The following is a 57,671-nucleotide window of genomic DNA, read 5'->3' as shown; positions in this document are numbered from 1 at the left end:
ACTACATCAGCCCTATCAACGATAAATGGGCTTGGGGCATTGGTATGTTTTCTAACTACGGCGTTGCTACCGATTACCCAGATGATATTTATGCGGGTGATCTTGCAGGTGATACTTCACTAGTGTCAGTGAACTTAAACCCCAATGTGGCGTATCGAATTAACGACCAGTTTAGTGTTGGTGCGGGTGCAAACCTTGTTTACGCCGAGGCTGAACTAAATCGTCACCAAGGTTCGATTTCAAACATCACTGGAGATCCTGCCTCAACAAAACTGATCAGTATGACAGGTGAAACATTTGCATTTGGTTGGAACGTGGGCGCGTTATATGAACTGAATGAAAACAACCGATTCTCTATCGCTTATCGTTCAGAGGTAGACCTCGACTTTGATGATGGTGACTTTACTGATTACACGGGCAGCATCGTGCAAGGCAGTGCTACGACAACAACGGGCCGTTTAAAAATCACGTTGCCTTCAATTATTGAAATTTCAGCTTTCCACCAATTGACCGACCAATGGGCAATTCACTACGGGTGGCAACAAACTGGGTGGAGTAGCTTCAAAGAGCTTAAAGCGACAAGTTCAGATTGTGTAAGTGGCAAGTGTTTTAAAAAGACCGAAGACTACGATGACAATAACCGTTACTCATTGGGTGCTACTTACCAGTTGAATCAAGAGTGGACTTTACGAGCAGGTTTAGCTTATGACGAGCAAGCTGGTGAAGCGACATTAAGCATCCCTGATAGCGACCGTTTCTGGTACAGCGCAGGTTTGACTTATCAGTACAGCCCTAACCTTTCAATCGATGCTGGTTTCGCTCTTGTTCAAAGTAAAGAAGGTGATTTCACCGAAACCAATGAACTTGGTCAGGAACTTGAATTCTCTGGTGATGCAGTCGCTTACCTATCTGCAATTCAAATGAACTACACCTTCAACTAAACGGAATTAAAACATGAAAAAGTTATTTAATGTTTCGCTGCTCGCTTCAGCAATGTTTCTTGCTGGTTGTGGTGATGACTCTTCGAGTTCAGGTGCTTCAACAGCGATTCAATATGAGCAATACATTCAAGATTCACTCGCACAAGCGACGAGCATCAAGTTTCAATTAACGGGTGCTGATATTGCTGTTCCTCTTCCTAGTTTCGCGTTGATGGATGCTAGCGACGGTACACTTGGCTTGCCTACTGGCGGTGATGACACATTAACCAACCCTATTGCAGCAATGAATACAATGGATGGTTGGTCTACCTCAATGCCAATCATCATGGACTTTGAAGGCACAGGTTTAGCTGATGGTGTCGCAACTGGTGGTGTTTACCTATTAAAGCTTAGTGGCTCGCTTACTTCTGAAACACCCCCAAGTGTCGCTGGAATATTGACTCTAGGTAAGGACTTCAAGGTTATATCTAGCGCCTCAACTGACACATTCACCATTGTATTCAACGAATCTCTTGATGCTTCAAGCGAGTACGTATTGGCGCTGTCGAATGAACTAACCGATGCCAATGGTGATCCGGTTGGTATGTCACCAAGTTATGCGGCTTTGAAATCAAGTGTAGTAACCTATACCGAAGGTAGCATTGCTCAAGCGCAGCAAGTCACTCAAGGTGTTGAAAAGATCTTTGCTGGAGCGACTGCTGCAGGTGCGATTAACCTTGATACTGAAAACATCATTTACTCGACTTGGTTTACTACAGAATCTGTCGGTAGTTCCATCTATTCAACAAAAGCAGCGACTGCGTCCGCTTTAGCTCAGGGTGGAATGGCACAAGTATGGAAAGGCAGTGCTAATCCAAATAATATAGACCTATCATCTGCCTACCAAATGACATTTGGTACTACACAAGAATTGGCGATTGCATTGGCCGCGGATACTACTGTTGATACATTTATGGAGGCTTCCACTAAAGCCGCTATGTTAGCAGGTTATACGGGAGGAGCGTTAAATGGCACAGTTAACGTCACCAAGGGTAATGTAAAACTACCGTACTACTTGGAAACAGGAACAACCGAATGGAACTCGCAACCATTTGAGTCAGGCATGCCTAGCCTTGTCAAGGTGTCGTCAGCTATTGCAGACAACAATGAAAAAGCCAATATGGCTGCACAGCTTGTAAGCTTAGGTATAGATCTTACAAAGCTTGCTACAGACCCCGCAGAACAACTTAAACTTGTTGGTGCAGATCTAACTTTAAGTAACGGCAATGCATTAGACACCGAACGTGTCATCACTCGATATGCTCCCGTACCGCAAGTTAAATCACTGCAAGATGTAGAGTTTATCTTGTTTACGCCTGTAACCACTCCTAGCGCTCCAATGCCAATTGTTATTTATCAACACGGTATTACTAGTCTTAAAGAAAACGCTTATGCATTTGCTGCGAATCTTGCTGCACAAGGTATTGCTGTGATAGGCATCGATATGCCACTGCATGGAACTCGTAGCTTAGATAAAATTCCAAATGAACGTTCAGCGAATGCTAACCTATTGGCATACCTAAACCTTACTAACTTACCTGTCGCGCGTGACAATGTACGACAAAGTGTTATGGATGTGCTTGGGTTACGAGTGGCACTATCCTCTAACCAAGGTCAGGGCGCGTTCACATCAACACCTTTGGCAACTATAGATAACACAACGACCAACCACCCTAGACTATTCGGACATTCACTAGGTGGAATTGTTGGTGTTACTGCGTTAGCACAAGCTAACAAAACAATTAATGACCCTGCGGGAGATGCAATTTATGCGTTTTCATCTAGTGTAATTGCTAATTCCGGTGGTCAAATTTCAAACTTATTATTGGGGTCAGACTCATTTGGCGGCATTGTTATACACAACGTCGCGCTAGGAGGATTAGCAAGTTATGCAGCACACAACACAACAATATGTGAACCGAATAGCTACACGATGACACAGTGTGTGGATGACTTTATTTTAGACTCTGAGAATAAGGCGAGCCTCCAAGCCCTACTTGCTCAGTTCGCTTATTCCAGCCAAACGGTGTTAGATGTAATCGATCCTTATACCAATGCGGGAGATTACAGTGACACATTGCCTACACTAATACTTCAAGCTGACGGGGATGAAACTGTACCAAACGCTGTTATCAATAATCCTTTGATTGGGAACGCGCCATTTGCTGGCACTGAGCCGTTAGCTAACAAGCTTGTTTTGAACAGTATAAGTGCATCAGCTACAACTCCTTCTACGTCAGTTACTCGCGAGTTTATTCAGTTTAATGCAGTAGCTAAGCACTCAACCGCAATTGCACCTCAAGATAAAGGAACTCCTCCAGCGGATTACAATCACTACTTGGAAATTCAGAGAGAACTGGTTGATTTCTTCTCTGACAACAAGTTGGATTCAGTGTCCAACGCAGGTTCTGTATTGGAATAATAATAAGTTCTAAATGAAACCAAATGCCAGCCTAACCGCTGGCATTTTTGTTTCTGTGACTAGCTAACCTTCCCTAGTTAACCGTTTGCATAAAACTTTAAAACACAAATGGTTGATCTCAGCTAAAATTAATCAAGACAGAATACCGTACGACCTCTTTCTTTATTGTAAATAAAGTGGATAATAGCCCCGTAATTTAATACCTAATAAATGTGAGTCCATTATGTCTTCTGAAGCTACTATGCTAGAACGCTGCCAATCTAAATGTGAACTATGTGGTTCTGATTCTTCTCTTACTGCATACGCAGTACCGCCACACAGCCACGTAACAGTGGATCACGGCATCATGGTATGTGACAAATGTCTTGGTGAGATTGACGATCCTAAAGATATCAACCACTGGCGTTGTCTGACTGACAGCATGTGGAGCCAAGAAGCGCCAGTTCAAGTAACAGCATGGCGTCAACTTACTCGTCTTAACTCTGAAAGCTGGGCTCAAGACGCGCTAGACATGATGTACCTTGAAGAAGAAACGTCAGTTTGGGCACAAATCGGCATGTCTGCTGATGATAAGCCACTTGACGTGAACGGCGTTGAACTTAAAAAAGGTGACGACGTAACAGTAATCAAAGACCTGCCAATCAAAGGTACTAACCAAGTGATTAAGCAAGGTACTGTTATCCGTGGCATCAGCGTTGGTGACGATCCTAAGCTTGTTTCTGGTAAAACAAACGGCGGTCAATCAATGTACGTAATCGCTGAGTTCTGCCGTAAGAAGTAATTCTTCTTTTCGCTGAGCAAAATCTAAAAGGCGCTAATGAATAATTAGCGCCTTTTTAATATCTCAAATTTTCACGACTTAAAACTATCAATAAGTTGCTCGCGGTACTCTTTAATAACCGACACCAAAGAGCCTTTGATACCACTGACTTGTTTCGAGTGCGGACACCACAACGCGAATCCAAATTTGAATCCTTCCACCATTTGCGCAGAGTGAATGGGCTCTATTGAATGTTTTGAAAATTCAGAGTCGGAAAAAAAAGCCTTAGGAAGAAGTGCCCATCCAAAACCCTCTTCAAGCATTTTGATCATTAACGAAAGCTGATCGATCTCCTCATAGTCAGAGCTTACGATAATCTTTTCAGACATCCCTTCATCAATCAGAGACTTCAATACGAACTGTTTAGAGTTCCTAAGTGCGACTAATACTTCTTCTTTATCGATATGTGAGAGTTCTCCCCCTTTCTGTCCGAACGGATAGAACTCAAAATGCCCAAGGAAAGTAGAATCAAAACTATGCATCGCTCGGCTATTGTGTGCATTCACAAGTCCAAAGTGATATTCGCCACTTTGTATTCCTTGTTTTATTTCGTTCTTATTCCTAACCAGAAAGTTCACTCGCATCATTGGGAAATCGTGCTTAAGTCGTTTTCGTATATCGACCAAAACACGTTGTGGAACGAAACTAGAATACGCGATTGTTATTTTCTCTAACCCACCATAAGAGAGGCTCAACGCCACTTTGTCAAAAGTACGAGCTTGCTCAATCGTCTGTTTTGCGTAGTGATAAAGGAGGTGCCCGTCCTCCGTTGGTTCAACAGAGCGCCCGACCCTTTCAAAAAGACTCACCGCAAGATGATCTTCCAAGTTTGTAATCACCTGACCCACGGTCGTTCTGTGCTTGTTAAGCTTTACCGCCGCCTTGCTAAATGACCGCTGTTCATAGACGGTCACAAACGCGAGAAGTTGTTCAATACTAAAGTTCATTTTGATGTGCTTACTTTCTTAGTCATGCATACGAGATAAAAACATCTACTGCATCAGAATAATAATGATAAAAAGACAGCGCAAACGTAACTACTGATTTGTACCTTTGCTGCCTATCCTTCCTAGTATATACCTAAACCTGTCTGGATTTGATGGATCTGATCCTCTATATACGATTATTAACATTGCCATAGTTCCTTTATCGTTACCTTCTTAAAACGATAGAGACAGGCCCATGAACACAATGCCACATGAACTCGTGTGGGGTGAGATCTACTTCCCTCCTTTACTATTGGTTATCGCGTTAGCTTATGTATTGACGATATTGACTGGCTCAATCGCGACAAAACTTGGGCTACATAAATATGTCGCTTTTCCTGCAATTGCCGAATTAAGCCTAATCGTGATTTTCGTCGGCGTTATCGGTCAATTCATTACCATCTTCTGAGGCATTCACCTTGATTAAACGTTATCTCATCACGCTAGTACTGGTCATTGCCGCAAGCTCTGTGGTTTATAGCTATTACCAATCTTATTCGAGTAATCCCTGGACTAGAGATGGTCAGGTCAGCGCTTACATTGTTTCAATTACTCCCCGAGTTACAGGGCAAGTGACTAAAGTCCATATTGAGGACAACTCACAGGTGGCTAAAGGCGACTTGCTGTTTGAGATCGACCCAAGCATTTACCAAGCGGCCTACAATAAAGCGTTGGCGACACAGAAACAGGCTCGCGCGCTCTTAGCAAAAGCTAAAAACGAAGAGCAACGCGCGTTGAACTTAGAAAAGAGAACACCTGGCGCTATGCCAGTGCTGACATTGAATAACCTGAATAACGCGGTTGAGACAAATGCAGCTAACGTTGCACTAGCAAAAGCCAACGTTGAAGAAGCGCATTTAAATCTTGAATACACCAAAATGTACGCGCCAACCAACGGTTACATCACGAATTTAAACCTACGAGAAGGCTCTCAAGTCGTCGCCAATACACCGGTAGTTGCGCTGATCGATGAAGACAGTTTCTGGATCGAAGGCTATTTCAAAGAAACTGATCTGGTGAATGTTGGCCCTAACGACAAAGCGCTTGTCACTCTTATGATGCACAACAATATTCAATTAGAAGGCCATATCAAAAGCATTGGCTTTGGTATTGCAACACAAGACGGCAGCACAGGTAATGACCTTCTTCCTAACGTGAACCCAAACTTTCAATGGATTCGTCTTGCTCAACGTATACCAGTCAAAGTAGAGCTTGATAACGTGCCTGAAGACTTACAACTTCGTGTTGGCATGACAGCTTCACTCAAAATAATCAAATAGTTGGATGGCTTTTATGTTCAGTGCATCAACAAAAGAAGCCATTAAAGCGGCTCTCGCTATTGTTATCTCTATCTGTGTTGCGTTGTGGTTTCAATGGGAGAAACCTTATTGGGCGGCAATTGCGGTTGCGGTCATGGCACTGAACGAGAGCTTTGCTCATTCAATAAACAAAGGTCATAACCGATTAATGGGCACCTTATTAGGGACTGGTTATGCCTTTTTCTTGATTGCGATGTTTTCTCAGGACCGCTTTCTATTTCTGATGTTTTTCACCTTATTTCTCGGTACATGCATCTTCATGTCGAGTGATGAAAAATACGGTTATGTCTTTTCCATAGGCTTTGCAGTTTGCTCCATCATCTCTTGTATGGGTGGATTCGATAACCAAATTACATTCTATTTTGCAGTGCTTCGAATACAAGAAACTCTACTTGGCGTTATCACCTTCTCGATTGTTTATCGTCTGATCTGGCCTGTAAACACTGAGCAGAACTTTGTACAACGTTTTGAAACAAGCAGAGAAACACTCATAACAGCAATGAGCGATACCAATAACCTTGATATAGAAGCCCTAGAATCCAATACCGCTAATATTGAAAAGCTCTATCAACTGTTGGATTTGCCGCTCACTGGCAGTTATCACCTAAAAGAAAATATTCACGCATGGCGTTTACGAATCAATGAGATGGCGCATATTCAAGAGCGTCTGCTTGAGATCGCCTCGGGTGAACTGACTCAAACTATTGATTGGGTCGCTCTCACCCAAAAAATGGAAAAACTGGAGTTAATGGCACCAAACACGTCACTAATTGATGATGTGCCATTTGTAATGAGTGAGAAGAAAAACGTTTCTTGGCACCATGAGCACCGTACGTTTGTTCAACACCTTAATGAAGATGGGAGAAAAGTCTTACAAGGTGTCTCGATGTTCGTCACGTCGTTATTGGTTTGGATATACCTGCCTGTACCGGGTGGTTTTATTTTCCCGATGATTGCTGGCATATTTTCTTCAATGCTTCCAACTATGCCGCCAAGTGTTATTAAGGATGCGTTTTTTGGTGTCATTGGAACGGGCACGGTTATCTTGCTTCAATATATCTTTATCATGCCGATGATGACTGAATTGTGGCAATTGGCGTTGTTCTATTTCATCAACAGCATAGTGATATGGAAAGTGTTTGCGACACCTAAACTTATGGTGCATCGAATACTTGGTATAAACCTGCTGGTCGTACTGACATCTGGCGCGCTTAATCTAACACCGGTTTATCAGATTCAAACACCATTGCTAATGTTAACCACACTGCTCATCATTTTGATGATAGGCAAATTATTTACCGACCTTTTTAGAGTCAAAAGTATCGCTTAGTCTCGTTACGCGGATTCGCTTAACTTGGGATTAGAAAAACAAAAAAGGCGCAATTAAGCGCCTTTTGAATGTCTATTGTTTACCGAGTCATATAGCTCGCTGACTCATATAGTTTACTGACTCAAGATCAGTTGTTGTTTAGCCACACATCTTGGTTTTGTGGAGCTTTCTTCTTCTTTTTCTTCTTGCCTGTACCAGCCGGTGGCGCAACAGGTTTTAGTGCAGCGATAAGTTCAGCTGTCGCTTCTTCATCCACTTCAAAGCCTTCAATTTGCTCACGCTCAAGACGAATCTTGTTCTTCTTCTCGATGATTTTGAAGTGGTGGTAATCTTCGTGATCGATCAGAGATAGTGCAAGACCAACCTCGCCTGCACGACCACTTCGGCCGATACGGTGCATGTAGTCTGATGGGCTACGCGGCAAGTCAAAGTTGATTACCACAGGAAGCTTCTCAATATCCAGACCACGTGCCGCGATGTCTGTCGCGATAAGAACATCAATCTCGCCAGATTTGAAATCTTCTAGGATACGAGTACGTGAACCTTGCCCTTTATCGCCGTGGAATACTTCTGCGATGATACCGCGCTTGTAAAGCTTGTCTGCTAAGTGTTCACAGCTGTTCTTCGCATTAACGAAGATCAGAGCTTGGCGCCATTCGTGTTGTTGAATTAGGTGTGCGAGTAACGCTGTCTTGCGACCTTTTTCTACTTCGAATACACGTTGAACCAGTGTGCTCGCATTGGCACTTTGAAGTTGAACTTCAATTGGATCGCTTAGAAGTTCGTGAGTCAGCGTTTTAACTTGCTCTGGGAAAGTTGCAGAGAACAACAAGGTTTGTTTCTTGTTCGGCAAGAGCTTCAAGATTGCATCAAGTTCTTCGGTAAAACCTAGGCTTAGCATTCGGTCAGCTTCATCAAGCACTAACGTTTTTACTTTGTCTAGCTTGATAGCGTTGCTTGAAATAAGGTCAAGCAGACGACCCGGTGTTGCCACCAAAATATCAGTGCCGCCACGTAGCGCCTGCATCTGAGTGTTTACCGATACACCACCAAACACACAAACCGTTTTAATCGCGCCATTGAAATGCACAGCGTAAGACTTAACGCTGTCAGCCACTTGCTTAGCAAGTTCACGAGTAGGCACCAGGATAAGGCCAGAAACAAAGTTACCTTTGCCTGAACGACGGTCCAGAGGGGCATCTTCATGAATCTTTTGTAACAGTGGCAGTGCAAATGCTGCGGTTTTACCTGAACCGGTATTTGCGCCTGCAATTAAATCGCGTCCTGCTAACACACTTGGAATAACTTGCGCTTGGATAGGCGTTGGCTGTTGGTATTCAAGCTCAGATAAACGAGCCATCAAAGGAGAGATTAAGCCAAGATCAGAGAAGTTGGTTGGTGTAGTGGTGTTAGTCATTAATTGCAGGAACTCAAAGCTAAAATAATAGCGCGCTATATTAACGTATTTCAGCAGTATTACGTAACTAAATCGCCCTTTCGCTTCTATTTCACCGATTAATACCCATCAGAAACCAAGTTATTGATGTGAGAACCTCGATACTCGCCGTACCTAATTCGTTTAAGAATATTCTAGCTACGCAATTGTCGTGGTTGGCAGTTAGTTTAGCCACCCTGCTACCGTTTGTTCCGGTGTATATGAGTTCGGCTCGGTCAACCAAACGGCTACTGCGTCTGGTGTTGCCACGAGTGGCTCGAAATTGATATTAAATTGCCATTCAGACTCACCACGTTGGTAACCGTCGTAAACCACGACAAAATCATGCTCGAGTTTCTTACCCCTGTTCTCGCCCGCCTTAACACTGGTGACTTCGTTCATCGCCAGTAAAGCTATATGAGCAACATAATCGCCTTTACCTTCGTAACTTACGCTGAACGTATCGCCTTTATGGTTGACCGTTAGCTTGGGGTTATTTTGTTGTTTAAGCGAAGGTAACGTTCTGTCTAACCAGTTAAAGTAACCGCGCCACTCTTTTCCATCGACAACAAAGCCCGGCGTGTAAACCCCACTTGTTAAGCCGTAAGCTTTATACAGTCGTTGCTTCTGACTGAACGCCTTACTCGCGAACTTGTCGCCCCAACCTAGGTAATCCCAATAATCGACGTGATAGGCAAGCAGAATGATTTTTGTCCAAAGTTTGGGATGGTCTTCAAAAGTACTTAGGTAAGCATCAGCAGGTGGACAACTTGAACAACCTTCAGATGTGAAGAGCTCGATAACCTGTGCGGGCTGGCCTTGATTACTCCAGGTTTGTGCAAGCGACACTGAGGAATAGAAGCCGATCGGTAAGGCAAATAAACAAAATTTGATCAATGATGAATTGCGTTTGGCGTGTGACATACCGAGATCCTTGTACAAAGCGAATTGAATGACGCTCAAATACAGACCGTGATGCCTAGGTTTTTCTTTCAGGTGCTCAGTTTACGAAGAGGTAGAGTTTATTTCAGATACAAAAACGCCAGCTTTAGAAGCTGGCGTTTTCTTAAAATTCTATATTTACATGTTAACGCTGAGATTAACGGTTAATACCGATATCGCGTTGCATGTGACCAGATAGGTCGCTTGCGTAGTAACTACGTGGAGAGTTGTCTACGAAAAGAATATCGAAAATGTGTGCAATCAATCCTTTGAAGTTAACCGAGTAGGTCTTCTTATCCATAGAGTTAGGAACAGCGATAGTATTCATTTGTACTGCTTGAGCCATGATTGCCTCTCTATAAATTTATTAATGTGTTTCGTTCTGATGACAAGAATAATAGGTGATCTTTTGCCGGTTAAAAAATGACTAAAATTAGATTTTGGGATTAGTTTTTCTAATAAAACAAACCATTAACAATACCACAAGATAGATATGCAGACTATGTGAGTATAAATTCAATGTAGTGTTTAAATCATGCATTTAGTACAAATATCCCGCAAACAACAGTGGCCAATGTCACAAAAAATTTACATAAATAAATTTTCCACTTCATCAGCCACGTGTTCATTATCGAATTTTCGATAAGTTATATTTGTTTTTAATTTACTTGTTCAATGCCTGGCTTCTTCGCATAAACCGACGCTATAACCGCAATCGTCATAGTCGAAATCAGCACAGCAAGCGACCAATAAGTTGGGATAGCCCACTCACTGTCAACCAATAGCATTTTCACACCGATGAACACCATGATGAATGCCAGTGCCGGTTTCAAGTAGATGAACTTGTCCATCATACCTTGCAGTACAAAATACAACGAACGAAGGCCAAGTAACGCAAATACGTTTGCCGCTAATACCAAGAACGGTTCTTGTGTTACCGCAAAGATCGCAGGTATAGAGTCCAATGCAAACATCACGTCCATCACTGCGATCGCACCGATGACCAACATCATTGGAGTGAATGCCCATTTAGCACCCTGTTTAACCATTAATGCAGGGCCATGGAAATCCTCTGTTACCGGCATCACTTTACGAAGTAGCTTTTCAGGCAGTGTATTCACACTCTCTTCTTCGCCCTTGTCTAATGCCAGCTTAATACCCGTACCAATCAAGAACGCAGCGAACACGTAAAGTACCCAGTGGTATTCCGCCAATAGCTGTGCGCCTAGTGCGATCATAATTGCACGAAGCACCAATGCACCAATTACCCCCCAAAGAAGCGCACGAGGTCTTAGATGCTCAGGAACTTGGTATTGAGCAAAGATCATCGCAAAAACAAACAAGTTGTCTACGCTAAGGGATTTTTCTAACAAGTAACCCGTAATGAATGACACGGTTGCTTTTTGCGCTGTGTAGTCACTATTCGGCGCATAAATGTCCCAAAATAGGTAAATCGAGCCAGCAAACAAAAACGCAAGTACAAACCAGAATACACTCCAGATTGCCGCTTTCTTGATAGTAACGTTGCCGCCACGAGTCTGATAGATATCAATAGAGACGAGAATAACCGTCAGCAGGAAAAAGCCCGCATAAGTCGTCATGATTGGCGATGAAAAAAAGGATTCACTATTTGTAGATAATAGAGATTGAGTTGAGTTCATTATTCCTCCGGGCGGAAGAACTGTACAAAGACCTTCCGCAAACAAAGCATATCAAGTTCCATTACGGATCTTGACTGTGATTGCGTTGGTCTCGTTGAAGTGAAATATGGGATTTCACCTTTACATACCGGATAGACTCTTGGCCTAACGAGATGACGATATGTAAACTTGCGCTAACTACTCCCCAAACGCGTGGATAATAATCCTCTGATTGTGTTTCGTCTATATAAATTTGCACGGAAAAAGCAAAAAAGGAGCAATCTGCTCCTTTTTTATTTCTTCCACTTACGCTTGGTACAGCGTGTATTGATAATAAGAATACTGCGGCTGTTCAAAAGCTAGTCTTATCCAGCGCGCAGAACCATTACAAACCTGTAGTAGGCACCAAATACACTAACGCTGACCAAACTGACACCCAACCGACAACCGCTACCGCATCTAACCAATCTTTCTTATCCATGCATATCTCCACAAGTAGGCGACCTGCAGAGATAAAGCATAAACAATGCCAATTTTATAAATAACCCAACGTAATAACATTAAGCATCAGCATCAGTTGTGGTTATCTAAAACACTCCATGCAATTCAACGGTTCATTGAGTTGAAGCGACTCTGGGTGGTCTTGCAGAAACTCGATGAAGCAGTCTGCCATAGAGTCAGTGGTTACCGTGCCATCACCGATCATATCCAACACAGCGTTATAGCCCTCTTTCCCTTTCATTGTGTAGGCAGACGACGCGCCACGGTATATGCGGTTGCGAGAAACAGCTTGCCAACCTGAATCATCAGAGTGGATTTCTAGATGGTGAATCCTGTGCCCTAAAGGCGCTTCTTTGTGGTAACAAAACCTTAGGTTATGCGTATAAGGAAAGCTGCCTGAACCTGTGCCCACGACACCATTATCAATCGCGTTATTGATTGCACCTTCAAGCATACCAGCGATCGTTTCACCTTTTACTTCATACACACCAATGGGTACGGCAAACGGTAGTAGTTTTCCGGCAATATCGGCAACAGAAACATCGCCGCTATTCAGTGAATTTCTAACACCACCGGCGTTGTGAATGGCAAAGTCAACCTGATGCCCTTTCTTATTCATTAGATGGTGAAATGATTGAGCAACCAAAGGGGCTAGTTGGCTCGGACCTTTATCATCTGGGATACGTACATGGCGAAGTTTAGTGGCTGCATGAGCAATCACTTGCTGCTGAAGCTTTCGTACTCGCGGCTGGTATTTATCCGTCAGAATGCTCTGCAGTTCAGGATCTTTCTTACACACTGCGATATTGAGGTGATTGTTCAAAAACTCACACGCCATATCATGAGCATCGTCTTGCCCTACTTCACTCAGTTTCGCGTCTATAAAGAGTCGACGGCCTAATAACAGTTCGTTTTTACCATTGAAGTGCGTCACTTTACCTTGAGAATCGAACTCAATTTCGCAGTGTCCTAGGCTCATGGCGTGGAAACCCGCTTGGACAACATAGGTATCGCCAATTTTCACACCGTATTCATCATCTTTAACTAAGCCGATATCAGAGAAATCACCTTGTAAGCGATGACTATGACCACCAACGATGACGCCAATACCTGTTACGTTGGCTGCTAACTCTAAATCAGCCTCGTAACCAAGATGACTAAGTAACACAATCTTGTTGATGCCTGCTTGATGGATTTGCTCAATGGTCGATTTAGCTGTTTCCAAAGCATTTTCAAACGGTGTATCGATATCTGGGTTAGCGATGCCTGCCATCTTGTCGATGCTTAAGCCGAATATTGCGACCTTCTCGCCATCAAACTCTTTCGTTATAAAAGAAGCACTTCGTGTTTCAGGCAGATAAGGCTTAACAATGTCGTTGTCCGCTAGCGTATGAGTTTTTTTGATATCCTCATTCGATAGATTCCAGTTACCAGCCAACAGTGGGAATTTGATTCTTTTCGCGAAAATCGCAACGGGCTCATTACCCATGTCTAACTCGTGATTACCGAGCGTCATGGCATCTATATTAAGGGCATTCAACAAATCGGCGTTGGCTTTTCCTTTGAATAAAGAAAAGTACAAAGTGCCCTGGAAGCAGTCGCCAGCGTGCAGGAATAAGGTTCCAACCTTCTGACGCTGGGCATCTTGTTCTATTTGTTTGAAGCGTGTTGAAATTCGAGCAAAGCCACCAGCACTGACATAAGGTTCAATGATGTGGTTGTTCATTTTAAGTGATAGCTGTAACGAGGTTGGTTCAAAGTATGAGTGGGTGTCGTTGATGTGTGCCAACACTATTTTTGTCGGCTTATTCTTTTTAGTCATATTTTCTTCTCTCTTTGTCCCTTCATACTAGGTCGAGAATCATGACAGAATCGTGAATTTTATGAAACTGCACTGCAAAAAAATACTCGAGATAGATCAAAAATCTCATTTTGCACCGTATTAATAAACAACGGGTTTTGTGACAGGTGAGCATACCGGATTTGGATTTTTCGATTATGATTAAAGATATCTGTTAGCTTTCAAATAATTAGCAGAGCCTTCCGTTAGGAGTAAGCCTATGCAACTAGAAAGAATCGAGATTTCTGGCTTTCGAGGTATCAAGCGCATGTCACTCGCGTTTGACGAGCTAACCACACTTATTGGTGAAAATACTTGGGGTAAGTCTTCATTATTGGATGCCCTTTCCGTCGTTCTGCCCTCAGACGGTGTGCCATATCACTTTGAAATGACCGATTTTCATGTCGATTACTCAGTTTCACATCCACAGTCTCAACACCTTCAAATTGTTCTCGCTTTAAAAGCTAACGAAAAGAGCGAACTTAACGCAGGTCGTTATCGCAAACTCAAACCTATTTGGGTTCAAGATGAGTTTGGCGTATTTCGCATCTATTACCGAATCAGCGCGACGTTAGAACAGTATGAGACAACCACACACTATGCATTTCTCGGTTTGGACGGTAATCCGCTCAAGCTTCATCATTCTGAAAAGCTAGCTCAAGAATTAATGACCTTACATCCCGTCATCCGTTTGCGTGATGCAAGGCACTTTGATCGTCCTTTCAACGGCAAGTCCCTTAACCACAATGCTCACCTGCCTAGTAATGTTCACGCTAATAACAGTCACGCTAATAATGCAAATTCAAACGGGAATCATCACGCTAGCAATGGAAATGGCACAAACGGAAACGGTGCCAATAACGGTAATGGTCGCCAAGCAAGAATAGAAAAACGAATCGACAACACATGCCGTCGTCTAATGGCGATTCCTGGTCATGTTAATAAAGGTGAAATGCGCAGTAGCCTAGAGTCGATGCAAAGTTTGATTGAGCACTATTTTTCTTTCAAAAGTACTTCTCGTCGTAACCCTAGAAAACAGCGAGACGGATTGCTTTATTCTGCGGGTGCCAATGATCAGAGTATTCATCAACTCGTCGAAGAAACCAAAAATAAACAAACCCGCTTATTATTCATGGGGTTACTTAACGCTTATCTACAAGCTAAAGGGCCAAACGACTTAAGACGATGTGCACGCCCTCTTTTGATCCTTGAAGATCCAGAAGGTCGATTGCACCCAACACACTTGGCAAGAGCTTGGAGCTTGATGCAGAAGTTGCCCATGCAGAAAATCCTCACCACCAACAGTGGCGACCTACTTGCGGCGGTCCCACTTCAATCGATTCGTCGCTTGGTTCGTCAGTCAGATAAAACCATCGCCAATCAACTCAACATGAACCATTTCAGTAAGGATGAACTTCGTCGAATTGGTTTTCATATCCGCTTCCACCGCTCTGGGGCACTGTTTGCTCGCTGTTGGCTATTAGTCGAAGGTGAAACCGAGGTTTGGTTGTTCAATGAACTTGCCAACCAATGTGGCTATAACCTAGCCGCGGAAGGTGTGCAAATTATAGAGTTCGCTCAATCGGGGCTTAAGGCGCTGATTAAGGTCGCGCAAGAGTTTGGTATTGATTGGCATGTGGTGACTGACGGCGATGCCGCTGGTAAAAAGTATGCCGCGACAGTGTTATCGAAGCTTGGTAATGATCAGGAAAGACATCGACTCACGGAACTGCCTGATAAAGATATCGAGCATTACCTTTATATGAATGGGTTTGAGAGCTTTTTCCGTGACATGGTTAAGATTCCATACGATCACCCTATCCCTCCGAAGAAAGTGGTTGCCAAGGTATTGAAGAAACATGCAAAACCCGACCTTGCACTCGCCATTGTTTCTCATTGCGAGAATCAAGGACAAGAATGCATACCGCTTTTATTAAGATGGACATTAAAACGCGTGATCACCATGGCGAACGGAAATACCTAAGCATAATTTGTCTTATAGATACTATCAGTTGCTCTACTGATGAAATATTTAGCTAGTCGCCTCAACCAAAAAAGGCACACCAAACGGTGTGCCTGTATAAATCGATATACAAATTAATTGGGGGTTATCTTGCAAGAGTTCACAGTGACTAGCTAAGGTTAGGTTAACGAATTAAGCCTTTGCCTGTTTAGCGTGTTGTTCAACAACTTCCGAAGATTGAGTCGATTTCTCGTGAAGCCATAGCCCCGTTGCTTTCATTAAGTATCCAAATACACCACCAAGCAGTAAAGATGGTACTACAAGTTGCCAATCGCCACCTGCAGCAAACGTCGCACAGCAACCGATGAAGGTTCCTGGGATATAACCTAGCCACGCTTGTTTCGCTTGAATACACATAAAGAAAGCCACAATAGCAGTAATCATGTAGCCTAAAATCTCTAACCCTGCGAAGGTTGAGCTTTCGATAATCACCATTGCCCAGAATACGCCTGTCATGTTGGTCAATAGGCTACCTGCTAGTCCTTTAACGCCGCCAGTTGGCGAAGCAAAGTAACTGGTGCAACCTAAGAAACCTGCCCATGACAATAAGCCGAAAGAGATAGCAATCCATCCCCATAGACCTGACAAAATACCTGTTGTTAATGAAATCGCGACTAATGTACTCATACTATTTCTAAAGCCTAATTACGTAATTGTCCGCAACCGGATTTAGCCTCACTTAAAATCAAGTAAGCATACTATGGGAAGATAGCCCTTATTTAGCCGATCACGATCACATTAATAATGTATGCGAACATGTATTTATCACCATATAGAGACCGAAATCGCTTATTCAACACATTTAGTTATTAGCATTGGTGTTGAATAGTGACTAAAGAACCGACCGTTTGCCTTTCATCATGCGCTTACCTTCACGCTTGATACATTCAGCAAGTGGGTTCTCTGCCATGTCAGCACGCCAAATAAAGGACAAGGTTCTTTCCATTTCAAGCTCAGGAACATTCAACGTCACCAGTTGACCTGACTCAACAAACTGTTCGACATCTAGATAAGGTAAACACGTTAAATATGGGCCGTTTGCAACCAAACTTCTTAAAACAGGAACGTGTTCATACTCTCGCCAAACATCGAGATCGCCAATTAAATGATGAATAGAGCTATCAAAAACTTTGCGAGTACCCGAACCATGTTCGCGTAATACCCACTTCGCTTGTTCTAACTGTGCCAAGCTTACTCGTTCACGCTTCGCAAACGGGTGATGGGCCGACGTAACAACCGTTAAATGGTCAGTACACCACACTTCTTGGTGAACTCGGTTGTCATCACAACGACCTTCGATAACGCCCAAGTCATATTGATAATCTAATACACCATCAATGACTGCGTCGGTACTTTGCACGCCAAGCGAGATTCGCATCTCAGGAAAGTCGTTATCAATAATACTGATGAGATCCGGAACGAGGTGTTCCGCTGGAGTTTGGCTAGCACCTAATTTGAGTTCGCCACTCAACAAATGCTGCTCGTAAAAACCCATCTCAATTTGCTGCGCATCTTGCAGTAAACGTTTCGCTTTTGGCCTTAACCACATGCCCCAATGAGTCAGGGCCATTTGCTTGCCCTGCCTTTCAAACAAAGGCCTGCCGAGCATTTTTTCCAACTGTGCAAGAGACATACTTGTCGCCGACTGAGTCAACGCCAATTTGTCTGCTGCCTGACTAACGCTCCCGGAGTCTGCTACTGCATCAAATACCGCGAGTTGCTTTAATGAATAACGCAAAATTCATCCTTAATGCTTTTAATTATTTGTGTCCTGATGCTCGTTTTTTATAAAGCCGATGAGCAATCAATTTCATTCTACGCGTAACCAAATCTATATCAATAAATTTGATGTGGTTTCTAAAAATTATCAATTTTACCTCTACCCCTCAACGCCCTAATCTGAAATGGCAGGACACAACGAGCCCTGCAAAACATTACTGATTAACCAAGTCATTAACACTAGGAATTACACATGACGGATTGTTCAAGGGGGGGATATGGCAACCAGCACTTCTGAAAATCATCAACTGTTCTCACCAACAGAAATGATGGCGGAAGCAGAGAAGTTTGCATTAAGTAAAGCAAATAAAACCAGCAGCATGACATTGAGTTTGGCAATCATGGCTGGCGCATTCATCGGGCTTGCTTTTCTATTCTACATCACGGTAACCACGGGCAGCGCTGATGCTGGATGGGGATTAAGTCGCTTAGCCGGCGGTCTTGCCTTCAGTATGGGTTTGATCTTGATTGTGATTTGCGGTGGTGAGCTATTTACCAGCTCAGTGTTATCGAGCATCTCATGGGCTAACAAGCAAATCACCTTCACTAAGATGCTGTCTATCTGGGGCAAGGTGTATGTCGGCAACTTTATCGGTGCCATGTTCCTATTGGCTTTGGTAAGCGCTGCAGGCTTGTATCAACTGGATGGCGGGCAATGGGGCTTAAACGCTCTAAACATTGCTCAACACAAGCTGCACCACAGCCCAGTTCAAGCGTTTGCTTTGGGTGTGCTTTGTAACTTGTTGGTGTGTTTAGCCATTTGGTTAACGTTCAGCTCTGCTAACGCAATGACCAAAGCAATGATGACCGTGTTACCCGTTGCAATGTTCGTAAGCTCAGGCTTTGAACACTGTGTGGCGAATATGTTCATGGTTCCTCTAGGCATCACGATTCAAACATTCGCCCCGGAAAGCTTCTGGATGCAAATCGGCGCAACACCAGCGCAGTACGCAGACTTAAACGTCATGCAATTTGTCACCGCAAACTTAATACCAGTGACAATCGGCAACATCGTAGGTGGTTCAGTATTGGTCGGCTTAGCCAACTGGAGTATCTACCGTCGCCCACAACTTAAAGCAGCAAAAATTACTGCTATCACACAAACAACAGAAATTACGTCAGTTAAGGAAATTACTATGAACACAGCAACTACTATCAAGCAAATCATGAACACTCAACCAATTACACTGAGCGTAGAAATGCCAACATCAGTCGCGATTGATACACTTTTAGACGCGCAACTTGTTAGCGCTCCTGTTTGTGATGTTGAAGGCCGTCTAGTGGGTATCTTCTCTGTTCATGACGTAATGGTTGACCTTTGGTGCCAAGATTACATCCCAACTAAAGGCCAAAAAGTCGTAGACCTAATGAGCCGTGATGTTGTGGCAATCGATGCAAACGACAAGCTAGTAGACGTTGCTGAGTTCCTATGCATCGACAAAGAGCAACTGTACCCGACGACAAGCATGGGCTTCGCAACTCGCCTGACATCTCTTTCTCTAGAAGAGCGTGCAAAAGCGATGAAAGTTAGCCAACCACATATGCTTCCAGTGTTAGAAAATGGCGTAATGGTGGGTGTGTTGACTCGTATTGAAGTAATGCAAGCACTGCGTCCAATCTACGGTGACCGACTAAACGTGGTTCCTAAAGCTGAACTAGAAACGGCTTAACTAATCTTAAGGTGAACTATTAGGGATTAGTAGTTCAATTAGATAACTCAGTCATGGCAACGTTGACTGGCTAGAGGCAAATGGTGGCTTTTAACGTACTAAACGGTTTGACACAAAACAGACCTAAACACGTTGCCATTTATCTCAATAAAAAAGGCGCAAAGTGAAAACTTTGCGCCTTTCTCTATTTCTAACTGCTGACCTATTTAGTATCGACCAAAATTTTGATGTCTCTAAAAAATGTTGATACCTGTCAGAAAGCTAGAAAGCTAGAAAGCTAGAAAGCTAGATTACTTCTTTACGCCTTCAACGTGTAGATCCATATCTACATAGCTTGAAGCGCCCATTACTGGAATGTTGAAGTCAGCAAGCTCTAGACGAGTTGTACCAACGAAACCTGCACGCTCACCGCCCCATGGGTCTTGACCAGCACCGATGAATTCAGCTTCGATAACGATAGGCTTAGTCACACCGTGAAGTTTCAGATCACCCATAACTTCAAGTTTGCCGTCACCTTTATCAACCACTTTTGTGCTGTTGAATGTCGCATCAGAAAACTTACCAGCATCGATGAAATCACCGCTACGGATATGCTTATCACGCTCTGCGTGGTTTGAATCAAGGCTTGTAGTATCAACCGTTACGTTTACTGTAGACGCTTCAACGTTGCTTTCATCAAATGAGAAGTCACCTGAGAATGTGTTAAAACGACCTTGGATAAAGCTGTAACCTAGGTGGCTAACTTTAAAGTTAACTGAAGCATGCGCACCTTTTGTATCAATCACGTAATCAGCGGCGTTCGCAGCGAAAGGCATTGCCATTGCAAATGCTAATCCTGTAGCGATAATTGACTTTTTCATTTTGAAGCTCCTATCATTTTTCGTAGCGTATCGTCTTTGTCGATAACGTGGTGTTTTATCGCCGCTAAGGCGTGCACTGATGCCATGATGATCAGTACCCATGCAGCATAGTAGTGAATCGTTCCTGCGAGATCAGATTGGTTTGCAAACAGTTCACCCATACTTGGTACAGTGAACCAATTGAATACGTCGATCCCGCGACCATCTGATGTTGAAATCAAATAACCTGAAATAAATAAAACTGCTAAGTTAATGTACATAAAGCCGTGAGCGATCTTCGCTGCTACAACTTCATAGCTTTTACCTTCCACTTTAGGTGACGCGGTAACTAGCTTCCAAACCAAGCGGATAACGGTAACAGCAGCCAAAAGAATGCCTACCGAGCGGTGGTAGTCTGGTGCTGTTTTGTACCACTCGCTGTAGTATGAAAGATCAACCATCCACAGGCCTACACCAAACAAACCAAATATCGCGAGTGCTGAAATCCAATGCATCGCTCTAGCTAAAGGGTTGTAATTTCTAACGTTGTTGTCCATGCATCTCTTCCGAATGTTAACGAGTCGTGTAGTTTTGAAAATCGTACCCTACACTAAGTTTGTGTAACATATTATTTACCAAGCTTTACATTAGTTACATCATTTCAAATTAAACGAGTTATTCGAAATTTTTGAACAAGTTGCTTTATTGATAAATTTCTTTGTCTAACAAGCGCTTGTTGGGTTTAAATCTCAACGATTTGTTCGATCTCGTAGAGTTCATCTGAGATGTCTAACATCTTACGTTCCATCACTTTTTGAGCGTCTTCTATCCCCTTGTTGTAATAAACTGCGCCAAATTTTTTGCTGATGAAATCGACCAAGAACTCCGTGTCGAACTGACCAAGCTCCACATCGAGTTCATCTTGCAGGTACTTTTGGAGCGTATGAGTAAGCTCAGACTTTTGTTTCGAATCTAATTGAATGGTCATGAATGTTTCCAAATAAAGAGTAGGTAGATCAATCGTGATTCGCTAACTAAACTATAATTTCGTTAGCTCACTGTAACTTTGCTAATCAGTTGAAGTTTTCTAACTAGCTATAATTCCTCATAATTTAGTTTACAGACCAGTAGAGTGCCAGTGCTATCCATAAAATCGCTCAGTTATGGCTAATTTTGATAGAGGGATCAAGAACTCGCACTTTGACGATAGGTAATGGCACCGCAATTACCGTACTATTGCCCATCAATAAGATAGTAACCGTGTATAAGGGACTTCATTGTTATTAGATCTAGTGATTAAAAGCGTTAATCAGTTTCAAGACGATTGCCTAAAGCTCTGTGAACGCCACTACCCTACGGTGCACAATCAAGGGATCAGTGAGCACCATATAGGAAAGGCATTTGCTCGCCGAATGGAGCACACCTTCGTTAGCTTTAATCATGCAAGCAACATCAGCCCACTTGAAATGCTTTCTTCTGGCGAAACGCCTCGACACTTCCGAATATCTTCCGAAATAGGTACCGTTTGGATGATCAGTCATCATATGGTGAGCGCCGGGAAAACGTGTCGTAGGAAGTTGATGTTGGACATCCATAATTGGCAACAAGAGTATGGATTTTCCATTCAACCCAATGACGTTTTGATCATTGTCTCCGACCATTGGATTAGCCGAAGTAAAAACAGTGGCGAATTATTGCATTGGTGGATGGGTGAACTCCCAGACGAGATCACGGAATATAGCCAACAAGGTATCACGCTAAGAGAGAGTGATTCTCAATTCGCTACTGACTTAAATAATAATTTTAAAATCAGCCCTTGCTTCATTAAATTTGGACACCCTTTAAAGCGGTCAGGAAATAAACAACTGGTTCGTAAATACCTGCAACTTTACGCAGTACTTCAATGGCAGTAAGAATACGGGTCAACTTTTTTAATCAGTCTTGAAAGTAAATAGTTAGACCTCCATCCCAATATTTTATAAAACCCAACTCAAGCCCTACCCAATAATCAATCAAAGTTTATCTTCGATAAAATAATAACTTATCAGCTCATCGTTCATATTTTGAGAAGTAGATATCATTTATATGCAAACAGAGTTGTTTGTTAATAATGTAACTTTGACATTCCCCCATAACCTGAGGCTTTATCCTTACTTTTACCTGGTGTATTAGCGTTGAAAGCTTATATTGATTGGTGTTGATATGAGATAGATTACTCAGAGATTAAATTCACAATAGTCATTATTAATGGTGAATGATAAGTAATTTTAATGACTAATATCAATTATCATGCTGTTTTTTCGTTAATTATATTTATTTAAATATTGGCTCTACAAATGAGTTTTTATTAATTGACAATTTACTTACACCTGTCAATATTGTGACAGCCGCGACATGTACGTCCGCCATTGAATAAGCCCTCTTTACTAGCGACTATGATTTTATCAGACAGAAGTGAATTTATTAGCTGTATATCCGTAGATGCTGATATGCAGTTTATTGCGAAATACCAAGACCTGACGCTTAGGAGCGTCTATCAACCTATATTCGACTCTTCTATGACTCAAATAGGTGTTGAGGCTTTGGTGCGCATTTCAAATAACAAAGGTGATATTGTTCGTCCTGATCACTTCTTCCATTCCGACGAAACCTCAAGCACAGACAAAATCAATGTCGAGAGGCTGAGTCGAGCGATTCATATCCGTAACTTCGCACAATCGACAATCCGTCATTTACACCTATTTTTGAACGTTCTTCCAAACGTTGGTGAGTTGTTTGCTGCAGAGAAGGTCAGCGATAGCTTGTTAGCTAAACGCCTTCACGAGCTTAACCTTTCATGTGAACAGATAGTGATGGAGTTGGTAGAGCTTAATGCAGAAAGTGAAGAGCGTTTGAAAGATGCCGCTCTTTCTCTTGCGGATAATGGCTTTCAAATAGCGGTCGATGATTTTGGAACACAAGCATCAACCGAACAACGCGTTCGTCACATTAACCCTCATATCATCAAGATAGACCGCTCGGTTATGTTGGACTTTGAACAAGGCGACACTCGAGAAATGGAGTTAGTGCTTGATCTTGCAAACCAAATTGGCGCAAAGACAGTGATTGAAGGCATAGAAACCCAACAACAACTCCAAGCTATGCAGAGCTTAGGCTTCAATATGTATCAAGGCTATCACTTAGCCATGCCAAAACCGATTGAATTAGACATACGCCTAGCAATCTAGAATCGCCCTATCCTTCTCAAAGCCGCTTGACCATTGAGTAGCGGCTTTTTTAATGCTTGCCTATTCGTACCCTCTTGCCGCTCTCACGTGTCAACACATTACAGGACGGGACAACACGCATAAAAAAACCCAGTCAAATTTGACTGGGCTGGCTTAAAAGAATCTGTTTTATATCATTCCCTAATAACCCGCAGTGGACGGTTTGATTCTATATAAAATAGCGAACATCACCGGTACTACTATTAGCGTTAGTACGGTAGCAAAGCCTAAGCCTGCCATGATGGTAATCGCCATCGAGCCGAAAAATGCATCGAATACCAAGGGAATCATGCCCAAGATAGTCGTTAGTGCTGCCATAGATACCGGTCGCACACGACTGATCGCGCTATCGACAATGGCTAAATATGGGTCTTTACCTGTTTGTAGCTCACTGTTGATCTGGTCAAGCAATACGATGCCGTTCTTCAAAATCATGCCACTTAGACTCAATAGACCTAAGAACGCAGTGAAGCTGAATGGCATATTAGTACCTAACAGACCAATCGAAACACCAATGATAGAGAGTGGCACCGTAAACCAAATCACAAGTGGCTTACGAACCGAGTTAAACAGAAGCATAGTGATAATAAACATCAGCAAGTAACCCATTGGCAGTGAACCAAATAGAGATTCTTGAGCATCTTTAGAACTCTCGTACTCGCCGCCCCAACTAATGTTGTAACCTGCTGGTAAATCGAGTGCTTCAACCTTTGGCTTTACTCGAGCAAACAAGCTAGCTGGTGTTTCATCACCCAATACATCGTGATCAGCCAGAACCGTTAACGTACGCTTTCTGTCACGACGTTGAATCAGTGGCTCAGACCATTGAAGCTCAACCCCATCGATCACTTGCTCTACAGGGATATAGGTTTGCAGTGATGGGCTCCAAATCTTCACATTGTTCAGTGATTCAAAGTCAAAACGCTCTTCTTCAGGCAGGCGTGCCACGATAGGTAACATGTGCGTACCATCACGCAGTAGACCGATGTTGTAACCGCCAAATGCCATCTGTAGTGTCTCAGACAGATCCGTCTTTGAAATGCCAAGGCGACGTGCCTTTGATTCGTTAAACAATGGCACGAGTTCTTTGGTGCGTTCGCGCCAGTCATGACGCACATTTCGAGAACCAGGGTCCGCCAACAAGATGTCTTCTACCTCAACAGCGATGCTACGAAGGATCTGCGGGTCTGCTCCACTAATGCGAGCTTCTATTTTTGAAGCTGGCGACGGGCCAAACTCAATCAGTTTAAATTGGAACGTAGGTTGCTCAAATTTATTGGCCAAGTCCTTGTCTAGCCCTTCGAGGACTTTAAACATGGTGTCTCGGTCAGTCGTTCGTACCTGCAGTTGACTGTACGCTTCGTAACTTTTCTCGGGTTGATATGTCAGCGCAAAGCGTTGCATGCCCTGTCCAACCGTTGTTGTCACAAACTCAACATCGTCTTGCTGGCGAATGTAGCTTTCAACTTTTTCTGTCTGCTTGATCGTTTCACGAACATCAGTGCCTTCCGGCATCCACATGTCTACATAGAACATTGGCGTGTTTGATGGCGGGAAGAACTGCTGCTTCACCATACCAAAACCGACCACAGAAACTGCCAATAGCGCGACCATACTGACTACGGTAAGCCATCTAAATCGAAGTGCTACTTTCAGACACGCACCGAATACAACAAAAAGGATGCCTTTGTATGGGTCTTCGTTCTCATCAACCTTGTCTTCTTCTTTAAGCAACATCTCGGCAAGGAATGGCGTTAGTGTTAGTGCTGTTACCCAACTCAAAAACAGTGAGAAACACAGTACCCAGAACAGCGAACCCATGAACTCGCCTGTCGCATCTTTCGACAAACCAATCGGTGCAAACGCTGTGATAGCGATAATGGTCGCACCTAACAGTGGCCATTGTGTTTGCTTCACGATGTCTTTCGCTGCTCGAAGCTTGGTTTTGCCTTTCTTCAAGCCAACCAAAATACCTTCAACGACAACAATCGCGTTATCCACCAGCATACCTAGCGCAATGATCAAAGCGCCCAGCGAGATACGGTGCAGTTCAACATCGTTGTAGTCCATCAAGATGAACGTACCGAACACCGTCAGTAGCAATACTAAACCGATGATCAAACCACTGCGTAAGCCCATCGCGAACAGAAGTACGATGATAACAATTGCGACCGCTTCCACTAGGCTGATCAAGAAATCAGCAACGGACTTGTCCACTTCTTGTGCTTGGTTGTAGAAGTAATTCAACTCAACACCGGCTGGCTTAATGCTTTCTAAACGATCAAGTTCTGCATCAAGCGCGTTACCAATTTCGACGACGTTTACGCCTGAAGAGAACGCAATGCCTAGGTTGATCGCTGGTTTGCCGTTGTAAGTTAATACATTCCCTGGTTTTTCTTGGATTCCGCGAGTGACCTCAGCGACATCTTTCAAGCGAATTAGGTTACCCGTATCGCGACCATGAATGATTAAGTTTTCTAACTCTTCAACCGTGCTCAGGGTGCCGTTAGGTTTGATGGTTAGGCTTTGACCATTGAGCATTACCTCGCCAGCCGATACCACACTGTTTTGCTGTGCGAGCAATGCTGTCACCGTCGACATGTCTAGATTTAACGCCGCTAAACGCTCAAGTGACATCTCAACGAACAATTGCTCTTGTTGGTCGCCTGCGATACTTACCTTGCCTACGCCTTCAACCAGTTCGATTTCACGTGTGAGATAATCAGCATACTGTTTGAGCTCGACGTAATCGTAACCATCACCCGTCAGCATGATCATCACGCCAAACACATCACCAAAATCATCGATGATCTGAACAGAGTTAACACCACTCGGCAGCATTGGCTGTAGGTCGTTGATCTTACGACGCATTTCATCCCAGATTTGTGGTAGCTCGTCCGGACCGTAGTCCATCTTCATGCTGACCATAATTTGAGACATACCATTCGATGAGGTCGATGTGATCTTATCGATGTAAGGGAGCTGTCGTATCTCTTTTTCAAGTGGATACGTCAACTCCTCTTCAACTTCCATTGACGTTGCGCCAGGGTAAGTTGAAATAATCATTGCATCTTTAATGGTAAAAGCTGGGTCTTCTAAACGGGATAGGTTGCCAAAAGACGACACACCGCCAATGGCTAAAATGACTAGAAACAGCCAGCTGATTACTTTGTTTTTTATTGAATATTCTGCGATGTTCATTCTGCTTTTCCTGACAATTGGATTCCGTCACGGAGTTTTCTTAGATTCGAGTTTACGAGTCGATCACCTTGCTCAACGCCATGAGCGATTAATGCGCCTTGGCCACTGATCTTGTCGACTTCTACTTCGCTTTTGAATGCTTGCCCGTCTTCCATTTTCCACACATAGAATTGATTCGCTTCAGAGCCAGCTTCTAGTGTTGTCATTGGTAACTGGTAGCCTTGAACATCGCTCAAGCCGGCTTTCGCCATATCCACGTTCACCGTAACGCTCGTGCCCGGCAGAATTTCACTTTCAGGCTGCTGCATCTGCATCCAAAACTCGTAGGTACGGGATTGTGGGTGCAATTCGCTGGTGTGTTCAAGATACGTCAGTGGATACTGGCCTGTGTGACCGCCAAAGGTCGCCTCAGGACGATAGCTATTTGAACGCATATCTGGGCTAATTGACGCCAAGATCGAATCTGATACTTGAATTCGCACATACACTTTGTCGTTCTGGTACACACTCAGTAGTGTTTCTCCAGGCGTCGTATTTTCGAATCGTTGCTTATCGACAGTTGAGACTGTTCCGGAGAATGGCGCAAGAAGCTCTGTGTAACTTAGCTTGCGTTTTGCCGCCGCCAAATTCGCCGATGCGAGCTTGTAGTTAGCCGTCAGTTGGTCGTGTTCTGATTGCGATAACATTTCGCTGCCAAACATCTCAGTACCACGAGCCAACTGTTTGCTCGCCAGTTTGAATTGAGATTGAGCATCAGTCAGATCTTGGACGTACGTTGCATTATCTAAGGTGGCTAATAACTGCCCTTTTTCGACGTTATCGCCCGCTTCGACTAGTACTTGTTGAATCTCGCCTGCTAGCTTAAATGCCAAGGGAGTCAATTCAGCTGGCATCACCTGCCCATTAAAACTTCTGAACTGATTAGTCAGCGGCGCGCCAACTTCAAAGGTAGAAACCAACAGAGGCGGTTGTTCACGGTGTACAGCTTCATTGTTACAGGCTTGAAGTAACAGAGCCGACGCGACAACAACTGATAATTTTGAAAGGTTCATTAAATACCGCCCTCACGAAGCCAAGCTTTTACTTGTTGTCCGTCTGATAACACATCCACACCCGCTTCAACGATAAGGTCACCAGACGACAATCCGTCGATAACCTTGCCTTGCTCATCAAGAAGGACTTGTACTTTAGAAATCAGTTGAGAGTCAGGGTTATAGCGCCATAATTCACCATGGCCTGCGTCTTTGTTTAACCAAGCTGAATCCACAATACCAATGCCGTAGTCAGATTTACTTTTCTGAACTTCAACTTGCGCTGTCATACCAGAAAGTAGATTGATGCCTTCTGGCTTTTCGATAGACACAACCGCTTGGTAGCTGTTGGTGTCTTCATCTGGTTGCGTCGAGATTTCTTTGAAGCGAGTCGAGATACGAATACCGCGGTGGCTGTCCATCACAACCCACATGTTTGAGCTCGTTAGGTCTTGAATAGAACGGTCTTCAAGCTTTGATACTGGAATTGAAAATGTCACATCCATTTCACTGTGATTCAAAATATTCAGTACTGGCTGCTTTTCTGCGATCAATTGATATTGCTTTCCAAACACCATCGATACCACGCCATCGAATGGAGCAACTAAGGTAGTGTAGCCAAGGTTTGTTTTTGCTTGGTCCAACTCAACTTCAGCGGCAGTAAAAGTGTTTACGGCTTGGTCGTAGTAATCGGTACTGACCAGTTTTTTCGCATATAGCTCAGAAGCTTGTTTGTATTGGCTGTTTGCAAGATCAAATTTAGCTTGGGCTGCGTCAACGGCAATACGGTAATCCGTCGCGTCTAATACGGCTAACACCTGACCTTTCTTCACTTCTTGTCCCATACGAACATCGAAGGTTTCTATATCACCACCTACTTGGAAAGAAAGTGCCGCACGGTCAGTTGCATCAACCTTTGCAATGAAGCTATCAAGATCAATATCAGTCTGTTGCGGGATTTCGAACAGCTTGACTGGCTTGATTACCTGCTCATTTTCCTCTGACTGAACTTTGTCACATCCAGTTAGAGAGCCTGCGAGCAATAGTGCTGCAATAACAGCTCCCATGCGCTTGCTCGATATGGCATTGATAGACAAATTGGACTGCATGATGCCTCTCCATTTAATTATTATGATTTATTACACAGGTGGGCAGTATATTTAATATTAAATAATTCTCAAGCTTTACTTTCCAGTTGTGCAGTATTTTTTATTTCAGTAAAAACAGTGTAGAATGTGGTAATCAGGTAATTATGTGAAATGAAGATGACCGAAAAGAAACAAGGTAGAAGAAGCGCAAAAGACGCTGAAGAGACTAGATTTTTGATCATGGGTGTTGCTGCGGATATGTTCTGTGAGCAGGGTTATGATAGCGTTTCGCTTCGTAACATCAGTGAGAAAGCAGGTGTATCGCATAGCCTTATTCGCCACCACTTTGGCAGCAAAGAAAAAATCTGGCATGCGATAAGCGATTGTTTACACGCCTATTTTCAGTCTTATATTGCTAAGATTATGGAAGAATTACCAAAAGACGTCGCACCAAACATTACTATCTATTTATTTAGTATGCGCCTCTTTAGCAACATGATTCACTCACGAAAACCGATGCAACTTATCACTGACTCTGTTCGTCAAAAAGATAACTTGGTCGATTACTTTATCGACAATGTTGGCGATGTCGAAAAAGAAATCAACATGTTAGCTGAACAATATAACGATGCGAATCCAGAGAGCTTGATCAACATTTATGAGATTAAGTGGCAAATGATCATGTATGCGCACGGAGCAGTATGTCTCACTCCCTTTATGGAGAGCACTTGGAATGAAGGTGATATGGTCACCTCACCCGAAGATGCCCTACTTAAGCATTGGCAGCTTTTCAACACGCAGATGGTGAGCAAGTTCAATATTGGTGAAGAGTGGGTTCTAAATCCAACCTCGATTGAAGAGCTAATTTACGAAGTGCCATGTGAATGGAAGTGCAATCAAGAACATCATTAATCCAATGTTTTTATCTTCCTTGGTCGTAATTTGATTTACTTGAAACAAAAATGCGCCGTTACAGAATTAACTGTAACGGCGCATTTTTATATGTAGAGATCTCTAAACTGGAGCTTTGGCCAGCTTGTTAGCGACGTGCTTTACCACGATTTTGATGAATCTTAAGCTTTGCTTTCATCTTACGTTTTTCTGATGAACGGCTCTTGCTGCGACCACCACGATCGGGTGCTAGATCTTTTTCTAGGCTTGGTTCAAAGCCCTCTAGCCACTCTTGAGGCAAGCGTGTATCAAGTAATCGCTCAATATCACCCAGTAGGTAAGCTTCGTCCTGACTCATCAAAGAGATCGCTAAACCACTGTTGCCCGCACGGCCAGTTCGTCCGATACGGTGAACGTAATCTTCTGCTTTGAATGGCATGTCATAGTTCACAACTTGTTCTAACTGTTGGATATCGATACCACGAGCTGCCACGTCGGTCGCGATCAACGCACGAACTTTGCCTGACTTGAAATCGTCTAAGGCTTTTTGACGCGCACCTTGGCTCTTATCGCCATTGATTGATGCCGCTTTAATGCCGTCTAACTTAAGCTCTTTAACGAGAGCATCAGTGCCCTGCTTAGTCTTAGTGAACACCAACACTTGTTGCCAGTTTTTTGAGCCAATCAAATACGCTAATAATTCACTTTTACGCGACTTATCTACCGGGTAAACCATCTGTGTTACGGTTTCAGCAGTGCTGTTTTTTGGCGTAACTTGAATTTCACTTGGCTTTTGCATCATACGGTGTGCAATCGCTTTGATTTTGTTATCAAACGTTGCAGAGAAGAACAGGGTTTGACGCACTTCGTTCATGCGAGAAAGAATACGCTTGATGTCAGGCATGAAACCCATATCTAACATACGGTCAGCTTCATCCAGTACCAGTACTTCCGTTTGGCTCAACATGATGTTTCTAGTGAACATGTGATCAATAAGGCGACCAGGCGTCGCGACAAGAATATCTGCGCCACCGCGTAGGTTATCAGTTTGCACCTTCATGCTAACGCCGCCGTAAGCCACCACGACTTTAATGTCGGTGCCCTTTGCGTAGCTAGTTAAGTTATCGAAAACCTGTTGTGCCAATTCACGAGTTGGTACTAACACAAGCGCACGAACGAGCTTAGGGTTCGGAATAACGTTGTCTTTTGTCTCGATTAATCTTTGAATAATCGGTAAACCAAACGCGGCCGTTTTACCTGTACCCGTTTGAGCACCAGCCAGTACATCTTTGCCTTCTAATACCAATGGAATCGCTTGTTCTTGAACGCTGGTCGGAACCGTAAAATTAAGCTCTGATAGCGTGGCAAGAAGATGCTCAGATAATCCTAGTTGGTTAAAAGATTTTGTAGATTCAGACATAGTATGATGCTCAAAGATTAAATAGGCGCGGATTGTAGCAAACCTGCATTACGCTGTTTACCTTTCCTTTTGATTTTTCTTCATTTGAAGCGTATTAAACTGCTTCGCTTCTTCTAAAACGTTGGGATAAAGCTCATTAAAGTGACACTGCAACGTATCGTAGTGACGTTCGAGGTCATCGTAACATGCCTCGAGCATACCGAGCTTGGGCCTTCTCAACGCCATTCGCTGCAATACCACCTCTATAGACGACATGTCTTGATAGCTCTCTAACCATCTATGCTCAGCCATTTTCTGATGAACCATAACGAAATTTTCTGGCCAGTGTGGCTCTTGATGTTCAAAGATCTGCTCATGGCTATCGAAACAAAAACGCTCTAATGTCTGCTGTGAAAACTGAGCCCAATGATTGGCTAAGCAGTGATCCCAAAATACATCGAGTGCGATAGGCGCAAAGCGTCGTGTTTGGTCTGAGAAAAGTGATTTTGCAGAACGAGATACATCATGACGATCAGTATAGCTATCAACAAATCGATGAAGCCTAATACCGTCAGAAAGGGAATCAGAGTAGTGTTTATTAGGGTCGCCTTTAACAAAATCACCTAACAGGTTACCTGCTAAGTTGCTGTTACAGTGCTTGGCGATGTGAAGGTGTGCGAGAAAGTTCATTGAACCTCATTAAAGTATCGAGAACTAAGTAACATGGTAAACGTACTCGTTTATCTTCGCGAACTTTAATGAGGATAGTTTTGGTATGACGTGTGAGCGAATAAGATTTGCTCAGTTTAGAATTGTTTGCTTTGAGAAGCTTTAGCTAAGAAAACTTTTAGCTTTAAACGTTTCAGTTGAAACTCAATTAAAGATCTTAAAAGCTTAGTTCGAAGACTTGAAAAGCTCTTCTGCTAACTGTTTCACTGTCTGTTCATAGCCAGACAAATCAATGCCAATTTCCATAGCATCTAACAACTCTAGACTTTCGTCATTATAAGATTGGTCACTCATTGTGCCCCCTCTATTCCTTGATGTGGACATGATGTCCTATTAACTAGTGCACCATCTTGGACTTATATTATGTCACTTTGATGAACGCACTCTACTCTACCCATTCCATATTCATAGCTTAAAGCTACTCGCGATCATTAACGCTTTTTTACGCTAAAGGGGTATACGCGAACGACATATGTACTGCCACCTTACACCAAGTACAACAAATTACTCTATAAATTTTGAAGCCGATCATGGTCAAACGTTTGCTTTGCTCATTTGAATGCTGCCACGCCCCTTTATGTAAATATTAATTTACAGTGGATATTTTTAATTACATTAGGCATTGCATTTGGAATTAAACTCAATCAGAATACTTCAAAATCGAGATATTCTTTGGGTTTATGCGCTTAAGCTAGAAGAATTACAATGAAAACACATCCTAACGTAAAGAATTATATACAATGAATAAATCAAAGGTTTTTGGTAGTACTTTGATCATTGCAGGCACAACCATCGGTGCTGGCATGCTCGCTCTTCCACTTGCTTCTGCAGGTATTGGCTTTTCAACTTCACTTTTCTTGATGCTGGGTTTATGGGCGTTAATGGCCTTTACGGCGCTATTAATGGTAGAACTTCACCAATTCGCAGAATCTGACGCTACCCTACACACGTTAGCTCATACCATTTTAGGGAAAAAAGGAAAGTGGATTGCGAGCTTCGCGGTGATGTTTCTTTTCTACGCTCTGTGTGCGGCATACATAGCTGGCGGCGGTGCGCAATTTAACCAACGAATTTCGGATATCGCGGGTATCGAACTCAATGCTCAAATCACCACGCTTTTATTTACCCTATTAGTTGCTGGCGTTGTGACGATTGGTACACACAGTGTTGATAAAGTTAACCGCGTTTTGTTTGGCTTAAAGCTTATCGCGATGGTGTTGGTACTCAGCTTCCTAGCTCCAAACATTACCTCTCAATACTTAATGAGCATGCCTTTACAGCAAGGCCTGATTGTTGCGGCGATTCCGGTTGTGTTTACCTCTTTTGGTTTCCACGGCAGCATCCCATCAATTGTTCGATACCTAGATGGTGACGTTCGTTCTTTACGTAAGGTAATGATTATTGGCTCGGCACTGCCTCTGGTTATCTACGTTTTCTGGCAAAGTGTTACTTTGGGTGTGATTAGCCAAGAGCAATTATTGTCTGATACAAGTTTAGGCGCGCTATTAGTCTCACTATCGCAAACTGTTCATCAATCCAACCTAAGCGTGATCGTCGGTGTATTCGCGGACCTTGCACTGCTGACATCTTTTATTGGTGTGAGCTTGGGCTTATTTGAATTCATGGGCGACTCGCTGAGCAAGAAACTAGGTAACGCAAAACGTGTTAAGACAGCTGCTATCACCTTCTTACCGCCACTGGGTTTTGCCTTATTTTACCCACAAGGCTTCATCATGGCTTTAGGCTACGCAGCCATTGCACTTTCAGTGCTCGCGATTCTGTTACCTACAGTGATGGTCTACAAGGTTCGTTACACTGATTTCTCTGTCAAACCTCAATCTCCAGAAGCCAGTTACCAAGTGTTAGGCGGTAGCAAAGCGCTGTTTTTAGCAGGTAGCGTTGGCGTATTTATCATTGCCATTCAAGTTCTTATTTCAGTAGGGTTACTGCCTTCTTTAGGCTAATAAACCTATAGTGAACTAATTTACTTGATTCAGATCTCATAATTGATATCACACTATCATTAATTTTCACAATTAGTCGATTGAAGTCACATTTTTATTGAGGTCGGTTATTTAGAGTCCACGGTAAAGGATTTACCGTGGAGTTTTTATGAAAGAAGTACAATTTCGAACGATAGACAAACTGTTTATCAAGATGTCGATCAACGACAAGTTTTGGGTCATTTTCTTAATCTTTTTTGCCGCTTTGGCAAGCCTAGCTGGACTGAACTACGTCAACAAAATGGAACACATTGACGTAACTGCAAAACAGCAGGTCGAGTATCAACTGCAAGGCATTTTATCAGCATCAGATTCCCCTGCTTCTGTTCGCTCTGTTAGTCAGCAAACTCGCGCTCAACAAACCACTATTTCAAACAATGGTTCGGTGACTGCCACAGCACTCGCACAAGATGGCAACTACTACTCACTTACCGTTTCAACTAACGATATACAGAATCAAAAGCAGCAAGCACTGTACACTTTATTACTGAGCTTCTTGTGGTGTGTGCCTTTTGGTCTTTTCTGTTACTGGGTAGCGACTTTCCTAGGCGGCGCACTTTGGGTTCTTTACTCAACGACTCAAAAGATTGGTGATGGGGACCTAACATCACGCCTTGGCTTCCACCCTGGCCGTGACGAGTTTGGTACGATTGGTTGTGCGCTTGACCGTTCAATGGACACGCTTAGTGAGTTAGTCAACAACGTAAACCACAGTGCAGCAACGCTAAGTGAAACGTCGGCTTCTTTCGAAACAGAGATGAAGCGCAGCGAAACACAAATCATGAGCCAAAACGCCTCTCTAGACTCTGTAGCGACAGCAATGGATCAGATGACAGCTTCGGCAAATGAAGTCTCGAACATATCTGCACGTTCAACTGAACAAACTGAGCAAGACGCGCAGCAAATCAACGATAGCCACGCGAAGGTTCAACAGGCAATCTCGGAAATTACCACCCTTTCTTCTTTGATTGAGCAAACCTCATCTTCTGTTACTAGCTTGAATGTCAACACGAGCCAAATTAACGAGGTCATCACGACGATCAATGCTATTTCAGAGCAAACTAACTTACTTGCTTTGAATGCCGCGATTGAAGCCGCTCGTGCGGGCGAACAAGGCCGAGGTTTCGCTGTTGTTGCTGATGAAGTAAGAACACTGGCAAGCCGCACTCAGTCAGCTACCGTTGAAATCCAAGCGATGATTGAACGCTTGCAGCAAGAGAGCCAAAATATCGCGAAGATCACCGAACAAACGGTTGATCAAGCGCAAACCAGTAGCCAACTGATTTCGGACATTGGTCACGACGTAAATTCTATTGCAGATTCAGCTCAAGCACTGATGGACATGAGTATCCAAATCGCAACATCAGCCGATGAGCAAAGTAACGTTGCCAATACGATTGCAGCTGAACTTAACGATATTCGCAGCCAATCCGATGTGATTAAAGACGTGGCTCAGAATTCATCAAATGGCGTCTCTAGGCTAACAGAAGCGTCAGTTTCTCTGTCTCAGACGTTGGCACGCTACCGCACTTAAGGCTCAACTGGCGAACTAGCGGCGCGAATTGAAAACAAACTAATGAGGACTCGTAATGGGTCCTTTTTTTTGGCTTTTGTTTAATAACATTACAAGAGGCATGGTCAATAACGATGACATTATCAATTACCATGAAGCAAGTCGCAAAGGAGAAATTAAGAAGTGTCAGAACTGTCTAATATTCGAGCTTAGGAGTAATCTAATTGAACGGGTCTTTTTTCGCTTACCCTCTTGCTGCAGGTGACACATAATGAATAAAACAGAAACACCAAACACCGACGACATTACATGCCCTTTATGCCAACACGATGAGTATCTGCTTTCAGAAAGTGGAGAGAAGTTTACTTGTGCATCTTGCGGTTTCCATACCAAACAATTTAGTAAGGTAGTCAGCCTTCAATTAAGCTCTACCCCACCAAAACTGCAGAATTCGATATACCACCATGTGAGCAGTGCTTGCCATTAATCCAAACTGAAATTTCTTCTAAACTGTAGATATCCTGAGCCGCGAGTTCTGCTGAGTCGGCTTCGGGATCTACGATTGCTTCATCAATACTCGGGCGTAATCGAAACGATTGGATACCCGCGCGAACACCAGCCTCAATTCCTTTCAACGTATCATCCACATAGATGCACTCATTCGGTAGAAAGCCCATGTTCATGGCCGTGTACATGATTAGATCAGGCTCTGGCTTCCAACTATTAGCATCAAAAGCTGAAAACACTTTGCCTTTGAAGTCGTCTAGCATGCCTGTCATCGCCAATGAAGATTCAACTCTAGATTTCGGTGCATTGGAAGCGATACAGAACTCGATGTCTTGTTGTTTGAGGAATTCAATAAGTTCGATAGCGCCATCCATCGGCTTTAAATGACGCTGGAACAGTGCTTCTAATTCGGTGCGATATAACGGCTCAAGTGTATCAATCGAAATAGATAACCCAAGACGTTCTTGTGTATCCATTAAGATGTCAGCTAGCTTCCCGCCTTGGAAATGCGCATAGCAGTCGTTGACGTTTAGCTCCGCCCCAAAGCCAGTGAAAACGTTCACCAAAGCTTGGCAGCACAGCTTTTCACTATCGATAAGTGTTCCGTCACAATCGAAAATCACACATTTAGTCTGTTCTAACCGCATAGGTATCTCACTTAGATTGAATCCAAGTTTTATCCTATAGTGTTCTTTCAATGGGCGAGATGATTGAGGTAACAGTTTGCGGATACAGGCTTATTTCTCTTCGCGAAATATGGAGTTGATCACTTTATCGCTCAGCATAAGCAACAGTTTTCATCAAATTAACCCAGATTCTACGAGACCAAATACTGCGAGGTTTACATAAGTAACTCAATTTCAGTGGAAAATATAAATCACAAGTTCCTAGTCAGCTTGAGGCGAATTAATAAAGAAGCCAAGACGTATAGGCAACTCAAAGAGAGCTACGGTTAGCTAACAACCGACTCTTCTAATACCTTTGCTTCAATAGTAGGTGCAGACGCATATTCTATAGTTCCAGTATCGGGATACGAATCTCGGATAGCGACAAACTCGGGTAAGTGTTTCAGTAGCAATTTAGTTAGCTGAGGATCAAACTGGTAACCACACTCTCGCTCAAACAAATCGACCACCATCTCTAACGGCCACGGTTCTTTGTAGCAACGTGCACTAAGCAGCGCATCAAACACATCGGCTACGGCAGTGATACGAGCAAACAGGTGTATTTCATCACCTACTTTGCCATTCGGATATCCAGCACCATCCCAACGCTCATGATGTTCGTTAGCAATGATTGCTGCGAGGTTGGTAATATCACCAGATCCGCTCTTCAATAAGTTGTAGCCAGCCGTAGTGTGAAGCTTCATCACTTCCCACTCTTGGTCGGTTAATTTCCCAGGTTTATCCAAGATCGATTCAGGGACAGAAATCTTACCCACATCGTGCATTGGGCTGATGATCTCAATCATCTCGACTTCGCGATGGCTCAAGCCACGATACTTAGCAAGCAGTGCAGACAACTTGGCAACACGCTTAACGTGATTGCCCGTTTCGCCAGAGCGGGTTTCAATTGCTTCTCCGAGAACATGAATCATATCCTTTTGGATATTCAAGGTCTGTTTCTGAAGCTTTAAGATTCGTTTGTTCTTATTCGCCAACTCTTTCTTTTGGCGCAGAGTAACGAATTGCATCAAGATGATCAGGCTTAAACCCGCAATCACCATCGACAGCCCCAATAACAACTGGAAGTTTTTGCGAATAAAGGACGAAGGCTCATTAATGAAAACCGCTTCGTCAGGTAACGCGTTTGCACTAATCCCGTATCGTTTCATTGCAGGGTAATTGAATACAAAACGTTTGTTGTCTCCGGGAGTTAATGGTGTCGTAAAACCAAGAGGAAGGTATTTATCCAACGCATCGACTGCCTCTTCACCCATGCTTTGTGAGTGATTAACGTAACCACCGAGTACATCACCCGAAATATAGAACTGCCACAAAGCAAACACCGGAGCAGCACTCGCTTTTGACAACGTATCCGCAATCTCTTGGTAAGTGTGGTAAACCCCTTGCTTCAACTCGGTGTTGTAATGACTGAGCAATACCGCATCGTCCGCAGAGATCCCTTCCAAAAACTGTCTCGTATGCTCAAGCGAGAGATCGCGAATTTCTATGAGATTAATATTTGGAAATTCAGCCATCATTCTGTTCATTTCTTTGTGAATCAGCTCAGACGTTACACTGTAATCATTTACAAAATAGAGATTCTTTAGATTAGGTCTTAATTTGGAGATCAGCTTAATATTAACGTCTATCTGATCGTTCTCATATAGCACGGTTGCTCGGTCAGACACCGCGTACATGTCAGTGCTGAAATCATTGATGCCGGCAGCAACGACAGGTGTGGAGCGATCGATCAAATTAGGCAGTGATTCCAAGAAATTGGCCGCGTTATCGTCCGTCGCAATTACGCCATCAAATTTATAACCTGCATATTTCACACGTAAATAGTGCGCAAGAGATTCGTAATACTCAGGGCTGTTGACACGCTTTGAATCCAAATACTCGATTGAGAGTTTAACTTCGGTTTGAGACTGGCTGAACGCACTGTTTATCCCTTTTTGGAAGTCAGCAGTCCATTGATAAGAAGGTTCGTATGAGTGTAAAACTAGGATGCGTTTTATATCCCAGTCGTTAGCAAAGCTGAGTGAAGAATAAGCGCTAACACACAATACAGCGATTGATATCAATAGCTTGTACATACAATACCCTTTAAATAAGACGGGGTATTGTACTTAGATTAACGCTTTGTCAAAGAATCTTTAGTTCTCGATCCACACTTTATCGCTAGAAGCATGATCTTGTGCCCAAAAATCGTGTAACTGCTTAGCAAAGTTGTTGATACTTTGACCATTTCCAGCAACGACATCCGAGATCAATAGGGAACCATCCGCTTCTGTGACGATAGCGCTCGCCACAACTTCACCATTTTGAGTACCAATATATAAGACATGATCGTCAGAAAGCATAATTTGGCTCAAGAACTCAAGCATGTGTGCCCTTTCGGTTTCATCTTGGTAAACGCTTGCTTGGTTAAGTGAAAAAAGCACGGTCAATTTATGGAAATCGACTTTATGCAGTTCATCAATTTGGGAAGGAGTTTGATCTTGTGCTAGGAGTTGGTATGTCTTGGATGGGAGTTTGCTTTGATAAAGTTCACGGCCGAGGAGGCTCTCTTTTGCGGGGTAAGCAATATCGAGCTGACTAAATAGCCATTGGTTTTTCTTGTGTGCAATTTCAGGTATTTCGTTATTCATTCTTTTAGTACCTACGGTTAGTATCCCCAAATATCGCAGTTATTTGGAAGACATACGGTCGGCTGAGGTGCCGAGCTACAAGCAGAGAGCATACAGAGCATGACCAAGGCCAACAAGTACTTTAAATGCTTCATATTTTTCATTATCCAACAACATCCTTTAAGAACTTAGCGAAAAGCTCTACACTCGTATTCAAGCTTTCAATATCCTTATAGTAAACAGAACTATATAAATAAAAAGGACTTCTTATGAAAAAAGCCTTAATAGCAGCAGGTATCGTGACAATGTTAGCTGGCTGTTCGGACAACGAGGTTGGCGACGTCTCACTGGGTTTCTTCACAATGAAGGATATCAAGATGTCTTCATTAGATGACGATAAGATCGCAGGTGTTACCTGTCATATCGCATCAATCGAAGCAAACCTTAGCCTTTCTGATCCAAGTGATAGCTCTATCTCTTGTCGTCAAACAGGTGAAATCACACCAGAAATGATTGCTCAAATAGACAAGAGTAAGTCTGGCGAAGTGGTATTCAAGCAATCGAAAAGTATCTTCTTTAAAACAATGAAGGTTCGTCGTATCTACGATGCAGAGAATCAATCGCTGCTTTACTTGTCTTACACCACCAAAGAAACGGAAGGCAGTTTCAAACATAGCCTTTCAACTGTTCCTCTTTGGGGTACAGAGGCTTACGTAGATCCAGCAACACTTGTTCCTGCTGAATAGCCTTAAGCACAAGTAAGCCTAATCACCTGTACAGACATTGCGCAGGTGATTCAAAATGTAATAAAAATGAAAGAAACAGAAACAAAATGTGATATCATGCGGCAAAATTTTTTCACTGTATTTTTCATATGAAGTTTCCTGGACAGCGTAAATCTAAGCACTACTTTCCAACTCACGCACGTGATCCGTTGGTCAACCAAATTCAACAAACACCTAAACTACACCGCGCAACAGTGGTCGGTATAGGTCAAACGATTGTTGACATCGAAGCCCGTGTTGACAACGAGTTCCTAGAAAAATACGAGCTGAGTAAAGGTCACTCACTGGTATTGGAAGAAAGTAAAGCAGATGCGCTGTATGAAGAGTTAGTTGAGCGCGGTTTGATCACGCATCAATACCCTGGCGATACTATCGGCAACACACTGCACAACTATTCCGTACTTGCAGACAGCAAATCTGTCCTGCTTGGCGTAATGTCTAAGAAGATTGAAGTTGGCTCATTTGGTTATCGTTACCTTTGCCGCACTTCTTCTCGTATGAATCTAAACCACCTTCAGACTGTTGATGGTCCAATTGGTCGCTGTTACACGCTGATTTCTGAAGATGGCGAACGCACGTTTGCAATCAACGAAGGCCACATGAACCAACTTCTTCCAGAAAGCATTCCTGAAAAAGTGTTCGAGAAAGCTTCTGCATTGGTTGTGTCGTCATACTTAATGCGTGGCAAACCTGAAGATCCGATGCCAAAAGCGGTACAAAAAGCGATTGAATACGCGAAAGCGCACAATGTGCCTGTTGTACTAACACTTGGTACTAAGTATGTGATCGAAGGCAACGCTGAATGGTGGCAAGAATACCTGAAAGAAAACGTAACCATCGTCGCGATGAACGAAGATGAAGGTGAAGCGCTAACGGGTGAAAAAGACCCTCTATTGGCGGCTAACAAAGCGCTTGAATGGGTCGACCTAGTTCTATGTACTGCTGGCCCTATTGGCCTATACATGGCAGGTTACACTGACGAACCAGCGAAACGCGAAACCACACTGCCATTGTTACCGGGTAACATCCCTGAGTTCAATAAATATGAATTCAGCCGCGCGATGCGTAAGCAAGACTGTAAAGACCCTGTAAAAGTGTACTCTCATATTGGCCCTTACCTAGGTGGCCCACTTGAGATTAAGAACACGAATGGTGCTGGTGATGGTGCACTTTCAGCACTACTTCACGACATGGCAGCAAACAGCTACCACCACGTGAACGTACCGAACTCAGAGAAGCACGAGCATACTTGTCTAACTTACTCTTCTCTTTCTCAAATTTGTAAGTACGCAAACCGTGTAAGCTACGAAGTGTTGACTCAGCACTCTCCTCGTCTTTCTCGTGCGCTACCTGAACGCGAAGATAGCTTAGAAGAAACATACTGGGATCGTTAATCGACCATATTAGGGGTTAGCTGATTGAGGTTCACGCCAAGTCAGATTACCTATTCGTTGAAGGGCTGCTATATGCAGCCCTTTTTGTATTCAACACCAATATAACTGCAACTGTAGGTAATCAGATCGAATATTTTGCTCGTTTAAGATTTGATCTCGCGCAATGACTCTTTAGATCTGTTATCTTCCAGCACACAATTCGTGTGGTTTGCCTTTACTTGGCAGATTTATACAGTACCATCGCCACGCAAACGTTTACGTACCACCTTTCGGTTCTGATATAAGGATCAAATATGCTGTCTGATATTGATATTTGTCGCTCTACTCCCCTTAAAAACATCAGTGAGGTTGCCAAGCAAGCTGGCCTACAACACAACGAACATCAGCCATTAGGGCAATACAAATCTAAAGTGTCTCTCACATCACTTGAACGCCTCTCCAACCAACAAGATGGTAAATTGGTCGTAGTCACGGCGATTACACCCACGCCACTCGGCGAAGGCAAAACGGTGACCACCATCGGGCTAGCACAAGGTCTTGCCAAAATTAACCAATCAGCGATGGCGTGTATTCGTCAGCCTTCAATGGGCCCTGTATTTGGTGTTAAAGGTGGCGCAGCTGGCGGTGGCTACTCTCAAGTCGCTCCTATGGAACAGTTGAACCTACATCTAACTGGTGACATTCATGCTGTTACGGCCGCTCACAACCTTGCCTCTGCAGCAATCGATGCACGTTTGTATCATGAACAGCGTGAAGGCTTAGAAGCCTTTGAAGCGCGCTCAGGCTTAAAAGCACTGGATATCGACCCCACTAGAATCGTATGGCGACGTGTACTCGACCATAATGATCGCGCGTTACGCATGATCACGGTAGGCAAGAACGAAGCAAGCAAAACAATTAACGGCTTTGAGCGCGAAGATGGATTTGATATCTCAGCCGCTTCAGAGCTGATGGCTATCCTTGCTCTAGCAGATGACCTTCAAGATTTAAGAAAGCGCATTGGACGAGTGGTACTTGCTTACAACAAACAAGGCTTGCCGTTAACCGCAGATGACTTCAATGTTGCAGGCGCAATGACCGTAACAATGAAGGATTCTATTGAACCAACATTGATGCAAACCCTTGAAGGCGTTCCTACCCTAATTCACGCCGGGCCTTTCGCAAACATCGCACATGGTAACTCTTCAATTATTGCCGATAAGATTGCTCTTAAACTGAGTGACTTTGTGGTAACTGAAGGCGGTTTCGGCTCAGACATGGGTTTCGAGAAAGCATGTAACATCAAGGTTAAGGCATCCAACAAGAAGCCTGACTGTGCCGTTGTTGTTGCGACACTACGCGGATTAAAAGCGAACTCAGGTTTGTACGATTTAAGACCGGGCACCCCACTACCAGATTCAATCTTTAATGATGACCAAGACGCGCTTGTTGCAGGGTTTGAGAACCTAAAATGGCACATAACCAACGTTAAGCAATACCAAGTGCCAACAGTTGTTGCGATTAACCAATTCCCACAAGACTCAGCTCAAGAGCTCGATGCTTTGAAACAGATGATCACCGACTTCGACCCAAGCGTTAGCGTTGAAGTGAGCGAAGCATTTGGTCAAGGTGGCGAAGGGACGACTCAACTGGCTCGCGCCGTGGTAGAAGCTTGCCAAAAGGAGTCTGAATTTGAGCCTTTGTACCACTCTGAGCAAACCCTAGAAGAAAAGCTAATGGCTGTCGCTGAAGTCGGTTATGGCGCGGCAAGTATTTCACTATCTCCACTGGCTAAAAAACAACTAGCTGAATTCAAACTGCATGGCTATAGCAACCTATCAGTTTGTTTGGCAAAAACACCACTATCGGTCTCGACAGAAGCACACATAAAAGGTGCTCCCACTCAATTTGACGTACCCGTTAGAGAGCTAAAATTGTGTGCTGGTGCTGGCTTTATTTACGCGTTGTGTGGCAATGTGATGACCATGCCAGGCTTACCTGACAAACCAGCGTTCATGTCGTTAGATATTGACAGTAATGGAAATATCGTCGGCCTAAGCTAAATACCCTTAGTTAGATAAACGACAAATAATCGCGATTAATCTGGCTCAATTTTCAGACCGGTGTTCTATATTGAGCAATCATTTCCTAACGAAGTAATTGCTCAACAATCAAGCTTAAGTGCAAGAAGTTGCAATAAAAACGTAGTTATATGCGCATATTGTCTTAAGTTCTGGGGCAAGATCACATTAAAAACCTTATAAAATATATAGTATTGCGCTGATTCTTTGAGGACAGTGATGAATACAAGTATAAAAAAACTAGTCGGGCAATTTCTATGCACCATATTTGCCCTAGGATTAGTCCCTGCCCTCTATATTAACTCTGAATTTGACAGGGTCGATGCTCAGCACACGCTAAATATCAAACAATCCAGCCAGAACCAAATCGAATACAGTTTTCACGAACTCGCCGTTATTGTTGAGCAAATATCTAACTCTGTTCCTTCTATTGCAGACTCTCAAACGTTACTTCGTGCTGTTCAAGAACCTTCACTCATCCACAAAGAAACGCTACAAGATCTTTGGGTAATGTTAGCTCGTGGCCAAAAATACTATTCTCAGCTTCGTTATCTCGATCTAGCCGGCAACGAAGTGTTCCGCGTTAACTACAAAGACGGTCAAGCAATCGTGGTCCCAGATAACGAACTGCAGAACAAGTCTTCACGTGATTACTATGAGGAACTGCAACGATTAAAGATTGGTGAAGTTAGTTCTCGCGGCATTGACCTAGAAGTTGAAAACGGAGAGATCGTTCGTCCTTTAATACCAGCGCTTCGCATTATGACGCCAGTCGCTGAAAACAATCGCATCATTGGTTACTTCATCGCAAACCTAAACATGCTCGAGATCTATAAGCGCCTTCACTATCAGATTGGTGCATCGTCTGCTGTTCCGATTATTCTCAACAAAACCGGACACATCATTATGGGGCCAGACCCAAAGGAATCTTTCGGACATGTGATAGAGTCACGTTCAGAGCGAACTTACGCAAAGTTATACCCGGAGCTTTGGACTGCGATTCAAGACAAGAAATCTTCTAGCTATTTTGATGGTAAGAACTGGTATTTCCACTCTGATATCAGCCCCAACATAAAACAGTTCGAAGGCCCAATCTACATGGTTCTTCATATTGAAAATCAGCAGTTCAGCAGTCAATACCGACAAGAAAAACAAGCGATTGTCGTTCAGATCATCACTTTATCTTTCTTGATTTCAATGATCTCTGCTGGCTTCGTATTGTGGAACAGCAATCACAAGAAGAACAGTATCGAGAGCCAACTGGCTAAAGCAGCAATGAATGGCATGTCTGCCTTGGTGATTACCGACAGAAACAACCGCATCATCAAAGTAAACCAAGAGTTCACCCGCGTGAGTGGCTACGAGTTAGAAGACGTAAAAGGTCGTCAACCATCGATGTTTGCCTCTGGCCGCTACAATGAAGAGTTCTACATCAAGATGTGGAGTATCATCAAAGAGAAAGGCATGTGGGAAGGCGAAGTCGTTAACCGACGTAAAGACGGGTCTTTAATCACGGAAATACTGCGAATCCAAACCATCAAAGATTCGAAAGATGTGATTCAGTTTTATGTCGCTTCATTTGTGGATATCAGTAAACACAAAGAGCTAGAAAACAAACTGAGAAACCTGAGCGAAAAAGATGCCTTAGCTGGGTGTTGGAACCGCCGTAAGTTCGATCTTGAGCTGCGAGATGAGTGTTCTCGTGTGAATCGTTATCCTACTCGTGAACAGTCTTGCTTAGCGATCTTAGATATAGACCACTTCAAACGCATCAACGACAGATTTGGTCACGATTATGGTGATCGCGTCATTCAAACCGTTGCTCAAGTACTCCAGCGAGAATGCCGTGAAACAGATTTTGTCGCTCGTATTGGTGGTGAAGAATTTGGCGTTATTCTGCCTCACACTACAACTGAAGAAGCTGAATACGTTCTTAATAGGCTCAGAATCGCTGTCAGTATCGAACTCGACAACGTAGTCACCGTGAGCGGTGGGATTACTAACGTAACAAATGATCCAGCACTTAATTACAAGTGCGCCGATTTAGCCCTATACGAAGCTAAAGCGGCAGGGAGAAACAATGTGTGCTTATTCCTAGATAAAGAGATGAGCGAAATAGCCTAGCAAATGACAATTGCATTCACTTGCCCGGCAACCGATCAGCTTGGAGCCGGATAAAATTCTAACTTGCTCCCCTCAACGACAAGAATACAATCCATGTTCGCAGCATGAGCAGCCTGCTTACCTAGGTTCGTATCTTCAAAAACAACACACTGCTTTGGCTGCAAACCCATACCAAAACACGCATCTAAGAAGGTATCCGGATTGGGCTTGTGATTCTTAACGTCTGTTGCTGTCACTAGGATATCGAGCTTACTCAAGATGTCTGCCTTATCCAGTAACTGTTCGGCACTTTTACGTTGACTGCCCGTTCCTACTGCAATCTTCTTATTACCCAGATGCTCTAACAGCAGAGAGTGAGTACAAGGGATAACGTCTCCTTTGTCTTCAATAGCCGCAAACGATGCCATTTTAAACGTGGACACAGCTTGTGGGTCGAGAGACAAACCGTATTTACTGTTCACCTCACCGGCTATTTTGTAGCTCGGCATGCCACCTAAGCTATGCAGCCAAGACGCTTCAAAATGAAAGCCGAACTCTTCAGCCGTTTGCTGCCACGCCTTTACATGTGCAGGCATTGTATCGATCAGCGTACCGTCCATATCAAAGATCAATCCTTCATACGCCGTTAAATCTATTTTCATCACTACTACCACTCTTTAAGAAAGTTACTGATACCATAACCAATATTCAGTATCATGACCCCATATTACCGTTCAAAATGGATGTTTATGTTACAAATATCTAACTCTGTTTCGATTCAAGACTGGGAACTCCAGTTAACAGCGATCAGAGCCCAAGGAGCCGGCGGTCAGAACGTCAATAAAGTATCGAGCGCGATACATTTACGTTTTGATATCAAACACTCCACCCTGCCCGACTTCTATAAAGAAAAGCTTTTGGCACACAAAGATAGTCGCATCACCAAAGACGGTGTGATTATCATTAAGGCGCAACAATATAGAACTCAAGAACAAAACCGAGATGATGCTTTAGTGCGTTTGAAAGAATTGATCTTGGAAGCTACAAAGGTTCAAAAAGTAAGAAGAGCAACAAAGCCAACGCGTGGCTCTCAGAAAAGACGTTTAGAAAGTAAGAAACAGAGAAGTACAACCAAACAGCTACGTGGAAGAGTGAGCTGATGGCTTCATGCCCTCAGTAACCACATTACTGTAGAAAGATCTGTCACTTTAACTAACGAATAGATCCATTACGCTGTTTATTTGAAAGTAAGATTACTGCTTCTTTTTGACCGACAAAATCAGTTTGATCAACAACATTCGCTCTTCGCTGGTCAGTAAGCGACTGACCGCTGCAACGTCTTCCGCTGTTGCTTGTGATGCACCCACAATATCAAGAACCACATCCAAATCCGTTACCTTTAAGGTTCTGGTGATTGAACGATACTGAGACATCTTAATGTCCGCCTCGCCACGTTCAATGCGTTGATAGGTTTTTAAACTCATTCCTGAACTCGAGGCTAACTTTTCTTGAGACAAGTTAGCTTGTTTCCTACGCTCAATCAGCGCCACTATTATGGGTTCTTGTGACATAAGCTCATCCTCAAAAGACAGTTATGACCTAAATTCAGCAAGAAGCAGACCATATTGACTTGTGATGGTTTACATAAGCCATCAAAGGCATATTATCCAATTATTAAAAAACGTTACGTATCATAAACTTTCACGCTTTGATTGGTCGTGAGCGTAAAGGCTAGAAGACTTGAAGACTCAAGTGTTGGGAAATTAAAAAAATTGCATATTGCGAATAAGAAAAACGTCAAATTGGAAATTGCGAATCACTATACATTGGCATTTCCTTGCATTAGTCACGCATTAGAATCAGACAATCCCCGCCCAGAAATTATTGCAATACAACATAAGCTACTCACTTACAAAGAGGTGTTGCTACACGGGAGCATGTTGGAAGGTAAGGAATTAAAGCAGGCTTTTTCTGCATTGAACGAAAATGAAAAAGGTGTAGCGCAAGGTGGGATTAAAAGCATCAATGCTGCGATAAAAGAGATGGATGAGATTCTAGAAAGATACAGCCGTAAAGCAGTAATCGAGCTGAGTAACTAGTTCGACAAACAACTAACCAACTGTAAAAGTAAAAGTCGACGCTATCGTTAGATAAAGCGTCGACTTGTTCAAACATTTTGAAGTTCTACCGTTTAACTGCTTTTCTAACACCAGCAATCAACATCAGCATACCTAGCAAACCAAATGAAACACTACCTCCGCTGCTGCCAGAACCAGATGAAGTTCGCGCATTCACATAAGCTGTTCGCTTAGCGTCTGTTGAAACAAACTTGGCAGTTTCGGTACCAGCAATAACACTGTCTATCCAAGCTTCATAGTCAAGGATTTCAGTGAATACAGATGTCACCGTAGAGCTACCGCCACAAGTATCTGGGCCAAAACTGGTAATACCTACCTGTCTATATGTTGAACCATCTTGCCAATAGACAGGACCGCCAGAGTCGCCTTGGCAGGTACCATTAAAGAGCCCGGTAAATATGCTGTAATCACCGTTAAAACATATTTGGTTATCAGTTAATGCCGAACCATCAATAAAGGCAGTTGCACAAGTCGCGTTATCTACGTAATTAAGAGATGCTTTTTGCAATAAGGTCGTACCGTCAAAACCTGAACGTGTATCACCATGCCCAACAGCAACAAAGTCATTAACGCCAATTCGATAGTTAGTATTTGACGGACGCTTAACAACATCGTTAACTGAATCAATATTCAGTGCACTTTCTAACTTGAGTATAGCAACGTCATTGCGTAATAAGTCGCTCAACGCATTTGAATAATCGCTGCGATAGTAAACCTCAGATACACGTGCTTTTTGGACAATGTTATTAGGAAATTGGGAAGTGTCTTCTAATTGAGGTACTACAACCGTAAACAACTGAGCATTCTCATCACCATAGATACAGTGCGCAGCCGTTAAGATATGCGTTGGATCTAAAATTGTCGCACCACAATATGGGCCAGTTGAATAGGTACCGTCATAATCTATGCGGTCAATAAACAGGCTCGCCATCGAAGGAAACTCAGCTACTGTGGCATCACTGCCATTCACAATATAAGGTGTTACACCCACATCAGGAGTACTTTCGTCCGTGTTTTGCGTTGCCATAACACTTGATGTGTAAATCAATGGCGCTAAAAGCCCTAAAACGGCTTTACGAACCGGACTCATTGTATGGTTTACGTTCATAGTTAACTCCTTGTAACCCCTACTACTTATTTACAAAAATGATGAATCGCCACCATAACACGTCACAACCGTGATTATAGTAAGTATTTGTAACGATATCGCCACATATCTCATTTTATAAACGAATTTTAAGTAACCGTTGTTAGTGGGTAACGCTAAACCTTATACGCTAGCAAAAACATACGCTACCAAAAACAAAAAGCCTACCGTTAGGCTTCCCAATAAAGAGAAGTAAACAATAGGCTTTCATTTAGCTTAGTTGTTTCTCTTAAAAGAGATTAGCCACGGTAGTAACGTTGAGGTACGAATGGCATTTTTTCTACTGTCATAGGTAGCTTCTTGCCACGAACTTCAGCGAATACTTCAGTGCCAATAACCGCTAGGTCAGTGCGAACGTAAGCCATAGAAACAGGCTTGCCCGCGTTAGGACCCGCTGTACCGCTCGTTACAACGCCAATCTTGTTGTCTTCAGCATCGAACAGCTCAGTGCCTTCACGTACTGGTGCTTTAGTCTGACCAACAAGACCCACACGCTTGCGTTGAACGTCTTTAGTCGCGATTTGCTCAAGGATGATATCAGCGCCAGGGAAACCGCCTGCACGTTCACCGTCAGTACGACGCACTTTTTGAATGCCCCATAGGAGGCTAGCTTCTACTGGCGTTGTTGTTGTATCTAGATCGTGACCGTACAGACATAGACCACACTCAAGACGAAGTGAGTCACGAGCACCAAGGCCAATCCACTCAACTTCAGCTTCTGAAGTCAGCTTACGTGCGAGTGCTTCAGCGTGATCGTTCGGTACAGAGATCTCGTAACCATCTTCGCCCGTGTAGCCACTGCGGCTCACGATGCATTCAACACCATCGACATCGACTTTTTGAACGTCCATGAACAGCATGTCTGCAACGCTTGGTTGGAAACGAGCAAGAACTTCAGACGCTTTAGGGCCTTGAAGTGCTAATAGAGCGCGGTCATCAATCACTTCCATCTCTACGTCAGCTGGTAGGTGCGCAGTAAGGTGGTCGATATCTTGTGTTTTACAAGCCGCGTTCACAACAACAAATAGGTGATCGCCTAGGTTTGCAACCATAAGGTCATCCATGATGCCGCCCTGCTCATTAGTAAAGAACGCGTAACGCTGTTTACCAGAAGGAAGATCGATAATATCTACAGGAACCAAAGATTCTAAGACAGCAGCTGCGTTTGCACCATGTAGACGAAGTTGCCCCATGTGAGAAACATCAAAAAGACCGGCAGCGTCACGAGTGTGTAAGTGCTCTTTCTTTACACCTAGTGGGTACTGAACTGGCATATCGTAGCCAGCGAAAGGAACCATTTTCGCACCCTCTTCGACGTGAAGTGCATGCAGTGGTGTTTTTAGTAGGTCTTGATTAGCGTGTTCTTGAGTCATTTTATTCTCCATGAAGCGTTGCAGGCTGTCCAAAATCGAGTCTGCCGCTTATATCTCTATTTAGAGTCGCCTCTAACGATACGGATTAACGTTAGAAACAGTAGATAGTAAAAAGTGATGTCTTTTATATAGGCTTATATTGTTAGCTGTACAAATCCCATACAACTCACTTTCTAAGAATTCACTTCAGTAAACTTCAATCAACATGAGTAAACCGTGTTCACTATAATAAACAAGCCTGAGTGAGTTTTACACCCTTAACAAGATTAAAACAGCTCAAAATGTGACATTTAACAATTTAAAAACAATTTATAGATACATACAAAAACGCGATATTGATGATTTTCACATCAATATCGCGTCTGTTGGCTAACGTTCGAAACAAAAGCAAACGTTTGCATTCACTATAAGAAATTCTAAGTTTGTTAACTTATTTTGCAGTCACCCACAAAATGAGTGCATCTTCTGTACTGGTCGAAATCAGCATGTGGCCCATATTGGCATCGTAATACATGCTATCGCCTTCGCTCATTGGCACAGGTTCGTAGAATTCTGAGTAGAACATCACATCGCCAGAGATGATCATTAAGAACTCTTCACCGTCATGACGCACCCAATCATTATACTCTTCAAAAGTACGTGCTCTCACGCGGCTCTTAAACGGCATCATCTTCTTATTAGAAAGCTCAGTCGCAAGCAGCTCATGTTCATAAGTCGGTGTTGGGTGTGGTTTACCTTGGCCTGCCTTGGTTAAGTCACGACGTCCTGTTGCCACTTTTTTCCTTGGCGGCTCAAAGAGTTGCGGCATATCTATTTGCAAACCCATCGCCAATTTTTGCATTGCTTGAAAGGTTGGTGAGATCTGTTCGTTCTCGATTTTGCTGAGCGTAGAACGCGCCAAGCCTGTTCTTTGGCTTGCTTCTTCTAGCGTAATCCCAAGCTTGCCGCGGATATCTTTAATACGCTGGCCAAGCCTAAGTGGTTCGATATTCTGGTCTAACGTTTCCTTCGCCAACGTTAAAGATGGGTACTCATCATAAATGTCTTCTGACATAGGTCCCTCATTAATTTCTTGCTTCCTGTCTATTAATTTCATTGTTGCATGAAGCGCTTTGTTGATTAAAGAGCACACAGAGAAATAAAGCGTGCTCCCTGTAGCAAAACAAGAAAAGTTGTTTCCTATTGGAAATTTTTGTTGAAAATTGATTTTATCGGAGCTATGTTATCGACTTGTTAGATGAAGAGATGCTACTTCAGCTTGCAGCAAATGATAGATTTAACATTTGTAAGAGCTGTTTTTTACCCGAACTTTTTGGGAAACAATTCGTGCTGCATTGACCCTACAACGATCGCTTAGACGCTGTAAGAGTATATTTATAACGCAATTCACGTTTATCTATACCTATATAGCGCAAACGATACCGATGCAGAAATCAACGTAAGACCTAATGGACTATAAAAACAATCACCATTAGCTTAATGAAAGGTCTCGACAATGAACGCTTACCAAAACCATAGCTTAGACAGTTTTTTCTCTACGAACCTATCTGCGACTGACGACGCAGTATTTGCTGGAATCCAAGCAGAGAACACTCGTCAAAACGAACAAATCGAACTTATTGCTTCTGAGAACATCGTTTCTAAAGCAGTAATGCAAGCTCAAGGCACTTGCCTGACCAACAAATACGCAGAAGGCTACCCAGGCCGTCGTTACTACGGTGGTTGTGAGCACGTAGATACAGTAGAAGCTATCGCGATTGAACGTGCTAAACAGCTGTTCAAGTGCGAATACGTAAACGTACAACCTCACTCAGGTGCTCAAGCGAACGGCGCAGTTAAACTTGCCCTACTTCAACCTGGCGACACTATCCTAGGTATGTCTCTAGACGCTGGTGGCCACCTTACACACGGTGCGCGCCCTGCAATGTCTGGTAAGTGGTTCAACGCAGTTCAATATGGCGTAGACCGCGACACTCTTGAAATCGATTACGAAGCGGTACGCGCTTTAGCTATCGAAAGCCAACCTAAAATGATTATTGCTGGTGGTAGTGCTATCCCACGCGTTATCGATTTCGCTAAGTTCCGTGAAATTGCTGACGAAGTTGGCGCTATTCTAATGGTCGATATGGCACACATCGCGGGTCTTATCGCGACAGGTGCTCACCCTAGCCCACTACCACACGCACACGTTGTGACTACAACAACGCACAAAACACTTCGTGGCCCACGCGGCGGCATGATTCTTACTAACCACGAAGACATCAACAAAAAGATCAACTCTGCCGTGTTCCCTGGCCTTCAAGGCGGCCCACTAATGCACGTTATCGCAGCTAAAGCAGTGGCGTTTGGCGAAGCACTTGGCCCAGAATTTAATACTTATATTGATTCAGTGATCGACAACGCAAAAGTTCTTGCTGAAGTGTTGCAAACTCGCGGTTGTGACATTGTGACTGGCGGAACAGACACGCACCTAATGCTGGTTGACCTTCGTCCTAAGGGCTTGAAAGGTAACGTAACGGAAGAAGCATTAGAGCGTGCAGGGATCACATGTAACAAAAATGGCATACCATTCGATACAGAGAAGCCTATGATTACTTCTGGCATTCGTTTAGGTACGCCAGCTGGAACCAGTCGTGGTTTTGGCACTGAAGAATTCAAACTTATCGGTGAATGGATCGGCGATGTTCTTGACGGCTTAGTTGAGAGCCCTGAAGGCAACGCTGAAGTTGAGCAACGTGTTCGCAAACAAGTTAAAGAGCTTTGCAAGCGCTTCCCTCTTTACCGTTAAACCGTTTTTAAGATTTAAATTAAAACCTCATAAATTTTTGGAGAATAAGCAATGGACAATACACTAAAGTTTGCAGACAGCCACGAGTGGGTAAAAGACAACGGTGACGGTACTGTGACTATCGGTATTTCTGAGCACGCTCAAGAGATGCTAGGTGACGTTGTGTTTGTTGACCTGCCTGACACTGGAGACGAAATCGAAGCTGGCGAAAGCTTCTCTCTAGTTGAATCAGTGAAAGCAGCTTCTGATATCTACGCACCAATCTCTGGCGAAATCGTAGAAATCAACGAAGAATTAGAAGATAGCCCTGAGTTAATTAACGAAGAATCTTATGAAGGTGGTTGGATTGTTAAAGTGAAGATGTCTGATGCATCTGAACTAAACAACCTTAAAGATGCGGAAGAATACCTAAGCTCTATCGAAGAAGACTAATAGGTAACCTCATTACGATAAAGCTGCTCTTTTGGAGCAGCTTAATTTTAGGGGCTAGCTCACGGCTCCAGAGAGAAAGTAGAACATATCATGACTGAATTACTTCAAAGCCAATTACTGAAAGACTTGGGTACGCAAAACGAGTTTGTTGCTCGTCATAACGGCTCTAATAAAGCAGACCAGCAAAAAATGCTTGAAGCGATCAACGCGACTAGCTTAGAAGCACTGATCGACGAAACGGTTCCTGCACAAATCCGTCTTGAAAAACCAATGACACTTGCTGCTCCATTGAGCGAAATGGACATGCTGACCTCTCTTAAAGAGATCGCTAACCTAAACCAAGTGAAACGTACTTTCATTGGCCAAGGCTACTACAACACATTCACTCCAAACGTTATTCTACGTAACGTTTTAGAGAACCCAGGCTGGTACACAGCTTACACACCATACCAACCAGAGATTTCTCAAGGTCGTCTTGAAGCTCTACTGAATTACCAACAAATGGTAATGGACTTAACTGGTATGGAAATCGCGAACGCGTCTCTTCTTGATGAAGCTACAGCGGCTGGCGAAGCTATGACACTGTGTAAGCGTGCTGGTAAAAGCAAGAGCAAAGTATTCTTCGTTGCTGACGATGTTCACCCTCAAACACTAGAAGTTGTTAAAACTCGTGCTGAGTACATCGGTTTTGAAGTAATGGTTGGCGCTCTTGAAACACTTCCAGAGCAAGACGTATTTGGTGCGTTAGTTCAATACCCTGGTACAACAGGCGAAGTTCGTGATCTAACAGACATCATTGCGAAAGCTCAAGCAAACAAGACTCTTGTAACGGTTGCAACTGACCTACTTGCTTCTGCTCTACTTAAGCCAGCTGGCGAAATGGGCGCAGACGTAGTCATCGGTTCAGCGCAACGTTTCGGCGTTCCTATGGGTTACGGCGGTCCACACGCAGCATTCATGGGTACTCGTGAAAAGCATAAGCGTACAATGCCAGGTCGTGTAATCGGCGTATCTATCGATACTCACGGTAACCAAGCGCTACGTATGGCAATGCAAACTCGTGAGCAACACATCCGCCGCGAGAAAGCGACATCGAACATCTGTACAGCTCAAGCACTTCTAGCAAACATGGCGTCTTTCTACGCGGTTTACCACGGTGCAGAAGGCCTTCGTACTATTGCTCGTCGTACACACCACATGACAGCTATCCTAGCGGCTGGTTTGACTAAAGCGGGTTACGAGCTAACGAACAACAGCTTCTTTGATACCATCACAATCAACTCTGAAGAGAACACAGATGCACTGTACGCAAAAGCGCAAGCAGCAGACATCAACCTTCGTCGACTTGTTGGCAAAATCGGTATCAGCTTAGATGAAACAACCACAGTCGACGACGTGAATGCCCTATTCGCAATCTTCGACGTGAAAGAAGACGTTCAAGCACTATCTTCTGACATTGCATCAAACGAGTTTGCCGCAATTCCAGAAAACTGCCGTCGTGAATCAGAGTTCCTAACTCACCCAGTATTCAACACGCACCACAGCGAAACGCAAATGATGCGTTACCTAAAACAGCTTGAGAACAAAGACTTCTCACTCACGCACGGCATGATCCCACTGGGCAGCTGTACAATGAAGCTGAACGCTGCTGCTGAGATGATTCCAGTAACATGGCCTGAGTTTGGTTCAATTCACCCATTCGCACCTCTTGATCAAGCAGCAGGCTACACAGCGCTAGCGAAAGACCTAAAAGAGAAGCTATGTGAAATCACTGGTTACGACGATTTCTCACTACAGCCTAACTCTGGTGCATCTGGTGAATACGCAGGTCTAATCGCGATTCAACGTTACCACGCAAGCCGCGGTGAAGCTCACCGTAACGTTTGTCTGATTCCAAGCTCTGCGCACGGTACTAACCCTGCAACAGCATCAATGGTTTCAATGAAGGTAGTGGTTGTTAAGTGTGATGAAGATGGCAACATCGACATGACTGACCTAGCAGCGAAAATCGAGAAACACAAAGAAAACCTATCAAGCATCATGATCACTTACCCTTCTACACACGGCGTATACGAAGAGCAAGTGAAAGAAGTGTGTGAACAAGTACACGCAGCGGGCGGTCAGGTTTACCTAGACGGCGCGAACATGAACGCTCAAGTAGGCCTAACATCTCCAGGCTTCATCGGCTCAGACGTATCTCACTTGAACCTACACAAAACATTCTGTATCCCACACGGTGGTGGCGGTCCGGGTATGGGTCCTATCGGCGTTAAATCGCACCTAGCACCTTTCCTACCAGGTCACATCGAAAACGGTGTACAAGGTTCTGACTACGCGGTATCGGCTGCAGATCTAGGTAGCGCTTCAATCCTACCTATCTCTTGGGCTTACATCGCAATGATGGGCGAACCTGGCCTAACAGACGCGACTAAAGTAGCGATTCTGAACGCGAACTACGTGATGGAGAAACTACGTCCTCACTACCCTGTTCTTTACCGTGGCACTAACGGCCGCGTAGCGCACGAATGTATTATCGATATTCGCCCGCTTAAAGAAGACACAGGCATCAGCGAAGAAGATATTGCTAAGCGTCTAATGGACTTCGGTTTCCACGCGCCTACTATGTCTTTCCCAGTAGCTGGCACACTAATGGTTGAGCCAACTGAATCTGAAGATTTAGAAGAGCTAGACCGTTTCTGTGAAGCGATGATCGCTATCCGTCACGAAATGGCAGCAGTGAAAGCGGGTGAATGGCCACTAGACAACAACCCTCTAGTGAACGCACCGCACACACAAGTTGACCTTTCAGGCGCAGAATGGGATCGCCCTTACTCTCGCGAACTGGCTTGCTTCCCATCGAAAGCAACGAAGAACTCGAAGTACTGGCCTACTGTTAACCGTGTAGACAACGTATACGGCGACCGTAACCTAATCTGTTCTTGCCCAAGCATCGACAACTACGAAGACTAATTTTGTAGATTTTAAATAAACAAAAGCGAACCACTTGGTTCGCTTTTTTGACATTCTAGATTTCAATTCTTAACTAATCTAACTTTAGCGCTGAATTATACGAGTAGGATTGTATTTTGTTGCTAAATACAGATAAACTAAAAGCTAGTATAGAACTGTTAATCCGTAAGTTCTCATCGCACATCATTCCTGTCATGCAAGACATTTTTTTTATATTGATTTATAGCTACAGTGACAACATCTCCATGCCCCATATGCGATAACACGATTTCACTACTTTGAGTAAACCGCTGGCTAATTTTTATAGTATAAGACTTAAATAACCAGTTGAAAAAATTCTGGTAACATACAGCCTGTTCAAAATTACACCACTTGACTCCATATGTATCTTTACTCCACGGAAATATTCCAGAGTAACACCACACCCCCGACTCATTGATATAAATCTTTACGCTCCTAATTTTAAATATTTTAAGTATTATTCTAAATATATAAACGGCTAAAAAAGCAATAAGCACAATAAGTATAGACTCATGGTGATCACGAGGTAATAACCTGAAAATCAAAGGAAAGTTATACACTATGATAAAAAGGATAACTAAAGTTAGTATCGGGTCTATATATGCAGTCCACGATTTCCTAAAAACGTTATTCCCCTCTAGAACCAGACTATCCATCACTGTGTGTACTCCTTTTAATTAAACCGTCATATTAAATACTAATAATTTTTAAAATCGCTTGTAATAATTTCATAGTTTTCGCGCTAAAAGTATTCTCGCATAGGTTTAACCAGTAAATATTCGACACAACTCACTAATGTAGTTCATTAAAAATGAGCTACAAATAACTCAATCTACTGACCAAAGTTGACTTATATTATTCGTTTTCAGCGCAACGACAAGCATATCTAGCCTTAGCGATGAAGACTAATTCGTAGCTGTGCTAAGAAGCAAAATGTCTCGTCCTAAAATACGTTGACAGTATTTCTACTAAGCCAACAGCGTCAGCTGTTGGCTTTTTTCATGCACCTCA

At 43.3% G+C, this 57,671-nt stretch carries 47 protein-coding genes (1 of these 47 running past the window's edge); 22 read left to right on the top strand and 25 right to left on the bottom strand.

Annotation, left to right across the window (positions count from 1 at the left end):
- The 3 genes from MSG36_RS09120 to MSG36_RS09110 all read left to right on the top strand — a co-directional run.
- Positions 1–941, top strand: the 3' portion of a protein-coding gene (locus MSG36_RS09120) for an outer membrane protein transport protein (RefSeq protein ID WP_248367415.1). The gene continues 319 nt to the left of window position 1, outside the view; only the last 941 of its 1,260 coding nucleotides appear in the window; its start codon lies beyond the left edge, outside the window; it ends in the stop codon at positions 939–941.
- A gap of 13 nt (positions 942–954) precedes the next feature.
- Positions 955–3,402 carry a VolA/Pla-1 family phospholipase gene (locus tag MSG36_RS09115; RefSeq protein WP_248367412.1) on the top strand — a complete coding sequence of 816 codons (2,448 nt, stop codon included), beginning with the start codon at positions 955–957 and terminating at the stop codon, positions 3,400–3,402.
- A gap of 223 nt (positions 3,403–3,625) precedes the next feature.
- Positions 3,626–4,183, top strand: a complete 558-nt coding sequence (locus MSG36_RS09110; protein ID WP_048608355.1) for a PhnA domain-containing protein — start codon at positions 3,626–3,628, stop codon at positions 4,181–4,183.
- A 71-nt stretch (positions 4,184–4,254) separates the two neighbouring features.
- Here the strand turns inward: MSG36_RS09110 and MSG36_RS09105 are convergent, their stop codons facing one another.
- A complete protein-coding gene (locus MSG36_RS09105) occupies positions 4,255–5,169 on the bottom strand; it encodes a LysR family transcriptional regulator (RefSeq protein ID WP_248367409.1) in 915 nt (304 codons plus the stop codon).
- A 235-nt stretch (positions 5,170–5,404) separates the two neighbouring features.
- Between MSG36_RS09105 and MSG36_RS09100 the strand changes: the two genes are divergently transcribed.
- From MSG36_RS09100 to MSG36_RS09090, 3 genes are read left to right on the top strand one after another with little or no spacing between them, the layout of a single operon-like run.
- Positions 5,405–5,617: a DUF1656 domain-containing protein gene (locus MSG36_RS09100; protein ID WP_004730923.1), complete on the top strand. Its 213-nt coding sequence runs from the start codon at positions 5,405–5,407 to the stop codon at positions 5,615–5,617.
- Positions 5,618–5,627: 10 nt separating this feature from the next.
- Positions 5,628–6,488 (top strand): HlyD family secretion protein, encoded by an 861-nt coding sequence (locus tag MSG36_RS09095; protein WP_248367407.1) that lies wholly within the window; start codon positions 5,628–5,630, stop codon positions 6,486–6,488.
- 13 nt (positions 6,489–6,501) lie between these two features.
- Positions 6,502–7,857 (top strand): FUSC family protein, encoded by a 1,356-nt coding sequence (locus MSG36_RS09090; protein ID WP_248367404.1) that lies wholly within the window; start codon positions 6,502–6,504, stop codon positions 7,855–7,857.
- 127 nt (positions 7,858–7,984) lie between these two features.
- On the opposite strand, the gene MSG36_RS09085 is transcribed toward MSG36_RS09090, so the two are convergent.
- The 5 genes from MSG36_RS09085 to MSG36_RS09065 all read right to left on the bottom strand — a co-directional run bounded on the left by MSG36_RS09085 (position 7,985) and on the right by MSG36_RS09065 (position 14,197).
- A complete protein-coding gene (locus MSG36_RS09085; RefSeq protein WP_248367402.1) occupies positions 7,985–9,274 on the bottom strand; it encodes a DEAD/DEAH box helicase in 1,290 nt (429 codons plus the stop codon).
- Positions 9,275–9,475: 201 nt separating this feature from the next.
- Entirely contained in the window at positions 9,476–10,216 is a 741-nt protein-coding gene (locus tag MSG36_RS09080; protein WP_248367400.1) for a DUF1223 domain-containing protein, read from the bottom strand.
- A gap of 175 nt (positions 10,217–10,391) precedes the next feature.
- A complete protein-coding gene (locus MSG36_RS09075; RefSeq protein WP_017059812.1) occupies positions 10,392–10,580 on the bottom strand; it encodes a hypothetical protein in 189 nt (62 codons plus the stop codon).
- Positions 10,581–10,893: 313 nt separating this feature from the next.
- The gene (locus MSG36_RS09070; protein WP_048612514.1) at positions 10,894–11,895 is read right to left on the bottom strand and encodes a TerC/Alx family metal homeostasis membrane protein; all 1,002 of its coding nucleotides are present in this window, start codon (positions 11,893–11,895) and stop codon (positions 10,894–10,896) included.
- 562 nt (positions 11,896–12,457) lie between these two features.
- Positions 12,458–14,197, bottom strand: coding sequence for a bifunctional UDP-sugar hydrolase/5'-nucleotidase (locus MSG36_RS09065; protein ID WP_248367398.1), 1,740 nt, complete (start codon positions 14,195–14,197; stop codon positions 12,458–12,460).
- 238 nt (positions 14,198–14,435) lie between these two features.
- Here MSG36_RS09065 and MSG36_RS09060 point away from each other — a divergent pair, with 238 nt between their 5' ends.
- On the top strand, positions 14,436–16,199 hold the full coding sequence (locus MSG36_RS09060; RefSeq protein ID WP_248367396.1) for an ATP-dependent endonuclease: 1,764 nt from the start codon (positions 14,436–14,438) through the stop codon (positions 16,197–16,199).
- A 171-nt stretch (positions 16,200–16,370) separates the two neighbouring features.
- Here the strand turns inward: MSG36_RS09060 and MSG36_RS09055 are convergent, their stop codons facing one another.
- Positions 16,371–16,865 (bottom strand): DUF1097 domain-containing protein, encoded by a 495-nt coding sequence (locus MSG36_RS09055; protein ID WP_017059817.1) that lies wholly within the window; start codon positions 16,863–16,865, stop codon positions 16,371–16,373.
- A 205-nt stretch (positions 16,866–17,070) separates the two neighbouring features.
- On the bottom strand, positions 17,071–17,976 hold the full coding sequence (locus MSG36_RS09050; protein ID WP_048608394.1) for a LysR substrate-binding domain-containing protein: 906 nt from the start codon (positions 17,974–17,976) through the stop codon (positions 17,071–17,073).
- Between the two features lie 259 nt (positions 17,977–18,235).
- Between MSG36_RS09050 and focA the strand changes: the two genes are divergently transcribed.
- Positions 18,236–19,687, top strand: coding sequence for a formate transporter FocA (gene focA, locus MSG36_RS09045; protein WP_048608395.1), 1,452 nt, complete (start codon positions 18,236–18,238; stop codon positions 19,685–19,687).
- A 290-nt stretch (positions 19,688–19,977) separates the two neighbouring features.
- Here the strand turns inward: focA and MSG36_RS09040 are convergent, their stop codons facing one another.
- The 3 genes from MSG36_RS09040 to MSG36_RS09030 form a co-directional block, all read right to left on the bottom strand.
- A complete protein-coding gene (locus tag MSG36_RS09040) occupies positions 19,978–20,547 on the bottom strand; it encodes a YceI family protein (protein ID WP_017059819.1) in 570 nt (189 codons plus the stop codon).
- On the bottom strand, positions 20,544–21,083 hold the full coding sequence (locus MSG36_RS09035; protein WP_048612518.1) for a cytochrome b: 540 nt from the start codon (positions 21,081–21,083) through the stop codon (positions 20,544–20,546). The genes MSG36_RS09040 and MSG36_RS09035 overlap by 4 nt, the downstream gene beginning before the upstream one ends.
- Before the next feature lie 185 nt (positions 21,084–21,268).
- On the bottom strand, positions 21,269–21,514 hold the full coding sequence (locus MSG36_RS09030) for a DUF2164 domain-containing protein (RefSeq protein ID WP_017059821.1): 246 nt from the start codon (positions 21,512–21,514) through the stop codon (positions 21,269–21,271).
- Positions 21,515–21,803: 289 nt separating this feature from the next.
- On the opposite strand from MSG36_RS09030, the gene MSG36_RS09025 reads away from it, so the two are divergent.
- On the top strand, positions 21,804–22,439 hold the full coding sequence (locus MSG36_RS09025) for a hypothetical protein (RefSeq protein ID WP_248367394.1): 636 nt from the start codon (positions 21,804–21,806) through the stop codon (positions 22,437–22,439).
- 576 nt (positions 22,440–23,015) lie between these two features.
- The gene (locus MSG36_RS09020; RefSeq protein WP_017059824.1) at positions 23,016–23,753 is read left to right on the top strand and encodes an EAL domain-containing protein; all 738 of its coding nucleotides are present in this window, start codon (positions 23,016–23,018) and stop codon (positions 23,751–23,753) included.
- A 180-nt stretch (positions 23,754–23,933) separates the two neighbouring features.
- Here MSG36_RS09020 and MSG36_RS09015 read toward each other — a convergent pair whose 3' ends face one another.
- The 3 genes from MSG36_RS09015 to MSG36_RS09005 are packed head-to-tail and all read right to left on the bottom strand — an operon-like array spanning position 23,934 to position 29,133.
- The gene (locus MSG36_RS09015; protein WP_248367392.1) at positions 23,934–26,993 is read right to left on the bottom strand and encodes an efflux RND transporter permease subunit; all 3,060 of its coding nucleotides are present in this window, start codon (positions 26,991–26,993) and stop codon (positions 23,934–23,936) included.
- Positions 26,990–28,045: an efflux RND transporter periplasmic adaptor subunit gene (locus tag MSG36_RS09010; RefSeq protein ID WP_050620782.1), complete on the bottom strand. Its 1,056-nt coding sequence runs from the start codon at positions 28,043–28,045 to the stop codon at positions 26,990–26,992. Before MSG36_RS09010 ends, MSG36_RS09015 begins: the two co-directional genes overlap by 4 nt.
- The gene (locus MSG36_RS09005) at positions 28,045–29,133 is read right to left on the bottom strand and encodes an efflux RND transporter periplasmic adaptor subunit (protein ID WP_248367389.1); all 1,089 of its coding nucleotides are present in this window, start codon (positions 29,131–29,133) and stop codon (positions 28,045–28,047) included. Before MSG36_RS09005 ends, MSG36_RS09010 begins: the two co-directional genes overlap by 1 nt.
- A gap of 150 nt (positions 29,134–29,283) precedes the next feature.
- Here MSG36_RS09005 and MSG36_RS09000 point away from each other — a divergent pair, with 150 nt between their 5' ends.
- Positions 29,284–30,024 carry a TetR/AcrR family transcriptional regulator gene (locus MSG36_RS09000; protein ID WP_086967983.1) on the top strand — a complete coding sequence of 247 codons (741 nt, stop codon included), beginning with the start codon at positions 29,284–29,286 and terminating at the stop codon, positions 30,022–30,024.
- A 127-nt stretch (positions 30,025–30,151) separates the two neighbouring features.
- Here MSG36_RS09000 and MSG36_RS08995 read toward each other — a convergent pair whose 3' ends face one another.
- From MSG36_RS08995 to MSG36_RS23850, 3 genes are all read right to left on the bottom strand, one after another.
- Positions 30,152–31,423 carry a DEAD/DEAH box helicase gene (locus MSG36_RS08995; RefSeq protein WP_248367387.1) on the bottom strand — a complete coding sequence of 424 codons (1,272 nt, stop codon included), beginning with the start codon at positions 31,421–31,423 and terminating at the stop codon, positions 30,152–30,154.
- Positions 31,424–31,480: 57 nt separating this feature from the next.
- Positions 31,481–32,092: an ACP phosphodiesterase gene (locus MSG36_RS08990; protein WP_248367384.1), complete on the bottom strand. Its 612-nt coding sequence runs from the start codon at positions 32,090–32,092 to the stop codon at positions 31,481–31,483.
- 204 nt (positions 32,093–32,296) lie between these two features.
- The gene (locus MSG36_RS23850) at positions 32,297–32,425 is read right to left on the bottom strand and encodes a hypothetical protein (RefSeq protein ID WP_282452211.1); all 129 of its coding nucleotides are present in this window, start codon (positions 32,423–32,425) and stop codon (positions 32,297–32,299) included.
- Positions 32,426–32,871: 446 nt separating this feature from the next.
- On the opposite strand from MSG36_RS23850, the gene MSG36_RS08985 reads away from it, so the two are divergent.
- Together MSG36_RS08985 and MSG36_RS08980 are read left to right on the top strand one after the other, a co-directional pair.
- Positions 32,872–34,095, top strand: coding sequence for an aromatic amino acid transport family protein (locus MSG36_RS08985; protein WP_048608415.1), 1,224 nt, complete (start codon positions 32,872–32,874; stop codon positions 34,093–34,095).
- A 148-nt stretch (positions 34,096–34,243) separates the two neighbouring features.
- Positions 34,244–35,668, top strand: a complete 1,425-nt coding sequence (locus MSG36_RS08980) for a methyl-accepting chemotaxis protein (protein ID WP_048613711.1) — start codon at positions 34,244–34,246, stop codon at positions 35,666–35,668.
- 407 nt (positions 35,669–36,075) lie between these two features.
- Here MSG36_RS08980 and MSG36_RS08975 read toward each other — a convergent pair whose 3' ends face one another.
- The 3 genes from MSG36_RS08975 to MSG36_RS08965 form a co-directional block, all read right to left on the bottom strand.
- A complete protein-coding gene (locus MSG36_RS08975) occupies positions 36,076–36,801 on the bottom strand; it encodes an HAD-IA family hydrolase (protein WP_248367382.1) in 726 nt (241 codons plus the stop codon).
- A 305-nt stretch (positions 36,802–37,106) separates the two neighbouring features.
- A complete protein-coding gene (locus MSG36_RS08970) occupies positions 37,107–38,915 on the bottom strand; it encodes an HD domain-containing phosphohydrolase (protein ID WP_248367379.1) in 1,809 nt (602 codons plus the stop codon).
- A gap of 60 nt (positions 38,916–38,975) precedes the next feature.
- The gene (locus MSG36_RS08965; RefSeq protein ID WP_059018592.1) at positions 38,976–39,470 is read right to left on the bottom strand and encodes a hypothetical protein; all 495 of its coding nucleotides are present in this window, start codon (positions 39,468–39,470) and stop codon (positions 38,976–38,978) included.
- A gap of 248 nt (positions 39,471–39,718) precedes the next feature.
- On the opposite strand from MSG36_RS08965, the gene MSG36_RS08960 reads away from it, so the two are divergent.
- The 4 genes from MSG36_RS08960 (at position 39,719) to MSG36_RS08945 (ending at position 45,812) form a co-directional block, all read left to right on the top strand.
- Positions 39,719–40,195: a CreA family protein gene (locus MSG36_RS08960; protein ID WP_017059837.1), complete on the top strand. Its 477-nt coding sequence runs from the start codon at positions 39,719–39,721 to the stop codon at positions 40,193–40,195.
- 128 nt (positions 40,196–40,323) lie between these two features.
- Entirely contained in the window at positions 40,324–41,628 is a 1,305-nt protein-coding gene (locus tag MSG36_RS08955) for an inosine/guanosine kinase (RefSeq protein ID WP_048613717.1), read from the top strand.
- Positions 41,629–41,921: 293 nt separating this feature from the next.
- On the top strand, positions 41,922–43,670 hold the full coding sequence (locus MSG36_RS08950; protein ID WP_248367376.1) for a formate--tetrahydrofolate ligase: 1,749 nt from the start codon (positions 41,922–41,924) through the stop codon (positions 43,668–43,670).
- 237 nt (positions 43,671–43,907) lie between these two features.
- Positions 43,908–45,812 (top strand): diguanylate cyclase, encoded by a 1,905-nt coding sequence (locus MSG36_RS08945; RefSeq protein ID WP_048660223.1) that lies wholly within the window; start codon positions 43,908–43,910, stop codon positions 45,810–45,812.
- Positions 45,813–45,847: 35 nt separating this feature from the next.
- Here MSG36_RS08945 and MSG36_RS08940 read toward each other — a convergent pair whose 3' ends face one another.
- Complete coding sequence (locus MSG36_RS08940) at positions 45,848–46,453, bottom strand: beta-phosphoglucomutase family hydrolase (RefSeq protein ID WP_248367373.1); 606 nt, start codon at positions 46,451–46,453, stop codon at positions 45,848–45,850.
- Positions 46,454–46,540: 87 nt separating this feature from the next.
- Here MSG36_RS08940 and arfB point away from each other — a divergent pair, with 87 nt between their 5' ends.
- Complete coding sequence (gene arfB / locus MSG36_RS08935) at positions 46,541–46,951, top strand: alternative ribosome rescue aminoacyl-tRNA hydrolase ArfB (protein ID WP_017059842.1); 411 nt, start codon at positions 46,541–46,543, stop codon at positions 46,949–46,951.
- A 93-nt stretch (positions 46,952–47,044) separates the two neighbouring features.
- Here the strand turns inward: arfB and MSG36_RS08930 are convergent, their stop codons facing one another.
- The gene (locus MSG36_RS08930) at positions 47,045–47,362 is read right to left on the bottom strand and encodes a helix-turn-helix transcriptional regulator (RefSeq protein WP_048662017.1); all 318 of its coding nucleotides are present in this window, start codon (positions 47,360–47,362) and stop codon (positions 47,045–47,047) included.
- 201 nt (positions 47,363–47,563) lie between these two features.
- Between MSG36_RS08930 and MSG36_RS08925 the strand changes: the two genes are divergently transcribed.
- Positions 47,564–47,890 carry a hypothetical protein gene (locus tag MSG36_RS08925; protein ID WP_102431266.1) on the top strand — a complete coding sequence of 109 codons (327 nt, stop codon included), beginning with the start codon at positions 47,564–47,566 and terminating at the stop codon, positions 47,888–47,890.
- Between the two features lie 85 nt (positions 47,891–47,975).
- Here MSG36_RS08925 and MSG36_RS08920 read toward each other — a convergent pair whose 3' ends face one another.
- The 3 genes from MSG36_RS08920 to MSG36_RS08910 form a co-directional block, all read right to left on the bottom strand.
- Positions 47,976–49,037, bottom strand: coding sequence for a trypsin-like serine protease (locus tag MSG36_RS08920; RefSeq protein WP_248367370.1), 1,062 nt, complete (start codon positions 49,035–49,037; stop codon positions 47,976–47,978).
- Between the two features lie 278 nt (positions 49,038–49,315).
- The gene (gene gcvT / locus MSG36_RS08915; RefSeq protein ID WP_248367367.1) at positions 49,316–50,449 is read right to left on the bottom strand and encodes a glycine cleavage system aminomethyltransferase GcvT; all 1,134 of its coding nucleotides are present in this window, start codon (positions 50,447–50,449) and stop codon (positions 49,316–49,318) included.
- Between the two features lie 430 nt (positions 50,450–50,879).
- On the bottom strand, positions 50,880–51,503 hold the full coding sequence (locus MSG36_RS08910) for an XRE family transcriptional regulator (protein ID WP_017064652.1): 624 nt from the start codon (positions 51,501–51,503) through the stop codon (positions 50,880–50,882).
- A 441-nt stretch (positions 51,504–51,944) separates the two neighbouring features.
- Between MSG36_RS08910 and MSG36_RS08905 the strand changes: the two genes are divergently transcribed.
- From MSG36_RS08905 to gcvP, 3 genes are all read left to right on the top strand, one after another.
- Positions 51,945–53,237 carry a serine hydroxymethyltransferase gene (locus tag MSG36_RS08905; RefSeq protein ID WP_059018605.1) on the top strand — a complete coding sequence of 431 codons (1,293 nt, stop codon included), beginning with the start codon at positions 51,945–51,947 and terminating at the stop codon, positions 53,235–53,237.
- Between the two features lie 51 nt (positions 53,238–53,288).
- The gene (gene gcvH / locus MSG36_RS08900) at positions 53,289–53,669 is read left to right on the top strand and encodes a glycine cleavage system protein GcvH (protein ID WP_004730871.1); all 381 of its coding nucleotides are present in this window, start codon (positions 53,289–53,291) and stop codon (positions 53,667–53,669) included.
- A 90-nt stretch (positions 53,670–53,759) separates the two neighbouring features.
- Positions 53,760–56,639 carry an aminomethyl-transferring glycine dehydrogenase gene (gcvP, locus tag MSG36_RS08895; protein WP_248367364.1) on the top strand — a complete coding sequence of 960 codons (2,880 nt, stop codon included), beginning with the start codon at positions 53,760–53,762 and terminating at the stop codon, positions 56,637–56,639.
- The last annotated feature ends 1,032 nt before the right edge of the window (positions 56,640–57,671 follow it).

The sequence above is a fragment of the Vibrio sp. 1CM8B genome (genome assembly GCF_023161685.1).
GTDB lineage: Bacteria > Pseudomonadota > Gammaproteobacteria > Enterobacterales > Vibrionaceae > Vibrio > Vibrio coralliirubri.
Note: the sequence above shows the minus strand (reverse complement) of the source record. Positions and strands in the feature narration are given on the sequence as shown.

What these genes read in the sequence shown, in the direction of transcription:
- MSG36_RS09115 (WP_248367412.1), top strand. Translation starts at nt 955, where the DNA reads ATGAAAAAGTTATTTAATGTTTCGCTGCTCGCTTCAGCAATGTTTCTT.
- MSG36_RS09110 (WP_048608355.1), top strand. Translation starts at nt 3,626, where the DNA reads ATGTCTTCTGAAGCTACTATGCTAGAACGCTGCCAATCTAAATGTGAA.
- MSG36_RS09105 (WP_248367409.1), bottom strand. Translation starts at nt 5,169, where the DNA reads ATGAACTTTAGTATTGAACAACTTCTCGCGTTTGTGACCGTCTATGAA.
- MSG36_RS09100 (WP_004730923.1), top strand. Translation starts at nt 5,405, where the DNA reads ATGAACACAATGCCACATGAACTCGTGTGGGGTGAGATCTACTTCCCT.
- MSG36_RS09090 (WP_248367404.1), top strand. Translation starts at nt 6,502, where the DNA reads ATGTTCAGTGCATCAACAAAAGAAGCCATTAAAGCGGCTCTCGCTATT.
- MSG36_RS09085 (WP_248367402.1), bottom strand. Translation starts at nt 9,274, where the DNA reads ATGACTAACACCACTACACCAACCAACTTCTCTGATCTTGGCTTAATC.
- MSG36_RS09080 (WP_248367400.1), bottom strand. Translation starts at nt 10,216, where the DNA reads ATGTCACACGCCAAACGCAATTCATCATTGATCAAATTTTGTTTATTT.
- MSG36_RS09075 (WP_017059812.1), bottom strand. Translation starts at nt 10,580, where the DNA reads ATGGCTCAAGCAGTACAAATGAATACTATCGCTGTTCCTAACTCTATG.
- MSG36_RS09070 (WP_048612514.1), bottom strand. Translation starts at nt 11,895, where the DNA reads ATGAACTCAACTCAATCTCTATTATCTACAAATAGTGAATCCTTTTTT.
- MSG36_RS09065 (WP_248367398.1), bottom strand. Translation starts at nt 14,197, where the DNA reads ATGACTAAAAAGAATAAGCCGACAAAAATAGTGTTGGCACACATCAAC.
- MSG36_RS09060 (WP_248367396.1), top strand. Translation starts at nt 14,436, where the DNA reads ATGCAACTAGAAAGAATCGAGATTTCTGGCTTTCGAGGTATCAAGCGC.
- MSG36_RS09055 (WP_017059817.1), bottom strand. Translation starts at nt 16,865, where the DNA reads ATGAGTACATTAGTCGCGATTTCATTAACAACAGGTATTTTGTCAGGT.
- focA (WP_048608395.1), top strand. Translation starts at nt 18,236, where the DNA reads ATGGCAACCAGCACTTCTGAAAATCATCAACTGTTCTCACCAACAGAA.
- MSG36_RS09040 (WP_017059819.1), bottom strand. Translation starts at nt 20,547, where the DNA reads ATGAAAAAGTCAATTATCGCTACAGGATTAGCATTTGCAATGGCAATG.
- MSG36_RS09035 (WP_048612518.1), bottom strand. Translation starts at nt 21,083, where the DNA reads ATGGACAACAACGTTAGAAATTACAACCCTTTAGCTAGAGCGATGCAT.
- MSG36_RS09030 (WP_017059821.1), bottom strand. Translation starts at nt 21,514, where the DNA reads ATGACCATTCAATTAGATTCGAAACAAAAGTCTGAGCTTACTCATACG.
- MSG36_RS09020 (WP_017059824.1), top strand. Translation starts at nt 23,016, where the DNA reads ATGCAGTTTATTGCGAAATACCAAGACCTGACGCTTAGGAGCGTCTAT.
- MSG36_RS09015 (WP_248367392.1), bottom strand. Translation starts at nt 26,993, where the DNA reads ATGAACATCGCAGAATATTCAATAAAAAACAAAGTAATCAGCTGGCTG.
- MSG36_RS09010 (WP_050620782.1), bottom strand. Translation starts at nt 28,045, where the DNA reads ATGAACCTTTCAAAATTATCAGTTGTTGTCGCGTCGGCTCTGTTACTT.
- MSG36_RS09005 (WP_248367389.1), bottom strand. Translation starts at nt 29,133, where the DNA reads ATGCAGTCCAATTTGTCTATCAATGCCATATCGAGCAAGCGCATGGGA.
- MSG36_RS09000 (WP_086967983.1), top strand. Translation starts at nt 29,284, where the DNA reads ATGAAGATGACCGAAAAGAAACAAGGTAGAAGAAGCGCAAAAGACGCT.
- MSG36_RS08995 (WP_248367387.1), bottom strand. Translation starts at nt 31,423, where the DNA reads ATGTCTGAATCTACAAAATCTTTTAACCAACTAGGATTATCTGAGCAT.
- MSG36_RS08990 (WP_248367384.1), bottom strand. Translation starts at nt 32,092, where the DNA reads ATGAACTTTCTCGCACACCTTCACATCGCCAAGCACTGTAACAGCAAC.
- MSG36_RS23850 (WP_282452211.1), bottom strand. Translation starts at nt 32,425, where the DNA reads ATGAGTGACCAATCTTATAATGACGAAAGTCTAGAGTTGTTAGATGCT.
- MSG36_RS08985 (WP_048608415.1), top strand. Translation starts at nt 32,872, where the DNA reads ATGAATAAATCAAAGGTTTTTGGTAGTACTTTGATCATTGCAGGCACA.
- MSG36_RS08980 (WP_048613711.1), top strand. Translation starts at nt 34,244, where the DNA reads ATGAAAGAAGTACAATTTCGAACGATAGACAAACTGTTTATCAAGATG.
- MSG36_RS08975 (WP_248367382.1), bottom strand. Translation starts at nt 36,801, where the DNA reads ATGCGGTTAGAACAGACTAAATGTGTGATTTTCGATTGTGACGGAACA.
- MSG36_RS08970 (WP_248367379.1), bottom strand. Translation starts at nt 38,915, where the DNA reads ATGTACAAGCTATTGATATCAATCGCTGTATTGTGTGTTAGCGCTTAT.
- MSG36_RS08965 (WP_059018592.1), bottom strand. Translation starts at nt 39,470, where the DNA reads ATGAATAACGAAATACCTGAAATTGCACACAAGAAAAACCAATGGCTA.
- MSG36_RS08960 (WP_017059837.1), top strand. Translation starts at nt 39,719, where the DNA reads ATGAAAAAAGCCTTAATAGCAGCAGGTATCGTGACAATGTTAGCTGGC.
- MSG36_RS08955 (WP_048613717.1), top strand. Translation starts at nt 40,324, where the DNA reads ATGAAGTTTCCTGGACAGCGTAAATCTAAGCACTACTTTCCAACTCAC.
- MSG36_RS08950 (WP_248367376.1), top strand. Translation starts at nt 41,922, where the DNA reads ATGCTGTCTGATATTGATATTTGTCGCTCTACTCCCCTTAAAAACATC.
- MSG36_RS08945 (WP_048660223.1), top strand. Translation starts at nt 43,908, where the DNA reads ATGAATACAAGTATAAAAAAACTAGTCGGGCAATTTCTATGCACCATA.
- MSG36_RS08940 (WP_248367373.1), bottom strand. Translation starts at nt 46,453, where the DNA reads ATGAAAATAGATTTAACGGCGTATGAAGGATTGATCTTTGATATGGAC.
- arfB (WP_017059842.1), top strand. Translation starts at nt 46,541, where the DNA reads ATGTTACAAATATCTAACTCTGTTTCGATTCAAGACTGGGAACTCCAG.
- MSG36_RS08930 (WP_048662017.1), bottom strand. Translation starts at nt 47,362, where the DNA reads ATGTCACAAGAACCCATAATAGTGGCGCTGATTGAGCGTAGGAAACAA.
- MSG36_RS08920 (WP_248367370.1), bottom strand. Translation starts at nt 49,037, where the DNA reads ATGAACGTAAACCATACAATGAGTCCGGTTCGTAAAGCCGTTTTAGGG.
- gcvT (WP_248367367.1), bottom strand. Translation starts at nt 50,449, where the DNA reads ATGACTCAAGAACACGCTAATCAAGACCTACTAAAAACACCACTGCAT.
- MSG36_RS08910 (WP_017064652.1), bottom strand. Translation starts at nt 51,503, where the DNA reads ATGTCAGAAGACATTTATGATGAGTACCCATCTTTAACGTTGGCGAAG.
- MSG36_RS08905 (WP_059018605.1), top strand. Translation starts at nt 51,945, where the DNA reads ATGAACGCTTACCAAAACCATAGCTTAGACAGTTTTTTCTCTACGAAC.
- gcvH (WP_004730871.1), top strand. Translation starts at nt 53,289, where the DNA reads ATGGACAATACACTAAAGTTTGCAGACAGCCACGAGTGGGTAAAAGAC.
- gcvP (WP_248367364.1), top strand. Translation starts at nt 53,760, where the DNA reads ATGACTGAATTACTTCAAAGCCAATTACTGAAAGACTTGGGTACGCAA.